At 73.8% G+C, this 57,671-nt stretch carries 45 protein-coding genes (2 of these 45 only partly in view); 28 read left to right on the forward strand and 17 right to left on the reverse strand.

Annotated features, from left to right (window positions below; all coding sequences use genetic code 11):
- A protein-coding gene (gene chrA / locus ACWD4U_RS03535; RefSeq protein ID WP_363453373.1) for a chromate efflux transporter crosses the window boundary here: on the reverse strand, positions 1 to 491 show its 5' portion. It extends 721 nt beyond the left edge of the window; the window shows 491 of its 1,212 coding nt (coding positions 1-491); the start codon lies at positions 489 to 491; its stop codon lies off the left edge, out of view.
- A gap of 173 nt (positions 492 to 664) precedes the next feature.
- Here chrA and ACWD4U_RS03540 point away from each other — a divergent pair, with 173 nt between their 5' ends.
- Both ACWD4U_RS03540 and ACWD4U_RS03545 read left to right on the forward strand, forming a co-directional pair.
- A complete protein-coding gene (locus ACWD4U_RS03540) occupies positions 665 to 1,705 on the forward strand; it encodes a cation diffusion facilitator family transporter (RefSeq protein WP_363453371.1) in 1,041 nt (346 codons plus the stop codon).
- A 104-nt stretch (positions 1,706 to 1,809) separates the two neighbouring features.
- Positions 1,810 to 2,715, forward strand: coding sequence for a 5'-3' exonuclease (locus ACWD4U_RS03545; protein ID WP_363453599.1), 906 nt, complete (start codon positions 1,810 to 1,812; stop codon positions 2,713 to 2,715).
- Positions 2,716 to 2,736: 21 nt separating this feature from the next.
- Here ACWD4U_RS03545 and ACWD4U_RS03550 read toward each other — a convergent pair whose 3' ends face one another.
- Positions 2,737 to 4,179 (reverse strand): MFS transporter, encoded by a 1,443-nt coding sequence (locus tag ACWD4U_RS03550; RefSeq protein ID WP_363453369.1) that lies wholly within the window; start codon positions 4,177 to 4,179, stop codon positions 2,737 to 2,739.
- A 152-nt stretch (positions 4,180 to 4,331) separates the two neighbouring features.
- On the opposite strand from ACWD4U_RS03550, the gene ACWD4U_RS03555 reads away from it, so the two are divergent.
- Positions 4,332 to 4,679: a YciI family protein gene (locus ACWD4U_RS03555; protein ID WP_363453597.1), complete on the forward strand. Its 348-nt coding sequence runs from the start codon at positions 4,332 to 4,334 to the stop codon at positions 4,677 to 4,679.
- The gene (locus ACWD4U_RS03560; protein WP_363453595.1) at positions 4,667 to 5,908 is read left to right on the forward strand and encodes an RNA polymerase sigma factor; all 1,242 of its coding nucleotides are present in this window, start codon (positions 4,667 to 4,669) and stop codon (positions 5,906 to 5,908) included. Before ACWD4U_RS03555 ends, ACWD4U_RS03560 begins: the two co-directional genes overlap by 13 nt.
- Before the next feature lie 70 nt (positions 5,909 to 5,978).
- Here the strand turns inward: ACWD4U_RS03560 and ACWD4U_RS03565 are convergent, their stop codons facing one another.
- Entirely contained in the window at positions 5,979 to 6,371 is a 393-nt protein-coding gene (locus tag ACWD4U_RS03565) for a nuclear transport factor 2 family protein (RefSeq protein WP_363453367.1), read from the reverse strand.
- Positions 6,372 to 6,487: 116 nt separating this feature from the next.
- On the opposite strand from ACWD4U_RS03565, the gene ACWD4U_RS03570 reads away from it, so the two are divergent.
- The 6 genes from ACWD4U_RS03570 to ACWD4U_RS03595 all read left to right on the forward strand — a co-directional run bounded on the left by ACWD4U_RS03570 (position 6,488) and on the right by ACWD4U_RS03595 (position 17,528).
- Positions 6,488 to 6,943 (forward strand): MarR family winged helix-turn-helix transcriptional regulator, encoded by a 456-nt coding sequence (locus ACWD4U_RS03570; RefSeq protein ID WP_363453365.1) that lies wholly within the window; start codon positions 6,488 to 6,490, stop codon positions 6,941 to 6,943.
- Between the two features lie 49 nt (positions 6,944 to 6,992).
- Complete coding sequence (locus tag ACWD4U_RS03575; RefSeq protein WP_363453363.1) at positions 6,993 to 7,763, forward strand: GntR family transcriptional regulator; 771 nt, start codon at positions 6,993 to 6,995, stop codon at positions 7,761 to 7,763.
- Between the two features lie 159 nt (positions 7,764 to 7,922).
- The gene (locus ACWD4U_RS03580) at positions 7,923 to 10,061 is read left to right on the forward strand and encodes an alkaline phosphatase family protein (protein ID WP_363453361.1); all 2,139 of its coding nucleotides are present in this window, start codon (positions 7,923 to 7,925) and stop codon (positions 10,059 to 10,061) included.
- A gap of 28 nt (positions 10,062 to 10,089) precedes the next feature.
- Positions 10,090 to 15,384, forward strand: a complete 5,295-nt coding sequence (locus ACWD4U_RS03585; RefSeq protein WP_363453359.1) for an OmpL47-type beta-barrel domain-containing protein — start codon at positions 10,090 to 10,092, stop codon at positions 15,382 to 15,384.
- A 159-nt stretch (positions 15,385 to 15,543) separates the two neighbouring features.
- Positions 15,544 to 16,305, forward strand: a complete 762-nt coding sequence (locus ACWD4U_RS03590) for an SDR family NAD(P)-dependent oxidoreductase (RefSeq protein WP_363449311.1) — start codon at positions 15,544 to 15,546, stop codon at positions 16,303 to 16,305.
- 182 nt (positions 16,306 to 16,487) lie between these two features.
- Positions 16,488 to 17,528: a sphingomyelin phosphodiesterase gene (locus ACWD4U_RS03595; RefSeq protein WP_363449309.1), complete on the forward strand. Its 1,041-nt coding sequence runs from the start codon at positions 16,488 to 16,490 to the stop codon at positions 17,526 to 17,528.
- 102 nt (positions 17,529 to 17,630) lie between these two features.
- On the opposite strand, the gene ACWD4U_RS03600 is transcribed toward ACWD4U_RS03595, so the two are convergent.
- The gene (locus ACWD4U_RS03600) at positions 17,631 to 20,462 is read right to left on the reverse strand and encodes a DEAD/DEAH box helicase (RefSeq protein WP_363449352.1); all 2,832 of its coding nucleotides are present in this window, start codon (positions 20,460 to 20,462) and stop codon (positions 17,631 to 17,633) included.
- 416 nt (positions 20,463 to 20,878) lie between these two features.
- Here ACWD4U_RS03600 and ACWD4U_RS03605 point away from each other — a divergent pair, with 416 nt between their 5' ends.
- Both ACWD4U_RS03605 and ACWD4U_RS03610 read left to right on the forward strand, forming a co-directional pair.
- Entirely contained in the window at positions 20,879 to 21,253 is a 375-nt protein-coding gene (locus tag ACWD4U_RS03605; protein WP_363449307.1) for a hypothetical protein, read from the forward strand.
- A 43-nt stretch (positions 21,254 to 21,296) separates the two neighbouring features.
- Positions 21,297 to 21,626, forward strand: a complete 330-nt coding sequence (locus ACWD4U_RS03610; protein ID WP_363449305.1) for an ArsR/SmtB family transcription factor — start codon at positions 21,297 to 21,299, stop codon at positions 21,624 to 21,626.
- A gap of 22 nt (positions 21,627 to 21,648) precedes the next feature.
- Here ACWD4U_RS03610 and ACWD4U_RS03615 read toward each other — a convergent pair whose 3' ends face one another.
- Complete coding sequence (locus ACWD4U_RS03615; protein WP_363449303.1) at positions 21,649 to 22,806, reverse strand: aminotransferase class V-fold PLP-dependent enzyme; 1,158 nt, start codon at positions 22,804 to 22,806, stop codon at positions 21,649 to 21,651.
- 83 nt (positions 22,807 to 22,889) lie between these two features.
- On the opposite strand from ACWD4U_RS03615, the gene ACWD4U_RS03620 reads away from it, so the two are divergent.
- From ACWD4U_RS03620 to ACWD4U_RS03650, 7 genes are all read left to right on the forward strand, one after another.
- Positions 22,890 to 24,974 (forward strand): S9 family peptidase, encoded by a 2,085-nt coding sequence (locus tag ACWD4U_RS03620; protein WP_363449301.1) that lies wholly within the window; start codon positions 22,890 to 22,892, stop codon positions 24,972 to 24,974.
- A 165-nt stretch (positions 24,975 to 25,139) separates the two neighbouring features.
- Positions 25,140 to 27,395 carry an immune inhibitor A domain-containing protein gene (locus ACWD4U_RS03625; protein ID WP_363449299.1) on the forward strand — a complete coding sequence of 752 codons (2,256 nt, stop codon included), beginning with the start codon at positions 25,140 to 25,142 and terminating at the stop codon, positions 27,393 to 27,395.
- Between the two features lie 71 nt (positions 27,396 to 27,466).
- Positions 27,467 to 28,372, forward strand: coding sequence for an MFS transporter (locus ACWD4U_RS03630; protein ID WP_363449297.1), 906 nt, complete (start codon positions 27,467 to 27,469; stop codon positions 28,370 to 28,372).
- Positions 28,312 to 28,695, forward strand: a complete 384-nt coding sequence (locus tag ACWD4U_RS03635) for a hypothetical protein (RefSeq protein ID WP_363449295.1) — start codon at positions 28,312 to 28,314, stop codon at positions 28,693 to 28,695. Before ACWD4U_RS03630 ends, ACWD4U_RS03635 begins: the two co-directional genes overlap by 61 nt.
- Positions 28,695 to 29,642 (forward strand): transcriptional regulator, encoded by a 948-nt coding sequence (locus ACWD4U_RS03640; protein ID WP_363449293.1) that lies wholly within the window; start codon positions 28,695 to 28,697, stop codon positions 29,640 to 29,642. Before ACWD4U_RS03635 ends, ACWD4U_RS03640 begins: the two co-directional genes overlap by 1 nt.
- Positions 29,643 to 29,679: 37 nt before the next feature.
- On the forward strand, positions 29,680 to 30,108 hold the full coding sequence (locus tag ACWD4U_RS03645) for a roadblock/LC7 domain-containing protein (RefSeq protein WP_449787087.1): 429 nt from the start codon (positions 29,680 to 29,682) through the stop codon (positions 30,106 to 30,108).
- Between the two features lie 90 nt (positions 30,109 to 30,198).
- Positions 30,199 to 30,573, forward strand: coding sequence for a hypothetical protein (locus tag ACWD4U_RS03650; RefSeq protein WP_363449289.1), 375 nt, complete (start codon positions 30,199 to 30,201; stop codon positions 30,571 to 30,573).
- Positions 30,574 to 30,584: 11 nt separating this feature from the next.
- Here the strand turns inward: ACWD4U_RS03650 and ACWD4U_RS03655 are convergent, their stop codons facing one another.
- From ACWD4U_RS03655 to ACWD4U_RS03685, 7 genes are all read right to left on the reverse strand, one after another.
- Complete coding sequence (locus ACWD4U_RS03655; RefSeq protein WP_363449287.1) at positions 30,585 to 32,354, reverse strand: glycoside hydrolase family 36 protein; 1,770 nt, start codon at positions 32,352 to 32,354, stop codon at positions 30,585 to 30,587.
- 114 nt (positions 32,355 to 32,468) lie between these two features.
- Positions 32,469 to 34,799: a collagenase gene (locus ACWD4U_RS03660; protein WP_363449285.1), complete on the reverse strand. Its 2,331-nt coding sequence runs from the start codon at positions 34,797 to 34,799 to the stop codon at positions 32,469 to 32,471.
- A 287-nt stretch (positions 34,800 to 35,086) separates the two neighbouring features.
- Positions 35,087 to 36,103: an ABC transporter ATP-binding protein gene (locus ACWD4U_RS03665; protein ID WP_363449283.1), complete on the reverse strand. Its 1,017-nt coding sequence runs from the start codon at positions 36,101 to 36,103 to the stop codon at positions 35,087 to 35,089.
- Positions 36,100 to 37,089: an ABC transporter ATP-binding protein gene (locus ACWD4U_RS03670; RefSeq protein WP_363449281.1), complete on the reverse strand. Its 990-nt coding sequence runs from the start codon at positions 37,087 to 37,089 to the stop codon at positions 36,100 to 36,102. The genes ACWD4U_RS03665 and ACWD4U_RS03670 overlap by 4 nt, the downstream gene beginning before the upstream one ends.
- Complete coding sequence (locus tag ACWD4U_RS03675; RefSeq protein WP_363449279.1) at positions 37,086 to 38,075, reverse strand: ABC transporter permease; 990 nt, start codon at positions 38,073 to 38,075, stop codon at positions 37,086 to 37,088. Before ACWD4U_RS03675 ends, ACWD4U_RS03670 begins: the two co-directional genes overlap by 4 nt.
- Complete coding sequence (locus ACWD4U_RS03680; RefSeq protein ID WP_363449277.1) at positions 38,072 to 39,037, reverse strand: ABC transporter permease; 966 nt, start codon at positions 39,035 to 39,037, stop codon at positions 38,072 to 38,074. The genes ACWD4U_RS03675 and ACWD4U_RS03680 overlap by 4 nt, the downstream gene beginning before the upstream one ends.
- A gap of 14 nt (positions 39,038 to 39,051) precedes the next feature.
- Positions 39,052 to 40,788 (reverse strand): ABC transporter substrate-binding protein, encoded by a 1,737-nt coding sequence (locus ACWD4U_RS03685; protein ID WP_363449275.1) that lies wholly within the window; start codon positions 40,786 to 40,788, stop codon positions 39,052 to 39,054.
- 220 nt (positions 40,789 to 41,008) lie between these two features.
- Between ACWD4U_RS03685 and ACWD4U_RS03690 the strand changes: the two genes are divergently transcribed.
- Entirely contained in the window at positions 41,009 to 42,454 is a 1,446-nt protein-coding gene (locus ACWD4U_RS03690) for an aminopeptidase P family protein (RefSeq protein ID WP_449787088.1), read from the forward strand.
- Positions 42,455 to 42,461: 7 nt separating this feature from the next.
- On the opposite strand, the gene ACWD4U_RS03695 is transcribed toward ACWD4U_RS03690, so the two are convergent.
- Positions 42,462 to 43,481 (reverse strand): nitronate monooxygenase, encoded by a 1,020-nt coding sequence (locus ACWD4U_RS03695; RefSeq protein WP_363449271.1) that lies wholly within the window; start codon positions 43,479 to 43,481, stop codon positions 42,462 to 42,464.
- Positions 43,482 to 43,707: 226 nt separating this feature from the next.
- On the opposite strand from ACWD4U_RS03695, the gene ACWD4U_RS03700 reads away from it, so the two are divergent.
- The 3 genes from ACWD4U_RS03700 to ACWD4U_RS03710 all read left to right on the forward strand — a co-directional run bounded on the left by ACWD4U_RS03700 (position 43,708) and on the right by ACWD4U_RS03710 (position 46,458).
- Entirely contained in the window at positions 43,708 to 44,208 is a 501-nt protein-coding gene (locus tag ACWD4U_RS03700) for a hypothetical protein (RefSeq protein ID WP_363449269.1), read from the forward strand.
- A 101-nt stretch (positions 44,209 to 44,309) separates the two neighbouring features.
- On the forward strand, positions 44,310 to 44,786 hold the full coding sequence (locus ACWD4U_RS03705) for a carboxymuconolactone decarboxylase family protein (RefSeq protein WP_363449267.1): 477 nt from the start codon (positions 44,310 to 44,312) through the stop codon (positions 44,784 to 44,786).
- 178 nt (positions 44,787 to 44,964) lie between these two features.
- The gene (locus ACWD4U_RS03710; protein ID WP_363449265.1) at positions 44,965 to 46,458 is read left to right on the forward strand and encodes an amino acid permease; all 1,494 of its coding nucleotides are present in this window, start codon (positions 44,965 to 44,967) and stop codon (positions 46,456 to 46,458) included.
- Between the two features lie 219 nt (positions 46,459 to 46,677).
- On the opposite strand, the gene ACWD4U_RS03715 is transcribed toward ACWD4U_RS03710, so the two are convergent.
- Positions 46,678 to 47,355 (reverse strand): TetR/AcrR family transcriptional regulator, encoded by a 678-nt coding sequence (locus ACWD4U_RS03715; RefSeq protein WP_363449263.1) that lies wholly within the window; start codon positions 47,353 to 47,355, stop codon positions 46,678 to 46,680.
- A 144-nt stretch (positions 47,356 to 47,499) separates the two neighbouring features.
- Between ACWD4U_RS03715 and ACWD4U_RS03720 the strand changes: the two genes are divergently transcribed.
- The 4 genes from ACWD4U_RS03720 to atzF are packed head-to-tail and all read left to right on the forward strand — an operon-like array spanning position 47,500 to position 54,229.
- A complete protein-coding gene (locus ACWD4U_RS03720; protein ID WP_363449261.1) occupies positions 47,500 to 48,336 on the forward strand; it encodes an urea amidolyase associated protein UAAP1 in 837 nt (278 codons plus the stop codon).
- Entirely contained in the window at positions 48,333 to 48,962 is a 630-nt protein-coding gene (locus tag ACWD4U_RS03725; protein ID WP_363449259.1) for an urea amidolyase associated protein UAAP2, read from the forward strand. Before ACWD4U_RS03720 ends, ACWD4U_RS03725 begins: the two co-directional genes overlap by 4 nt.
- Positions 48,959 to 52,546 (forward strand): urea carboxylase, encoded by a 3,588-nt coding sequence (gene uca, locus ACWD4U_RS03730; protein ID WP_363449257.1) that lies wholly within the window; start codon positions 48,959 to 48,961, stop codon positions 52,544 to 52,546. The genes ACWD4U_RS03725 and uca overlap by 4 nt, the downstream gene beginning before the upstream one ends.
- Before the next feature lie 48 nt (positions 52,547 to 52,594).
- Positions 52,595 to 54,229, forward strand: coding sequence for an allophanate hydrolase (atzF, locus tag ACWD4U_RS03735; protein ID WP_363449255.1), 1,635 nt, complete (start codon positions 52,595 to 52,597; stop codon positions 54,227 to 54,229).
- Positions 54,230 to 54,236: 7 nt separating this feature from the next.
- Here the strand turns inward: atzF and ACWD4U_RS03740 are convergent, their stop codons facing one another.
- The 3 genes from ACWD4U_RS03740 to ACWD4U_RS03750 form a co-directional block, all read right to left on the reverse strand.
- Positions 54,237 to 54,698, reverse strand: a complete 462-nt coding sequence (locus ACWD4U_RS03740; RefSeq protein WP_363449253.1) for a hypothetical protein — start codon at positions 54,696 to 54,698, stop codon at positions 54,237 to 54,239.
- Positions 54,699 to 54,833: 135 nt separating this feature from the next.
- A complete protein-coding gene (locus ACWD4U_RS03745; protein WP_363449251.1) occupies positions 54,834 to 55,478 on the reverse strand; it encodes a response regulator transcription factor in 645 nt (214 codons plus the stop codon).
- Entirely contained in the window at positions 55,475 to 56,812 is a 1,338-nt protein-coding gene (locus tag ACWD4U_RS03750; protein WP_363449249.1) for a sensor histidine kinase, read from the reverse strand. The genes ACWD4U_RS03745 and ACWD4U_RS03750 overlap by 4 nt, the downstream gene beginning before the upstream one ends.
- 202 nt (positions 56,813 to 57,014) lie before the next feature.
- On the opposite strand from ACWD4U_RS03750, the gene ACWD4U_RS03755 reads away from it, so the two are divergent.
- Positions 57,015 to 57,671: the 5' portion of an ABC transporter permease gene (locus ACWD4U_RS03755; protein WP_363449247.1), read on the forward strand. 399 nt of this gene lie beyond the right edge of the window; the window shows 657 of its 1,056 coding nt (coding positions 1-657); it begins with the start codon at positions 57,015 to 57,017; the stop codon falls past the right edge of the window.

The following is a 57,671-nucleotide window of genomic DNA, read 5'->3' on the forward strand; positions in this document are numbered from 1 at the left end:
ATCGCGGCGAGCGCGCCGAGCAGCAGGTAGCCGCCCCACCGCAGCCGCGCGGCGCCGGGGCCGGGGCCGGAGCGTTGCAGGCTGGCGGGGATCAGCGCGGTGGCGGCCTGCACGGCGACGGCGGGGACGGCCGCGCCGGCGCCGGCCGCGGCGCCGAGCACCCAGTGCGGCGGGCTGCCGGCCAGGAAGAGTGCGGAGAGCGCCAGGATCAGCACCAGGCCGGGGACGATGAACGCGGCGCCGCCGATCAGCGCGCCGGCCGCGCCGCGCAGCCGCCAGGCGGTGAAGATCGCCAGCTGGGTGGAGGCGGGTCCGGGCAGCAGGTTGGTGGCGGCGATGCCGTCCTCGAACTCGGCGGCGGCGAGCCAGCCGCACCGTTCCACGCAGAGCCGGCGCAGCAGCAGGATGTGCGCGGGCGGGCCGCCGAAGCCGGTGATGCCGATCCGGCCCCATTCCTTGGCGATCACCGTCAGCGGGACCTTCTCCGACACGTCCGCTCCTCCGTTCCGACCTCGTCCGCCCGGTTCAGCTGGGCGGATGCGGCGCAGACCCTACCGCAGGCGGGTGTCCGCAACGGGAACGACAACGGTCACCAGTGCAGCCTTTGGATCTTCATCCGAGTTGGGGTTCACTTCGGGTGCGGACACCAGAGCGGAGGACCTCGATGGCCGGCCACGCCCACAGCCACGATCACGAGCAGCGCCACGACCACGACCACGGTGGGGGCGGTCACGCCGGGCACGGCCACGCGGTGTCGGCGGACGCGGACCGGCGCTGGCTGTGGAGTGCGCTGCTGCTGCTCGTGGTGTTCATGGCGGGCGAGGTGGTGGTCGGTTTCGCGGCGAGTTCGCTGGCGCTGATCTCGGACGCGGCGCACATGCTCACCGATGCCGCGTCGATCGCGCTGGCGCTGGTGGCGATGCGGTTGGCGGCCCGTCCGGCGCGCGGCGGTTTCACGTACGGGTTGAAGCGGGCGGAGATCCTGTCCGCGCAGGCGAACGGCGTGACGCTGCTGGTGCTGTCGGCGTGGCTGGGCTACGAGGCGGTCACCCGGCTGATCTCGCCGCCGGCGGTGGAGGGTGGGCTGGTGCTGGTGACGGCGCTGGTGGGCGTGGTGGTGAACCTCGCCGCGACCTGGTGCCTGTCGAAGGCGAACCGTTCCTCGCTGAACGTGGAGGGCGCGTTCCAGCACGTCCTGACCGACCTGTACGCCTTCATCGCGACGGCGGTGGCGGGTGCGGTGGTGCTGTTCACCGGGTTCGTGCGGGCGGACGCGATCGCCTCGCTGGTGGTGGTGGCGCTGATGCTGCGGGCCGGGATCGGGCTGGTCCGGGAGTCGGGGCGGATCTTCCTGGAGGCCGCGCCGGCCGGCATCGACCCGGACCAGGTGGCTGACCGGCTGGTCGCCGCGTCGCAGGTGGAGGAGATCCACGACCTGCACATCTGGGAGATCACCTCCGGGCAGCCGGCGCTCTCCGCGCACATCCTGGTCACCCCGGGCGGCGACTGCCACGCGGTGCGGCGGGAGCTGCAGCGGCAGCTGCGCGAGGACTACCGGATCAGCCACAGCACGCTCCAGGTCGACCACGTCGGCGAGGACGAGGCGGACGGGCTGCTGCAGATCTCCGGCCCGGGCGACGACGACCGCGAGCACTGCGCGGACTCCCACGGCCCGGTGCACCGGGCCGGGCCGCACCCGCACTGAGCGCGCCGGCGACCGTTGTTGACGGTCCGTCGGGGAGGCGCTGCACCGGGCTGTCGGCGCGGTAGGGCATCATCGGGAGGGTGACCGCACCCGCCCCGCGCCTGATGCTGCTCGACACCGCCAGCCTGTACTTCCGCGCCTACTTCGGCGTCCCGGAGTCGATGAAGTCCCCCGACGGCGTGCCGGTGAACGCCGTCCGCGGCCTGCTGGACTTCATCACCCGGCTGGTCCAGGACCACCGGCCCGACCGGCTGGTCGCCTGCATGGACGCCGACTGGCGCCCGCAGTGGCGGGTCGACCTGATCCCCTCGTACAAGACGCACCGCGTCGCCGAGGCGGCGGCCGAGGGCGAGGAGGAGATCCCCGACACGCTCGGCCCGCAGGTGCCGGTGATCGAGGCGGTGCTGGACGCGATCGGCATCGCCCGGGTCGGCGTCGCCGGGTACGAGGCGGACGACGTGATCGGCACCCTGGCGACCGGGGCCGCCGGTCCGGTGCAGATCGTCACCGGCGACCGGGACCTCTTCCAGCTGGTCGACGACGACCGGGCGGTCACGGTGCTGTACCCGGTGAAGGGCGTCGGCCACCCGCAGGTCGTCGACAACGCGTACATCGAGGAGAAGTACGGCGTCGGCGCCGCCTCGTACGCCGATCTCGCGGCGCTGCGCGGCGACGCGAGCGACGGCCTGCCGGGGGTGAAGGGGATCGGCGAGAAGACCGCGGCCCAGTTGCTGCAGACCTACGGCGACCTGGCCGGGGTGCGGGCCGCGGCGCTCGACCCGGCGTCGCGGATCACCCCGGCCCGCCGCAAGAACCTGCTGGACGGCGCCGCGTACCTGGACGTCGCGCCCACCGTGGTCCGGGTCGCCCGGGACGTGCCGCTGCCCGACTTCGACCCGGCCCTGCCGAGCGAGCCGATCGACCCGATGACCCTGGAGTCGCTCTCCACCCGCTGGGGCCTGGGCACCTCGCTCACCCGCACGCTGGACGCCCTCGCGGCCACCCGCTGAGCACCGGCGCCCTGACGGTGGTCAGAGCTTCCGCCCGCGGGCCGGTTCGGGTACCTCGGCCGTGCCGGGGGCTTCGGACGGCGGCGCAGGCGGGGCCGGCCGACGGGCGGTGAACAGGCCGATCAGGACGCCCGCGGCGGAGAGCGCGGCGCCGACCCACAGTGCGGCGGTGAAGCCGTCGACGAAGGCGGTCGGCGAGGTGAACGTGCCGGGGCGGGCGAAGACCGAGGCGAGCAGGGCCACGCCGAAGACTCCGCCGAGCTCGCGCAGCGCGCTGTTGGTTCCGGCCGCCGTGCCGGTCTCCTCCTCGGGTACCGAGCCCATCACCTCGTTCGCCACGGTCGGGAACACCAGCGAGGTGCCGACGCCCGCGACGGTGAGCGCCGCCGCGAGTGCGGCGAAGCCGAGGTCGGGCGAGGCGGTCGCCGCCACCCAGGCGAGGCCGATCGTCTGCATCAGCAGGCCCGTCACGATGAACGGCCGGTTGCCGTACCGGTCGGCGAGCCGGCCGGCGAACGGCGCGACCACCACCGGCGCAGCCGTCCACGCCAGCAGCCGGACACCCGCCTGGAGCGGGGTGAGGCCCTGGGCGGACTGGAAGAACTGCGACATCAGGAACAGCGCACCGAACAGTCCCGCGTACAGGAAGAAGCTCACCCCGTTCGCCGCGGCGAAGCTGCGCCGGCGGAACAGCGAGAGCGGCAGCATCGGATGCGGACTCCGCCCCTCCCACCAGAGGAAGACCGCCACCAGCAGCGCCCCGGCGAGCAGCGAGCCGAGTACCTCGGCACTCGTCCAGCCGGCCGTGTTGGCCCGCACCAGGCCCCAGGTCAAGCCGAGCAGCCCCGCGCCCGCCAGCAGCAGTCCGAGCAGGTCCAGTCGCGGCCGCGGGCCGAAGCTCTCGGTCAGCCGGGTCGCCGCCAGCGGGATCAGCGCCACGCCGATCGGGACGTTGAGCCAGAAGATCCAGTGCCAGCTGATGCCCTGGACCACGGCGCCGCCGACCACCGGTCCGGCCGCCACGGCCAGCCCGGCGATGCCGCCCCACAGGCCGATCGCCGTCCCGCGCTGCGCTCGCGGGAACGCCTCACTGATCAGCGTCAGGGTCAGCGGCATCACCAGTGCCGCGCCGGCGCCCTGCACCGCGCGGGCGGCGATCAGCGCGCCGACCGTCGGCGACAGGGCGGCGGCGGCCGAGGCGGCCGTGAAGACCCCGAGCCCGACGCAGTACATCCGGCGCCGCCCGAAGCGGTCGCCGAGGGCCGCGCCGGTCAGCAGCAGGCAGGCGAAGCACAGGTTGTAGGCGTTCACCGTCCACTCCAGGTCGGTGAGGCTGCCGTGCAGGGACACTCTGAGCACCGGTAGCGCGGTGGTCACCACCAGGGTGTCGAGCGCGGTCATGAACACTCCGAGCGAGGCCAGTACGAGTGTCCAGGCCCGCCGGGTAGGGATGTCGGTCGCCATCGTTCTCACTCCTCCCGCCGGCCGTCCAGCCGTCCACTGCTACGACGAACGGGCACCCGGCCGATGGACGGCGGACGATGGACGGGTACCGCGGTCCATCGGGGCGCATCCCGTTCGTCGTACCTGTGTCCGACCGGACCGAGGAGGTTCTGATGCGCTATCTGCTGATGATCTGTACCGACGAGAACGCGATCGGCGCGATCGGCCCCGAGGAGGGGGCGGCCATGCTGGCCGGCTACACGGCCTTCGGCGAGGAGATGGGACGCCGGGGCGTCCTGCTGGGCGGCGAGCGGCTGCGGCCGACCGCCGATGCCACGACCGTCCGGGTGCGCCAGGACGAGGTCCTGGTTGCCGACGGTCCGTTCGCCGAGACAAAGGAGCAGGTCGGCGGGTACTACCTGGTCGACTGCCGGGATCTCGACGAGGCGATCGAGGTGGCGTCCCGGATTCCCGGAGCGCGCCACGGGACGATCGAGGTGAGGCCGATCTGGGAGCGGTAGCCGAGGATGCCGCCGACGCCGTCGCGGCGGCCTTCCGCGCCGAGTGGGGCCGGATCGTCGCCACCCTGATCCGGGTGACCGGCGACTGGGACCTCGCGGAGGAGTGCGCCCAGGACGCCTTCGCGCGGGCACTGGACCGGTGGCCGCGCGACGGCGTCCCCGCCAAGCCGGGCGCCTGGTTGACCACCACCGCCCGCAACCGCGCCATGGACCGGCTGCGCCGGGCCCGCACGGAGGCCGCCAAACTCCGGCAGCTCGCGGTGACCGCTGACGACGGCCCGCCGGGCCCGCGCGACGACAGCGGGATCCGCGACGACCGGCTGCGGCTGATCTTCACCTGCTGCCACCCCTCGCTGCCGCTGGACGCCCGGGTCGCGCTCACCCTGCGTACCCTCACCGGTCTCACCACCGCGGAGATCGCGCGCGCGTTCCTGGTCGGCGACCAGGCGATGGCCAAACGGCTGGTCCGCGCCAAGGCCAAGATCCGCGACGCCCGCATCCCCTACCGGGTTCCGCCCGCGCCGCTGCTGCCTGAGCGGACGGCGGGCGTGCTGGCGGTGCTCTACCTGCTGTTCAACGAGGGCTACAGCGCCACCGAGGGCACCGACATGATCCGCACCGGCCTGTGCGCGGAGGCGATCCGGCTCGCCCGGCTGCTGGTCGAGCTGATGCCGGACGAACCCGAGGCCCGCGGCCTGCTCGCCCTGATGCTGCTGCACGACGCCCGCCGCGCGGGCCGGGTGAACGCCGCCGGAGCCCTCGTCCCGCTGGAGGAGCAGGACCGCACCCGGTGGAACGCCGCCACCGTCGCCGAGGGGTTGGCCGTCCTGGGTCCGCTGCGCCGGCACGGCTTCTACCGGCTCCAGGCGGCCATCGCCGCCTGCCATGCCGCGGCGCCGACCGCCGCGGACACCGACTGGCCCCGGATCGCCCGACTGTACGAGCGGCTGCTCTCGGAGGCCCCCTCCCCCGTGGTCGAGCTCAACCTCGCCGTGGCCCGGGCGATGACCGAAGGGCCGGCCGTGGGACTGCGGTTGATCGCCGCCCTGGAGTCCTCCGGCGCGCTCGCCGGCTACCACCTGCTCCCCGCCACCCGCGCCGACCTGCTGCGCCGGCTCGGCCGCGACGCCGAGGCCGCCGCCGCCTACCGCGAGGCCCTGGCGCTGGCCGCCTCCGACCCCGAACGCGCCTACCTGGCCCGCCGTCTGCGCGAAACCGGCGGTGGCTGAGGCCCGGGGCCTTCGCGGGGCCCGGGCCGTGAGGTGACGCGGGATCGGCAGGCCGCGAGGTGACGCGGGATCAGCGGGCGCTGCCGAGTCCGCGGTCGGCCTCGGCGCCCTCGAGCATGAGGGTGGTCTCCTCGATGCGGCGGAAGCGGCCGTCAGGGGCGAACTCGCCGAACAGGTAGACCTCCATGCGGACCGTGGAGCCGTCGGTCTTGACCACCTCCATGGTGTGGCGGTCGGCGTAGCGGTCGCCTTCCACGACCTCGTCGTGCACCTGGACCGAGCCGCCGGCCACGACCTCGCGCAGGTGGGCGATGTGGGCGAGGAACTCGGTGCGGTCGGCCCAGTCGCCGTCGGTGCGCTGGCGGTAGTCGGGGGCGAAGTGGCGGTCCGCGGCCTCGTCCAGGTCGAGTCCCGGGGTGAGGAGGAGGTCGGTGAGGGCGGCGCGGACGTCGGTGCGGTTCATGGGGATTCCTTCGATGGCGTGCGGGAGTGTCCCGCCGTGGACCGGGATATGCGTGCCTCAAGCACGCTTTCGACCGTAGCAGGAAAAGCGTGCGCCGCGCACGCTAATCTGCAGGGGTGAAGAACTCGACCGGCCACGACATCGCCGACGCCCTCGGACTGCTCCTCCGGCGCAGCACCCGCGACCGCCTCTACACCCACCTGACCGAGGGCCTGGGCGAGGCGGTCGACGAGCTCACCTACCCGGTCCTCAGCGGCCTGGCCCGCACCGGCCCCTGCAACGCTGCCGACCTCGGCCGGGAGGTCGACCTGGACCGCACCACCGTGACCCGCCGCGCCGACCGCCTCGAACAGGCCGGCCTGCTCAGCCGCGAGCCCGACCCGGCCGACGGCCGCTCCACCCTGCTCTGCCTCACCGACGACGGCCGCACCGTCATCGCCGCCACCCGCCGGCGCCTGGCGGCCGCCATCGAGGACTCGCTCGCCTCTTGGCCCGCTCCCGAGGCCCAGGACTTCGCCCGCCACCTGCGCCGCTTTGTCGACCACGGGCCCTTCGCCGCCGACCGCGACTGACGAAGGCGCTGCCCGGCGACCGGACCGCGGAAAGTGGTAGACCGTAGGCGTGCGGCAGAACTCGGCGGCGGACGCCGTCCCAGCAACGACGCGAGCGGCGGGGGCCGTCGCGGCGGACCTCGAAGGACGGATCGGGCGGGCCGAGTGGCCCGTCGGGGGGCGCCTGCCGGGTGAGCAGGCCCTGGCCCGGGAGTACGGGACGACCCGGGCGCGGGTGCGGACGGCGCTGGCGGCGCTGGCCCGGCGCGGGCTGGTGGTGTCGCGGCCCAACTCCGGCTGGTACGTGCAGGCCGACTTCCGGGCCCAGACGGTCGGCGAGCTGCGCCCGTTCTCGGGGTGGGCGGCCGGGCACGGGCTGGACTTCGGCGGGCAGGTGGTGCGGCGCGAGCGCAGCGGGGCGAACGCCGTGGAGGCGCGGCGGTTCGGGATCGGTCTGGGCGACCCGGTGCTGCGGTTCGTGCGGGTGCGCACGCTGAACGGCCGGCCGGTGATGATCGAGCGCTCGACCTGGGCGCCGTGGGTGGAGCCGGTGGTGGACCGGCTGCCCGACGACGTGCCGTCGGTCTTCGACGGGCTGGCCGACGCCGGGGTCAGGATCGCGCTCGGCGGGCACCGGATCGAGGCGGTCGCGGCCTCCAGCGAGGACGTCCGGCTGTTGGGGGTCCGGCGCTCCAGCCCGCTGCTGCAGGTGAGCCGGACCGGTGAGACCGCGGCCGGGCGGGTGGCCGAGCTGGCGGTGGACCGGTACCTGCCGGAGGTGGTCGCCTTCGACGTGCGGCCGGGCGACGTGAACCGCACCCTGCTGGATCCGCCGCACTGACCGCCCAGGACCGGCCCAGTGTGCGCAGTCGGCGACCGAGTCCGCCGGTCGGGCCGTCGAAACGGTGAGGTGTCGCACCGCGTTCACTGCTGATTCATCGTGAGCGCTTCTGATCTGAATCGCCCTCATACGGGCAGTTCGGCTCACCAGGAGTGACAGATGACGACCGACCCCCGACTCTCCCCGTCCGACAAGGCCGCGCAGCAGGTGGTGGTCCCCCAGTCGGTGCTGCGCTCGGGCCTCTCCCGGCGCGGCATGCTCAAGGCGATGGGCCTGCTCGGCGGCGGCTCCGCGCTGGCCGCGGGCGCCGCGTCCGCCTGGCCGACCGACGGCGCCGCGGCCGGGACGGTCGCCTACGCGCTGCCCGACGGCTTCACCGGCACGATCGCCGACCTCAAGCACGTGGTGATCCTGATGCAGGAGAACCGGTCCTTCGACCACTACTACGGTGCGATGCCGGGCGTGCGCGGCTTCAACGACAAGCAGGGGCTGCGGTTCCCGAACGGCACCGACGTCTTCTCGCAGCCCAGCGGCTCGTCCGTGGTCAAGCCGAAGCACGTCACCACGGTGGCGCAGACCACCACCGGCCTGGCGCACGACTACGGCACCGGCACCGGCGCCTGGAACGCCGGCCGGTACAACAACTGGATCCCCGCCAAGGGCAGCGCGACCATGAACTACCTCACGGGCGAGGAGATCCCGTGGCAGTGGTCGCTGGCCAGCACCTACACCCTCTGCGACAACTACCACTGCTCGGTGATGGGCCCGACCACGCCCAACCGCCTCTACCTGTGGACCGGCACCTCCAACGGCGTCACCTCCAACGGCGGCGAGACCTCCGGCAACCGGGCCTGGCAGACCTACCCCGAGGCGCTGCAGGCGGCCGGCGTCTCCTGGCGGGTCTACGTCGACAACAACAACGGCGACGGCTGGCGCGGCGACTACGAGGACAACCCGATCCGCGGCTTCGCCACCTTCACCCCCAGCGCGGCCAACCTCGCCGACCCGGTGAAGACCGCCCCCGGCACCGGTGTGGTCTGGCGGGCCAACTCCTTCCCGTACGCGCCGGACGGCCTGCCCAACGACGACAGCGACACCAACCTCGACGGCGTGCTGGGCGAGTTCATCAAGGCCTGCGCGCCCGGCGCCGAGCACCCGCTGCCGCAGGTGTCCTGGATCGTCGCGCCGTACGAGTGGTCGGAGCACCCCTCGGCCAACCCCGAGCACGGGGCGCACTACACGAACCGGGTGATCAAGGCGCTGCAGAGCAACCCGGACATCTGGAACCACACCCTGCTGATCCTCAACTTCGACGAGAACGACGGCTACTTCGACCACGTGCTGCCGCCGGCCCCGGAGGCCGGCACGGCGGGCGAGTTCTCCGGCAGCACCCCGATCGGCTACGGCGCCCGGGTCCCGATGACCCTGGTCTCGCCGTGGACCCGGGGCGGCTGGGTCAACTCCGAGGTGTTCGACCACACGTCGGTGATCCGCTTCCTGGAGGTGTGGACCGCCTCGCTGGGCACCCCGGCGCTGAGCACCACCATCACGCCTTGGCGACGGGCCGTCAGCGGCGACCTGACCAGCGCGATCGACTTCACCCGCCCGGTGCTCGGCGTCCCCTCGCTGCCCGACACGGCGGCGCTGGTGGCGATCGCCCGGGCCGGCGGCACCATCGCCAATCAGGTGCCCTCCGAGGACAAGTGGACCGACTACCCGGCGCTGCGCCCGCGTCCGCTCCCGTTCCACCCGCACGGCACGTTCAGCGAGAACCGCGCCACCGGCAAGGTCACCGCGCACCTGAGCCTGGCCGGCGGGCCGGCCGGAAAGGCCGTCAGCCTGCAGGTCTTCCCGGACAAGTACAAGGCGTTCGGCAACACCCCGTACACGGTCACCGCGACCGCCGGGCGCGACCACACCTGGGACGCCGCCGCCTACCAGGGCCGCTACGCCTTCTCGGTCTACGGCCCGGACGGCTTCGTGCGCTCGCACGCCGGCACCGTGCTGCCGGCCGGCCAGAACAACGCCGGGGTGCCCCGGGTCGACGTGGACCTGGTCACCGGCACCGCCCCGACCGTCGCCTTCACCCTGCACAACGACGGCCTGCAGCAGGTGCGTTACACCCTGACCGCGAACGACCACGTCGGCGGGGTGCAGAACCTGTGGGTCGCGCCGGGCGCCACCCAGACCGTCGACTGGCCCACCGCGGACGGCTACTACGACGTCGTCCTGACCGCCGACACCGGCACCGGGTGGAAGCACCGGTACGCCGGGCGGGTCGCCCGCACCTCGGCCTGATCAGCCCCTGAGACCTGGAGCTCCTCGCATGCGCATCCCCTCGCGCCGCCTCACCGCGGCGTGCCTCTCGACCACGCTGAGCCTGGGCAGCCTGGTCCTCGGGCTGGCCGCCCCGGCCGCCGCGGACCCGACGTACGACCCGCGCGACGCCGTCCAGCCGGTGGTCTCGTACACCTTCGACGACGACTCCGGAAACACCGTCACCGACAGCTCCCCGCGCGGCAACCACGGCACCTGGTCGGGCACCCCGGCGTACGCCGCGGGCGTCTCGGGCCGGGCGCTGCACATCAGCGGCGGCAAGAACTTCGTGACGCTGCCGCGGGTGGCCGGCCAGACCGACGGCTCGGGCAGCTTCGCCTTCGAGACCTGGTGGTACGACAACACGGCCACCGCCGACGCCCCGCTGGTGGCCAACCAGAACTTCGCCTCCTGCGCCAACCCCGGCTTCACCTTCTACCACGTCAGCGGCACCTACCAGCAGCGCTCCTGCTACGGCGTCGGCGGCACCAAGACCTACAGCACCACCCGCACCGCGACCATCCGGGGCGGCTGGCACCACCTCGCGGTGGTGCAGGACGCGACGGCGCACACCTACGCGTACTACGTGGACGGCGTGCTGTTCTCGACCACCGCGACCGACTCCGGCACCACCGCCGCGAACTTCAACTCCGGCAGCCCGATCCGGATCGGGCAGGACGGCACCGGGGCGTACAGCGCCACCGACGACGCGCTGGTCGACGACTTCACCTTCTACAACCAGGCGATCACCGCCGACCAGGTCGCCGCCGACTTCGCGGCCACCGACCCGGCCACCCACTTCCCGGTGACGGTGACCGGCGACGGCCACGGCACCGGCACGGCCGCCGTCCAGGCCCCGGCCGCCGGCACCCCGGACCGGCTCACCGCCACCCCCGACGCCGGCTACTCCTTCGTCGGCTGGACGCCGGTCACCCCGCCCGACCTGGCGATCGGCGCGGACGGCTCGTTCACCGCACCCGGCACGGCCGTCACCGTCAAGGCCGCCTTCCGGCCCAACACCTACACGATCACCTTCGACGGCAACGGCGCGGACGGCGGCGGCACCGCCGCCCAGCAGCTGGCCTACGACCAGTCCGCGGCGCTGAGCGCGAACGGTTTCACCGCCGCGGGGAAGCAGTTCACCGGCTGGAGCACCAGCCCGACCGGCCCGACCGTCTACCGGGACGCGGCGCAGGTGCGCAACCTCAGCACCGCCGACCGGGGCACCGTCACGCTGTACGCCCGCTGGGCCCCCGCCGGTTCCTTCCAGGTCACCGCGACCGGCGACGAGCACACCACCGTGCGCACCTCGGCCGACCAGGCCGCGGGCTGGGTCCTGCCCGGCACCACGGTCACCGCGACCGCCACTCCGGCGACCGGCTACAGCGCCACCTGGCAGGCGCTCTCCCCCGCCGGTCTGGCCGTCGGCGCGGACGGCTCCTTCACCATGCCCGGGCAGGACGCGGTGTTGAAGGCCGTGTCCACGCCCAACCGCTACACCGTGGCCTTCGACGGCAACGGCGCCGACGGCGGGGCCACCGCGGCCCAGCAGCTGAGCTACGACCAGCCGGCCGCCCTCACCGCCGACGGCTTCACCCGCACCGGCTTCGGCTTCCTCGGCTGGGCGACCTCACCCACCGGCGCGGTGGCGTACACCGACGGCCAGCAGGTGGCCAACCTCTCGGCCGCGGCCGGGTCGACGGTCACGCTCTACGCGGTCTGGGGCCGCTACCGGGCGCCGGGCGACACGGCCGCCCCGATCGCCTCGTACGACTTCGAGGCCGACCGGGGCGGCACCGTCACCGACGGCTCCGGCCACGGCAACGACGCCGCCTGGAAGGGCAGTTCGGCCTACGCCCGGGGCTTCTCCGGCCTGGCCGCCCACATCAACGCCGGCCAGGTGGTCCAGCTGCCGAAGGCGGCCGGGCAGACCGACGGCTCGGGCAGCTTCTCGTTCTCCATGTGGTGGGGCGAGTACGGCGAGACGGTGGACGGCCCGCTGGTCAGCAACCAGGACTTCAACGCCTGCAACAACCCCGGCCTGTCGTTCTACAACGTCTCCGGCACCACCACGACCCGTGCCTGCTGGGGCGTCACCGCCGGCGGCACCCGGCAGTACACCGCGACCAACCCGGCTCCGCTGCAAGGGAACTGGCGCTACCTCACGGTGGTGGTCGACCGCAAGGCGCAGACCGTCGCGTACTACGTGGACGGCGCCCTGTTCACCACCTCGACGGCCGGCCAGGTCACCGCGGCCACCGCCTTCGCCTCCGGCCTGCCGTTCATGATCGGCCAGGACGGCACCGGCGGGTACGGCGCCTCGGTGGACGCCCTGGTCGACGACTTCGACTTCTACAACCAGGCGCTGACGCCCGCTCAGATCGCCAACGACTACCGGGCCACCCGGCCCGCCGCCACCGCGCTGCCGGACGAGTCGACGGTCGACCTGCCGGTGCCCGTCCCCACCCTGTCGCCCGGCTTCGTCGCCGACACCCTGCACGCCCCGCCGGTCCGCACCGGCGACCCGGTCAAGCAGCCGCTGGCCGCGCTCTGGTACGGCGGCACCGCCCGCACCTTCACCCGGGTCGGCGGCGACTCCTGGCTGAGCGTCGGCGCCGACGGCACGGTCACCGGAACCGCGCCGGGCACCGCGCCGCAGCACCCGGGCACCGTCACGGTGGAGGCCACCGACGGCACCACCACCGCGCGGATCACCGTCGAGGTCCCGGTCGTCGCGGCCGGGGACGCCCCGCAGGTCGCCGCCGCCACCTGGAACCTCTGGGACAACGGCGGCCACGTCGCGGACGCGCTGCCCAAGGACCTCGCCGTGATCGCCGCCAACGGCCTCGGCGTGATCGCCGTGCAGGAGGACGGCGGCACCGGGGCCCACCGGATCGCCCAGGCGCTCGGCTGGTACGACTACGAGGGCGGCAACGGCCTCGGCATCGTCTCGGCCTGGCCGATCTCCGCCACCACCGCGGCGACCGCGGGCGTACCCGCGATCGCGGTCACCGTGAACGTCGCCGGCCACGACGTCCGGGTCTGGAACACCGCGCTGGACGAGTCCGGCTACGGCCCGGACAAGGCCTGCGCGCCGGGCGGCGCGGACGCCGGGCAGCTGGTCGCCGACGAGCGCGCCGGCACCCGCTACGCCCAGGCCCAGGCGGTCGCCTCGGCCGTCAGGGCCGACACCGCGGGAGGCCGGCCGGTCCTGCTGCTGGGCGACCTGGCCTCCCCGTCGGCCGCCGACTGGACGGCCGCCACGGCCGCCGCGCACTGCGCCGCCGGCCCGGTGGACTGGCCGGTGCCGGCCGCCTTCGCGGCCGCCGGGCTGACCGACACCTTCCGCGCCGCGCATCCGGACCCGGCCGCCGACCCCGGTGCCACCTGGTCCCCGGTCACCGCCACCGCCTCGCAGGACCGGATCGACTACGTCCTCGCCGCGGGCGACGACCTGCACGTGCTCGGCTCCAACACCCTGGTGGCCGGCTGGCCCTCGGCCACCGACGTCCAGTCGAACGCCTGGACCAGCGACCACGCCGCCGTGGTCACCACCCTCACCCTCGGCACCCCGCAGCCCGCGGCCGGCGCCCCGACCGTGGCGGTCGCCCACGACGCGCTGGTCTACCAGGCGGGCCGCGGCCCGGCCGACGACGCCGCCCTGCGGGCGGCCGTCGGCGCCACCGCGAGCCCGACGGCCGCGGCGCTGACGTTCGACGCCGGCGGCGTGAACTGGCTGACGCCGGGCTGGTACACCGTGCTGGTGACGGCCGTCGCGGACGGCCGGACCTCCGCGCCGGTCGCGGTGACCGTGCACGTGGTCCCGGTCGCCAGGCTCTCGGTGGGCAACCCGACCGTGCAGGCGCCCGGACTGGGCCTGAGCTCCTCGGCGGTGCTCGGGGGCCTGAACCCCGCCCTGAACGTCCCCGGCACACTGTCGGTGGACCTCTCGGCGGTCGACACCTCGCGGACCGGCGACTACCCGGTGACCGTCACCGGCACCGACGACTTCGGGTTCACCGCCACCGCGGGCGCCACCGTGCGGATCACCTCGGCGGACCTCCCGCCCGTGGTGACCGCCTCGGTCGCCCCGGCCGCGGCCGACGGCGCCGCCGGCTGGTACCGCACCGCCCCGGTCGTCTCCGCCGCCGCCACCGACGACTCGGGCACCGCGCCGCGCCTCGAGTACCAGGTCGGCGACGGCCGGTGGACCGGCTACCAGGGCCCGGTGACGGTGCCGGACGGCACGCTGACCTACCGGTTCCGCGCCACCGACGCCGCCGGCCACACCTCGGAGCCGGTCACCGTCACCGTGCGCGCCGACGGCACCGCGCCGGCCACCAGCGCGACCACCGCGCCCGGTGCGACGATCATCGCGCCGGTGACCGTGACCCTGACCGCCGCCGACGCCGATTCGGGCGTCGCCCGCACCGAGTACCGGGTCCGCGACGGCCAGTGGACTCCCTACGCGGGCCCGTTCACCGTCACACCGGACTTCGCCGACCAGACCGTCGCCTTCCGCTCCACCGACACCGCCGGCAACGCCGAGCCGGAGCGGCAGTTGACCGTCCCGGCGATCCGGCCGGTCGGCCCGGCCCTCACCACCACCGCCCCGGCCGTGCCCTACGGCACGGCGGCGACGGTGCGGGTGGCGGTCTCCTCCCCCGGCCTGCCGGCGAGCGGCACGGTGGTGCTGACCGAGGGCGCCACCGAGCGCGGCCGGGCCGTGCTCGGCCAGGACGGCACGGCGCTGCTCACCCTGCCGGTCGGCCTGGCCGCGGGCTCCCACGCGCTGCTGGTCTCGTACGGGGGCAGCGCGCTGCTCACCCCGGCCACCCAGACGCTGACGGTCACGGTGACGCTGCCGACGGCCTGGCAGTCCTCGGCGGTGTACCAGGCCGGGGACCGGGTCGCCTTCCAGGGCAGGCTCTTCCAGGCCTCCTGGTACACCCGCGGCCAGCAGCCGGGCGATCCGACCGGCGCCTGGCAGGAGATCGCGCTGACCGAGAACGGCGCCGCCGCCTGGACCGCCTCCCGGGTCTTCCAGGCCGGCGACCTGGCGGTCCACGACGGCAAGGTCTTCCGGGCCCGCTTCTACACCCGCAACCAGGCCCCCGGGGACCCGAACGGCCCCTGGGAGGAGCAGGCTCCGGCCGGCCCGGACGGCATCGCGGCGTGGACCCCGAGCACGGTGTACAACGCCGGTGACCGGGTCCGCTACCTCGGCGCGGTCTACCAGGCCCGCTGGTACACCCGCAACCAGACCCCGGACACGGTCAGCGGCCCCTGGAAGAAGGTGGGTTAACGGTCCGAGGCGGATCGCGGGGCGGCGGCCCGGGACGGGTTCCCGGGCCGCCGCCCCGCGTTTCGGCGCGCCGCCGCGGTGGCGCGCCTCACCGGACCGGGCCAGGCCCGCCGATACCTTGACGGATCGTCAGGTGTGCGGCGTGCGCGGGAGGTTCGGATGTCCGGGGTACTGGCGGGGCGGGCGTGTCTGGTGACCGGTGCGGCGAGCGGCATCGGGCGGGCGACCGCGGTGCGGTTCTGCGCGGAGGGCGCCCGCTTGGTGGCCTCGGACATCGACGCCGCCGGTCTGGAGCGGCTGGCCGCGGCGCTGCCCGGCGCCGAACTGGTCACCGTGGTCGGGGACGTGGCCGAGGCGGCGGACGTCCGGCGGATGGTGGACGCCGCGGAGCAGCGCTTCGGCGGGCTGGACGTGGCGGTGGCCAACGCCGGGGTGCTGCCGCTCGGGGAGATCACCGAGGCGGAGGCCGAGGACTTCGACCGGGTGATGGCGGTGGACGGCCGGGGCATGTTCCTGACCTGCAAGTACGCCATCGAGGCGATGCTGCGCGGCGGCCGGGGCGGGGCGGTCGTCTGCGTGTCGTCGATCTCCGGCGAGGCCGGCCAGCAGGGCCAGGCGGTGTACGGCCCGGCCAAGTTCGTCGCGTCCGGGCTGACCAAGCACCTGGCGGTGGAGTGGGCGGCCCGCGGCATCCGGGTCAACGCGGTGGCGCCGGGCACCATCCGCACCGAGCGGGTGGCCCGGCTACCGGAGGAGCCCGGCGGGTCGGAGTACCTGGCCGCGATCGAGAAGCTGCACCCGATGGGCCGGCTGGGGCGGCCGGAGGAGGTCGCGGCGGCGATCGTCTTCCTGGCCTCGGCGGACGCCTCCTTCGTCACGGGCGCGGTGCTGCCGGTGGACGGCGGCTACCTGGCGCAGTGAGGAGTTGTCTGTACACCCCTAAGCTGTACAGACATCTTGCCGACACGGAATCGAGGGGAACTGCTCCTTCGGCGTTTCCCCACGGCCTACCGGCCGGTAGCTAGTCTCCCGGGTGTCATGAACGGGGCCATCGCCACGGACGGTGCGCCCCGCCCTCCCTGACGGACCCTCAGGAGATCCTTATGCTTTCGCGTCGTTCGGCGGCCGCCCTGGCCGCGTTCGCCGCCCTGGTCGGTTGCGCCACGCAGACCGCGTCCGCCGCCACCGTCCCGGCCACCACCACCTCGTCCGGCACCAGCCTCTCGGTGCTGGCCTGGAACGTCGACCTGGCCACCCCGATCGTCGACTCCACCCAGAACGAGCGCGCCGCCCAGCGCACCCCGGTCATCGAGTCCATCCTGCGCAAGCACAACGCGGACGTGGTGGTGCTCGACGAGTCCTTCAACTCCTCGGCCACCGCCGACATCGACGCCAAGCTCGCCGACCTCTACCCGTACCGCACCCCGGTGGTCGGCCAGGTCTGCTCGGGCGGCGGCTGGAGCGGCGTCAGCGGCAACTGCTCCACCTCCTGGTTCGTGATCAACGGCGGGACGCAGATCCTGTCCAAGTACCCGATCACCGCCCAGTACGCCCGGGTCTTCGCCAACTCCACCTACGGCACCTGGGACTACCACGCGAACAAGGGCGCCGCCCTCGCGAAGATCAACAAGAACGGCGTCGACACCTGGGTGGTCGGCACCCACCTGCAGGCCGACGAGGACGGCACCTCCACCGACACCACCCAGTCCACCCGGCTCGGGCAGCTCGCCGAGATCCGCTCCTGGGTGAACGGCGTCGCGGGCGCGGCCGCTCCGGTGCTGATCGGCGGCGACCTCAACGTCGAGTACCTGCACGGCCAGTCGCGCGGCGACTACGCCGACGCGCAGGCCGCGGTGGGCGGTGCGCTCGGCACCCCGGCGACCGACCCGGCGGCCGTGTACACCACGATGGACTGCTCGGTCTCGGCCTGGTGCCAGTTCATGTCCGGGGTGGAGACCTTCCCGGTCGACTACCGGGACGACCTGGACTACCTCGGGTACCTCAACGCGCCGGGCCGCGCGGTGCCTGCGGCGCTCCCCCGGGTGAAGGTGGACTTCGACCCGCAGGCCGGGTGGACCGCCGGGCAGCTGGACACGCAGTCGCCGTCGGACCACTACCCGGTGGAGGCGACGTTCCAGCTGTGAGTTGTAGGTCCGTCCACCGGCAACTGGCTGCTGGTGGACGGACCTTACCGTCTGCGCCTTCCGACTCGCGCAGTTCCCCGCGACCCTGGTGGTGCGCGTTGCTTAGCCCACCGAGGAGTAGGCGATGATGCCGCGGCGCATGCCGTCGACCGCCTTGCGGGCGGTCTTGCGCAGCTCGGTGTTGTCGCCGGCCGCGTCCTGGATCTGGCCGAGCACGTCGATCAGCTGCTTGGTCCAGCGGACGAAGTCGCCGGCCGGCATGTCGGCGTCGCGCAGGACGGCGTCCAGGCTGTGGCCGAGCGCCCAGCGGTAGGCGGCCCAGGCGAAGCCGAGGTCGGGCTCGCGCTGGCCGACGCCCTCGGCGGTGGAGATCTTGTGCTGCTCCTCCAGCGCGTCCAGGTGGCCCCAGATCCGGATCATCCGGCCGAGCGCCTCCTTGGCGCCGCCCTCCGGGACGCGCGGCGCGGTGGCGTCGTCGGACTGCCGCGACTCGTACACCAACGCGGAGGCGCAGGCGGCGAGTTCGGCGGCGGCGAGGCCGTCCCAGACGCCTTCGCGGATGCACTCGGAGGCGAGCAGGTCGAGTTCGCCGTAGAGCCGGGCCAGGCGCTTGCCGTCGTCGGTGACGGTGTCGCCGCTCAGGTAGCCGAGGTCGGCGAGCAGGCCGCAGACCCGGTCGAAGGTGCGGGCGATGGTGTGGGTGCGGGAGCGCATCCGGCGTTCCAGCAGTTCGGTGTCGCGGTGGAGGCGGTGGTAGCGCTCGGACCAGCGGGCGTGGTCCTCCCGCTCGTTGCAGCCGTGGCACGGGTGCTGGCGCAGCGTGGCGCGCAGCCGGGCGATCTCCGGGTCGTCGGCGGCGGCGGCCCGGCCCTTGCGGTAGCGCTCGGGCTCCAGGTGGCCGGCCTTGGTGCGCAGCGCGGAGGCCAGGTCGCGGCGGGACTGCGGGCTGCGCGGGTTGAAGGACTTGGGGATCCGCAGCCGCTCGATGGCGGTGACGGGGTACGGGAAGTCGATCATCGCGAGGCGCTTGACCTGGCGCTCGGCGGTGAGCACGACGGGGCGCGGGCCGTCCTGGAAGTCGGGGTGGCGCGGGCCGCCGCGGCCGTGCTTGCCGACCGGCGGCAGGCCGGGGTCGAGGACCAGGGCGAGTCCGGCGAACTTGCCGGTGGGGACGTGGATCACGTCGCCGGGCTTGAGCTGCTCGAGGGCCTCGACCGCGGCGTTGCGGCGCTGGCTGCTGCCCTCGCGGGCGAGCTCGTTCTCGCGGTCCTTGAGCTGCCGACGCAGGCTCATGTACTCGTCGAAGTCGCCGAGGTGACAGGTCATCGACTCGCGGTAGCCCTCGAGGCCCTCTTCGTTGCGCTGGACCTGGCGGGCGATGCCGACCACCGAGCGGTCGGCCTGGAACTGGGCGAACGAGGTTTCCAGCAGCTCGCGCGAGCGGTGCCGCCCGAACTGGCCGACCAGGTTGACGGCCATGTTGTAGGACGGGCGGAAGGAGGACTTCAGCGGGTAGGTGCGGGTGCCGGCCAGGCCGGCCAGCGCCTCCGGGTCGAGGCCGCGCTGCCAGAGCACCACGGCGTGGCCCTCGACGTCGATGCCGCGGCGCCCGGCCCGGCCGGTGAGCTGGGTGTACTCGCCGGGGGTGATGTCGGCGTGGGTCTCGCCGTTCCACTTGACCAGCTTCTCCATGACCACCGAGCGGGCGGGCATGTTGATGCCGAGGGCGAGGGTCTCGGTGGCGAAGACCGCCTTGACCAGGCCCTTGACGAACAGCTCCTCGACGACCTCCTTGAACCGCGGCAGCATGCCGGCGTGGTGGGCGGCGATGCCGCGCTCCAGGCCGTCCAGCCACTCGAAGTAGCCGAGGACGTGCAGGTCCTCGTCGGGGATGTCGCGGCAGCGCTCCTCGACGATCTGCCGGACGGTCTCCCGGTCGGCCTCGCGGTTGAGCCGCAGGCCGGAGCTGAGGCACTGCTGGACGGCGGCCTCGCAGCCGGCCCGGCTGAAGATGAAGGTGATCGCGGGCAGCAGGCCCTCGGCGTCGAGCCGGTCGATCACGTCGACCCGGCCCGGCGTCCAGACCCGGCCGGGGCGCCCGGCCGGCATCGAGCGGCCGCGGCCGCGGGCGAACCGGTCCCGGCCGGTGCGGTCGTTCTCCGCCCGGGCCAGCCGCACCAGTTCGGGGTTGACCGCCTTGGCGGGGTTCTTCAGGCTGCCCTTCGGCCGGCCGTCCCGGTCCGGGCTGGCGAACAGGTCGTACATCCGGTTGCCGGCCATCACGTGCTGCCACAGCGGGACGGGGCGGTGCTCGGAGACGATCACCTTGGTGCCGCCGCGGACGGTGTCCAGCCAGTCGCCGAACTCCTCGGCGTTGGAGACGGTCGCGGAGAGCGACACCAGGGTCACCGACTCGGGGAGGTGGATGATGACCTCCTCCCAGACCGCGCCGCGGAACCGGTCGGCGAGGTAGTGCACCTCGTCCATCACCACGTAGCCGAGGCCGTCGAGGGCGCTGGAACCCGCGTACAGCATGTTGCGCAGCACCTCGGTGGTCATCACCACCACGGGCGCGTCGCCGTTGACCGAGTTGTCGCCGGTCAGCAGGCCGACCTTGGCGGCGCCGTAGCGCTTGACCAGGTCGCCGTACTTCTGGTTGGAGAGCGCCTTGATCGGCGTGGTGTAGAAGCACTTGCGGCCGCTCGCCAGCGCCAGGTGGACGGCGAACTCGCCGACGATGGTCTTGCCGCTGCCGGTCGGCGCGGCGACCAGCACGCCCTGGCCGGCCTCCAGCGTCTCGCAGGCCTCCAGCTGGAAGTCGTCGAGCGGGAAGTCGTACAGCTGCTGGAAACCGTAGAGCGCGGTGGCCTGCTCCTTGGCCCGGGCGCGCGAGGCGGCGTACGCCTCGGCGGGGCTGAGCTGCTCTTCGGGCATGGGGGTGCCGGGCACTGGCGTCACCTTGTCTTCCCGTGAGTGTGGCTGGACGGGGTCGCAGACGGCGACGCCTGCGGCTGCGGGGCCGTGGCCGGGAGCGGCGACGGGGCGCAGCGGGTGTGGTTGGTGTGATCGAGCATCTCAGCCTGAGATTACCCGTCTGGACTGACATCAACAGCACCGATTTTTCCGCTGCGCCGTGCGACCGGAGGGACACGCTCCGGGGTCGCCCGGGATGCCGGGACCGTCAACTGTTCACATCCTGAGTTGCAAATGTCTTCATGTGGTCGGAGGTTCGCCGCCAAATGATCGAAGGTCGGCCAGCTTCGAAGGATTCTGATCAACAGTCAGATCTGGAGCGATCCCGTTCCTACAGTCGTGCCACCGATCCACGCCATGACAGGAGGACAGGCGCGATGGCGAATCTGGAGACCACGCTCAAGGAAGCCATGACCATCGAGGGTGCCATCGGAGTGGCCCTGGTGGACTACGGCAGCGGGATGGCGCTGGGAACGCTCGGCGACGGCGGGGAGATCGACCTGAACGTCGCCGCAGCCGCCAACACGGACCTCGTCCGTGCCAAGATGCGGGCGATGGAAATGCTCAATCTCCATGAGGACGGCATCGAGGACATCCTGGTCACCCTGACCGGCCAGTACCACTTGATCCGACCGCTGACCACGTCGAGCGGGCGAGGTCTGTTCCTCTACCTCGCGCTGAACCGCAGCCGGTCCAACCTGGCGATGGCCCGGCACCAGTTGAAGCGGATCGAGGCGTCCTTGGAGGTCTGAGCGCGGGACGGCGGCTGACGAGCCGCCGGAAAGGGGAGGAAGCATGCCCGTACCGCTGTACCAGGCCAAGGCCGAGTTCTTCCGGATGCTCGGGCACCCGGTCCGGATCCGGGTGTTGGAACTGCTCCAGGCCGGACCGACGCCCGTGCGCGACCTGCTGGCGGAGCTGGACATCGAACCGTCCAGCCTCTCCCAACAGCTCGCCCAGCTGCGCCGGTCCGGGCTGGTGACCGCGACCCGGGAGGGCTCCACCGTGGTGTACGCCCTCGCCGGGGCGGACGTCGCCGAGCTGCTCCGGACGGCGCGGCGGATCCTCACCGAACTGCTCGCCGACCAGGGCATGCTGCTGGAGGAGCTGCGCGCCTCCCGCTGACGGGCGGCGCGCTCCCCCGCGTCTAACGGGTGACCAGCCGGGGCAGCCCGTCGGCGAGCCGGGCGTACTCCTCGGGGCGGTTGTAGAGCTGGGCGCTGATCCGCAGGATGCCGCCGCCGGGCCAGGGGCGGACGGCGATCCGGGTGTGCAGGGCGCGGTGGACGGCGACCATCAGGGCCCGGGCGGTGTGCTCCTCCTCGGCGATGCCGGGGGGCAGTCGCACCGTCCGCATGGCCACGCCGGGCTGCCCGGGCAGGGCCCGCAGTCCGGCCCGTTCGACCAGCAACCGCTGGCCGTGGACGGCGAGTTGCTCGTTGTGGGCGCGGACCCGGTCGGCGCCGAGCCGTTCCAGCAGGGCGAACCCGGCGGGGGCGGCCAGCCACGGCGTGTAGTCGCAGGTGCCGCGCCACTCGACCCGCCAGGGGAAGCCGCGCTCGTGCTCCCAGGAGTACGTCAGCGGGCGGACCCGGGCGGGCCAGGGCCGGGCGACGGCGAGCACGGCGGCGGCCCGCGGGGCGAACGCCCACTTGTGCAGGTTGCCGATCCAGAAGTCGGCGCCGCCGGCCGCACCCCCGAGGTCGACGGGGAGCAGGCCGGGAGCGTGCGCGGCGTCCACCACGGTGGTGACGCCGCGTTCGCGCAGCGCGGCCAGCAGGGCGGGGGTGGCGATCGCGCGTGCGGTGGGCGAGCTGACCAGGTCGAGCACGGCGACCCTGGTGCGGTCGGTGACGGCGGCGAGCACCCGCTCGGCGACGGCGGCCTCGTCGGGGGTGTGCGGGGAGAGCCGGACGCAGTGCACCTCGGCGCCGGTCTCGGCGGCGCGGCGTTCGGCGGCCCGGGTGACCACGCCGTAGCCGTGGTCGGTGACCAGGATCCGCTCGCCCGCGCGGAGCGGGACGGACTCCAGGGCGACGGCGACGCCCTCGGTGACGTTGGTGAGCAGCGCGAGCCGGCCGGGGTCGCCGCCGAGTGCGGCGGCGACCTCGGCGCGGGCCCGGCCGATGCGCTCGGGCAGGTCGAGGAAGAAGCCGTCGGGGTCGCGCTCCTGCTCGGCGCGCAGGGTCGCCTGCAGGCGCTGGACCGGAACGGGCACGGCGCCGTAGGAGCCGTGGTTGAGGTGGGCGATCGCCGGGTCGAGCCCGAAGAGCGCGGCGCTCCCGGGGAGCGGTGGGGTGGTCATCGCGGACCCCTTCTCGATGCTGTGTGACATTTCACACGTCATACTTCTAGCCGAACCGGCCCTGGCACGGCAACCATCGGCGGGTGACTCACACCGACCCCTACCTCGCGCTGAGCGCCGCCACCGGCCGCTTCAGCTACGGCTCCCCCCGTGCCGTCACCCTCGCCGCCGACGGCAGCCGTGCCCTGTTCCTGCGCTCCACCGGTCCGACCGACCCGGTGGAGCGGCTCTGGAGCTACGACCTGACGACCCGTCAGGAGACGCTGCTCGCCGACCCGTTGACACTGGCCCCGGAGCGCTCCGGCGACCCGGCCGAACTGCCGCCGCTGGAGCGGCGGCTGCGTGAGCGGGTGCGGCTCTGGGCGCCCGGCATCGGCTCCTTCGCGGCCACCGCGGACCTCTCGGCGGCGGTCTTCGCGCTGGACGGACGGGTCTTCCGGGTGGACACCGCGACCCGCGAGTGCGTCGAACTCCCGGTCGCCGGGCCCGCGTTCGACCCGCGGCCGAACGCCGACGGCTCGGTGACGGCGTACGTGGCCGACGGGGCGCTGCAGCTGTCCCCGGGCGGCCCGCTCAGCCCGGCGGACGACGCGGTCTGGGGCGTGGCGGAGTTCGCCGCCGCCGAGGAGCTGGGCCGCACCCGCGGGCACTGGTGGTCGCCGGACGGCGCCGCGCTGCTGGCCGCCCGGGTCGACGAGTCGGCGCTGCCGCTGCGGCACTTCGCCGACCCGGCGTACCCGGAGCGGGCCCCGGAGTCCTTCGCCTACCCGCAGGCGGGCGGCCCCAACGCGGACGTCCAGCTCTGGGTGCTGCGGCTGGACGGCGGGCGGGTGCGGCTGCGCTGGGACGACGGCGCCTTCCCGTACGTGACGGCGGCGGGCTGGGAGGGCGACGGGGAGATCCTGCTGACCGTCGCGGACCGGCTGCAGCAGCGCGTGGTGCTGCTGAGCGCCGACCCGGTGAGCGGGACGACGCGTGAACTCTCCCGCACCGAGGACGAGTTCTGGGTGGACCCGCTGCCGGGCACCCCGCTGCGGCTGGCCGACGGCCGGGTGCTGACCTCCGCCGACACCCCGGCCGCGCGCGGCGTGGCGCTGGACGGGAAGATCCTCACCGACGAGCGGCTCCAGGTCCGCCGGGTGGTCGGCCCGTACCGGGACGGCCGGCTGCTGATCGAGGCCGGCGACGGCGACCCGGCCGACCAGCAGGTCTTCCTGCTGGACCCGCACACCGGCGCCCTGGAGAAGCTCACCGGGGGCGCGGGCGTGCACGCGGTGGCCGCGCACGCCGACTCGACGCTGCTGCTCACCTCCGCCTCCCAGGACGGCGTCCGCCGCGAGCTGCGGCACGCGGGCACGGTCTCCGCCTTCCCCGACCTGGCGGCCGAACTCCCCTACCGGGCCCGGCCGCAGCTCGCCCGGGTGACCGAACTCGGTCTGCCCTCCGCGGTGCTGTACCCGCGCGGACACCGCGCCGGGCGCCGGCTGCCGGTGCTGCTGGACGTGTACGGCGGCCCGGGCTACCAGGCGGTGGCGAACGAGCCGCGGCGCTGGCAGCTCAAGCAGTGGTGGGCCGACCAGGGCTTCGCGGTGGTCACCGTCGACAACCGGGGCACCCCGTTCGTCTCGCCGGACTTCACCCGGGCGATCTTCCGGCGCTTCTCCCAGGTCGCGCTGGACGACCAGGTCGCCGCGCTGCGGGCGCTCGCCGCGGACCACCCGGACCTGGACCTGGCCCGGGTCGGCGTGCGCGGCTGGTCGTACGGCGGCTACTTCGCGGCGCTCGCGGTGCTGCGCCGCCCGGACGTCTTCCACGCGGGCAGTGCGGGCGCCCCGCCGACCGACTTCCGGCTGTACGACACCGCGTACACCGAGCGCTACCTGGGCCTGCCGCAGGACAACGCGGAGGGGTACCTGGCGGACTGCCTGATCCCCGACGCGCCGTCACTGCGCCGTCCGCTGCTGCTGATCCACGGGCTGGCGGACGACAACGTGCACCCCTCGCACACCCTGCTGCTCTCCGAGGCGCTGACCCGGGCCGGACGGCCGCACGGCGTGCTGCCGCTGCCGGGGGTGAGCCACATGACGCCGAACGGGGTCATGGAGCAGGTCGCGGCGGTGGAACTCGACTTCCTGCGCCGGGAGTTGGGTGCCAACCCTTCCCAGTAGTGGATGACATGTGAAATATTACCCACCATTCCGATACCCACCCCGCGAAAGGACCGGGTCACTTTGCGCAGACTCTCCACAGCCCTCACGGCTGCGCTGACCACGGGCGCGATAGCACTGACGGCGACCCCCGCGTTCTCCCAACCTCCCTCCCCCGTCGCCGCGTTGACGGTCGATCAGGGCACCGAGGGCCGCGAGGCCCCGCAGCCGCCGATGGCCCCGCAGGAGAAGGCCCGGCAGGCGCTGCGGGCCAAGGCCCTGGAGCAGGTCAACCAGGGCCGGCTGGCCAAGAGCGACAAGGGCACCACGCCGGCCAAGGTCAAGATCGGCAACGACTACGTCCAGCTGGCCCAGCAGCGCACCGACAAGGTGTTCGTGATCCTGGCCCAGTTCGGCGACCAGGTCGACAACTCCACGCTGTACAACGGCCAGCCGCGCTACGCCGGCACCCCCGGCCCGCAGCACAACCGGATCCCGCAGCCGGGGAAGAGCGACACCCACACCTACTGGCAGAGCGACTTCAGCCGCGACTTCTACCAGAAGATGTTCTTCGACGACACGCCCGGCGCGAACTCGATGCGCAACTTCTACCGCACCCAGTCCTCGGGCCGGTACGACATCCAGGGCACCGTCTCCGACTGGGTGACCGTGCCGTGGAACGAGGCCCGCTACGGCTCCAACAAGGGCCCGCAGGGCGGCGGCGCGTGGACCCAGGCCCAGGAGTTCATCCGGGACGCCACCAAGGCCTGGTACGACGGCGAGATCGCCAAGGGCCGCTCGGCGGCCGACGTCAAGGCGGAGCTCGCCCAGTACGACGTGCAGGACCGCTACGACTACGACAAGGACGGCGACTTCGACGAGCCGGACGGCTACCTCGACAACGTGATCGTGGTGCACGCCGGCGTCGACGAGACCTGGGGCGGCGGCGCCCAGGGCGCGGACGCCCTGTGGGCGCACCGCAGTTGGGACTTCCCCGACCCGACCGGCCAGACCGGCCCGGCGGGCGACCGGATCGGCGGGGCGCCGGTCGGCGACTCGGGCCTGTACGTCTACGACTACGTGCAGGCGGGCGAGAACAGCGGCGTCGGCCTGTTCTCACACGAGTACGGCCACAACCTGGGCCTGCCGGACCTGTACCCGACCAACGGCGGCGACAACTCCGTCAACTTCTGGTCGCTGATGTCCTCCGCCTCCTACCTCGGCAAGGGCAGGAACAGCACCGGCGAGTACCCGGGCGACCTGGACGCCTGGAGCAAGCTGCAGCTCGGCTGGCTGAACTACGACGAGGCGCAGGCCGCGACCCGCTCCAGCCACGCCCTGGGCGTCAGCGGCTACAACACCGACCAGGCGCAGGCGCTGCTGGTCCACCTGCCGCCGGGCAGCACCACCACCACGCTGGCCGACCCGTACCAGGGCGGCGCGCAGTGGTGGAGCGACACCGGCGACAACATGGACGCCTCGCTCGCCCGCACCGTCGACCTGACCGGCGCCACCGGCTCGGCCTCGATGGACGCGGCCACCTGGTACGACGTCGAACAGGACTACGACTTCCTGTCGGTGGAGGCCTCCGCCGACGGCGGCAAGTCCTGGACGCCGCTGCACGGCACCGTCGACGGGCAGCCGATCGGCGACACCACCGCGCTCACCCCGGGCCTGACCGGCACCTCCAACGCCTGGCGGCAGCTGCACATCCCGCTCGACGCCTACCTCGGCAAGAGCGTGCAGGTCCGCTTCCACGTCACCTCGGACTCCAACACCCACGGCAAGGGCGTGCTGGTCGACGCGGTCTCGCTGACCTCGGACGGCGCGCAGCTCCTCGCCGACGGCGCGGAGAACGGCGCGGCGGGCTGGGCGGAGGTCGGCTTCTCGGTCATCCACGGCAAGGACGCGGTCAAGCAGCACCCGCGGGCGTACCTGGTGGAGAACCGCCGGTACGTGGGCTACGGCGCCTTCCTGAAGACCGGCCCGTACAACTTCGGGTACTGGGGCGTGCCGAACAAGAACGACGTGGTCGACACCTACCCGTACCAGGAGGGCGTGCTGGTGTGGCTGTGGGACACCTCCTACGGCGACAACAACACCAAGGACCACCTCGGCGGCGGCCTGATCCTGCCGGTGGACGCGCACCCGCAGGCGCTGCGGTTCGCCGACGGGACGACCACCAACGGGCGCTCGCAGTCCTACGACGCGACCTTCTCGCTCAAGCCGACCACCTCCTTCACCCTGCACAAGGCGGGCGTGGCCACGGTGGTCCCCGCGGAGCCCGCGGTGCCGGCCTTCAACGACCACACCGGGGTGTACACCGACCCGGCGATCCCGCAGCTGGGTGTGACGGTGCCCGACACCAACACCAAGATCGAGATCGTCCGGGAGACCCAGGGCGGCAAGCTGACCACCGTGAAGGTCGGTCCGGCGTCCTGACACCGCGAGGTGCGCGGGGCACCCACCCACACGCCCCGCGCACCGACGCCCATCCCACCCGGACACCCCTGGTGGACCTGCTCCGCCGCGAGGGACCGCCGACCAGTTGGGACGCCGCCCCCGCCGACCCGGAGCAGGCCGTGGCCGTCGACGCCCTGCAACGCGCCGCCCTGGACGGCTACTTCGAGCGCGCCGGCCGCTGGGTGGCGCACCGCGCCGAGGACTCCCCCGAATGGCGCGAGGCGGCCGGCACGGGCGACACCCTGCTCCACCCGACCGCCACCGAGCTCACCGAACTCACCTCCCGCATCGACGAGTTGACCAGGCCCTACCTGGCCGCCGCGGGCCGGCTGCCCTACCTGCTGCTGTCGCTGCACGCCGGCGGCCGGGCGGACCGCTACGGGCACCGCCGCCGGATGGTGATCGCCACCGACCCGGGTCGCGCCGCGCTGCTGCTGACCGTCCCGCTCGCGTTCGTCTCCGGGGTCGGCGTGATGGTCCTGGACATCACCGCGGGCGCCATCTTCGCCGCGTGCGTCCCCGACGCACTGCGCTCCCGGGTGTCCGGCGCCTACCAGGCCGTCAACTACGGGGTGCGGCCGCTGGTTCGCTGCTCGGCGGGGCGCTCGGCTCCACCCTCGGGCTGCGCCCGGCGCCGTGGATCGCCGCGGTCGGGGCGCCGGCCTCCTGCCCGTGGGTGGTGGCCTCGCCGATTCCGCTGCTGCGACGCCTTCCTGACGGAGCGTCAGCCGCCGGGGCACCCTAGCGCACTCGGGCATATGCCCGACGGATATGCGGGAAAGTCTCGCTCTCCCGTGTCGCCGCCGGTAGCGTTGCGTCCTGGTCAGACTACCGCAGGTGAAGGCGGTGGCAGCGACGCGCCGTGTTCCGCACGGTGGGGAGGGACAGCGGTTCAGTGCCCGGGATCGAGGAGTGCCTTGCGGAAGCCATGGGGATCACCGGCGCCCTGGGGGTGAGCCTGGTCGACTGGACCAACGGTCTGGCGATAGGCACCGCCGGCATCGGGCCCGACGGCGACCACGAGGTCGGCGCGGCGGACGCCACCGAGCTGGCCCGCGCCGTCACCCAGACCCCGTCCTTCGCCGACCCGGAGACCGGAGCCCCGCCCGCCGAGGACGTCATCGTCACCTCGGCGGACAACTACCACCTGATCCGCTTCGTACCGGTCCCGTTCGACGCCAACGTCTTCCTCTACCTGCGGCTCGACCGGGACCACGCCAACCTGGCGATGGCCCGGATCCGGCTCGCCGGGATCGCCGACCGGCTGGTGCTCAACTGATGCCCGCCGCCGACACCCTGACGCCGCTCACGGCGGCGGCCCCGGACGGGTTCCCCCCGCCGGCCGTTCCCGTGCAGCCCGTTCCGGCCGCCGCCGGCCGCTCGCGCACGCCGCTGCCCCGCCGCCGGCGCTCCACCTGCGCACCGGCCACCACCTTCGAGGCCGCGCTCACCGACCTGGCCGCCGAGGGCGCCACCGGCGCCCTGCACGGCCCGGACGGCGCGGTGCACCTGGTGGCGGGCGCCGCGGTGCACGCCGAGGCGCCGGCCGCCGCCACCGTCGGCCACCTGCTCACCGGGGCCGGCCGGATCAGCGTCCGGGACTGGGAGGACAGCCTGCTGCTGGGCGCCGACCGGCTCGCGGACTACCTGGTCGGCAGCCACCTCCTCGGCCCCGGCGAGCTCGAACTCGCCCGGCTCACCGCCACCTTGGACGCCGGCCACTTCGCCCTCGCCCAGCACGGCGGCGAGCTGCGCTTCGACCCGGCGGCCCGCCCGGTCTTCCGGCTCGCCCGGCCGCTGACGGTCCTGGAGCTGCGCGGCGCGGTCGGCCGCCGCCGCTCCCTGCTGGACGCCTGCTGGCCCACCGCCGAACTCGACCTGGTCCCGCTGCTGGCCACCGGCACCCCGCCGCAGCGCCGCACCGCGGTCCCGCGCCGCCGCCGGCAGGCGCTGCTGGCCGCCGCCGACGGCACCCGGACCGCAACCGAGCTGGCCCGGCTGCTGGGCCGCTCCACCTTCGGCACACTGCTGGACGTCCGGCAGTTGGCCGCCGCCGGGCTGCTGGGGGCCCGGCGGCCGGCCGCCGTCCCCGACCCGCCACCACCGGCCGCCGCGCAACCCGTGCCGCCGGACGTGCTGTTGCCGCCCGGTCCGCGCACCTACGACCCCTCGGATCCGGAGGTGGGGCTACTGCTCCGACTACGCGCCGCTCTGGAGGCCTTGTGACCGCCCTACCCGCCTGCCCCGTCCCGCCGACCGAGTCATGAAGCGGACCTTTCGACAACTGACCGCGAGGAGGACGACCGTGTTGCCGGAAGCCGAGGTGCAGGCCGAGCTGCGCGGCCTGCGGGCCAGGATCCCGCACCTGACCGGCGGTCTGGTCGCCACCACCGACGGCCTGGTGGTCGCCCACGACACCAGCGGACTGGAGGCGGAGAGCGTGGCCGCGCTGACCGCCGCCGCGCTCGGCGTCGGCGCCCGGCTGTCGGAGGCGACCGGGCAGGGCGGCTTCCGCGAGCTGATCACCCGCGGCGAGCGCGGCTACACCGCCACCTACGCGGCGGGCTCGTACACGGTGCTGACCCTGCTGGCCGGGGCGCAGGCCAACGTCGGCCGGCTGCACCTGGAGGCCCGGCGGGCCGGGGCGCGGATCGCCGCCCTCGCCGACGCCGACCTCGATCGCGCCTTCTGACCCCTCCCCACCCGCTCACGATCTCCGGATCTCCCCGTCAAGCAACCTGACGAACCGTCAATTCCCTGATGAGAAAAGGTATTTGAGAACATGGCTGCTGTGGAAACCTCGCTCAAGGACATCATGAGCACGATTGAGGGCACCATCGGTGTGGCCCTGGTCGACTACAACAGCGGGATGGCGCTGGGCACCATCGGCGGCGGTCCGGACCTGGACCTGAACGTGGCCGCGGCCGGCAACACCGACGTGGTGCGGGCCAAGCTGCGGGCGATGGAGCTGCTCAACCTGAACGAGGCGATCGAGGACATCCTGATCAGCCTCTCCACCCAGTACCACCTGATCCGCCCGCTGACCGCGCGCTCCGGCAAGGGCCTGTTCCTCTACCTGGCGCTGGACCGCAACCGGGCCAACCTGGCGATGGCCCGCCACCAGCTGAAGAAGGTCGAGGCCGACCTCGAGGTCTGAGCCTCCCCGGGCTACCGGCGCACGGTGAGCAGGCCCCCGGTGGGGACGCGGACGGACAGCTCCGCGGCACCGACCGGGGTCCGGGCCCGGGCGACGGTACCGCCCAGGCAGTCCTGCACCAGCAGCTCGACCGGGCCCGGAGCGCGGTCGAACTCCAGCCGCACCAGGGTGTCCTGGTCGGCGTTGGCGACCAGCAGCAGCTCCCACTCGCCGTCGACGCGCAGCGGCAGCGGCGCGTACCGGCCGAAGGCCCGCCGGGCGCCGTGCCGGGCCTCGATCACCGGGTAGGCCAACTCGGGTCGGTGCGGGCGCAGTTCGCCGCGCTGCAGGAGGTCGCGGTGCTCGCGCATGACGCTCAGCCAGAAGGCCAGCGCGGTGAGCTGGTCGGCGCTCTGCGCGGCCAGGTCGACCGAGACCTGGGCGGTGGCGAACAGCACCGACTGCAGCAGCACCGCGATCCGCTCCGGGCGCTCCGCCGGGTGCCAGGTCAGCGGGTCGGCGTGCACGGCGAGCGGCCCGGCGGTCAGCCGCAGGTCCGCGATCCGGACCCGGTTCTCCACCGCGCCCAGCGGGCAGTCGACGGCCCGCACCATCGTCGCGTACGGCCACAGCCCGGGGCCGGTGTAGCCCTGCCGGTGCTCGACCAGCACCTCGGGCCGGGTGGCGCGCAGCCGCGCGTCGAGGGCGGCGAGCAGCTTCTGCACGCCTTCGGCGACGGTCGCGCAGTCGGCGTCGGGTGAACCGGTGTCGGCCGGGCGGGCGAAGGTGTCGATGAAGTCGATCTTCAGCCCGTCCGCGCCGTGCCGCTCCACCGCCGCGGCGAGGCGCTCGACCTGGTACGCGCGCACGGCGGCGCTGCGCGGGTCGAGCACGTGGGTCTCCAGTTGCGGCAGGTGGGCCAGCGTGTGGCCGGCCAGCGCCTCGGCCGCGCGGCTGCGGTCGCCCGCGAACGGCAGCGCGTGCCACAGCAGGTAGTTCAGGCCCAGGGCCTGGATGCGCCGGACGTGGCCGGCGAAGTCGGGGAAGGCGCGCGGGGCGGGCTCCCAGTCGCCGGTGGTGGCGTACGAGCGGGTGCGCTCGTCGGTCTGCCAGCCGTCGTCGACGATCAGCGAGCCGAAGCCGAGCGGCGCGGCGAGTTCGGCGAGGCTCTCCACGTCGGCGGCGGTCATCGCCAGGTGCAGCGCGTACCAGGTGCAGAAGACCGGTTCGAACGCGGCGTCCGGGACGGCGCGCACCGGCACCAGGGTGGCCCACCAGTCGGCGGACTCCCTTACGGTGTCGGCGAAGTGACGGTTACTCAGGTCGAGGCGCAGGCTGAGCTTCGGCCCGTCGTGCTCGACCCACCAGCTGTAGCGGCCGGTCTCCTCGACGGCGCCTTCGCCGATGCTGACCGGGCGGACCGGTTCGCCCACCGCGAAGGTGCACAGCGCGGCGTCGCCCGGCCCGACCAGGCTGCCCACCGGCGCGCCCTTGGGCAGCGAGGCCTCCCGGGGCGCCGCCCAACTCGGCGGCAGCCAGCGCGCATTGGTGTTGGGCGTCCAGTACCCGGTGGCACCGGTGCAGGGCACCTGCCACTCGGCCCGCAGCCGGACGTCCTCCTCGCCGCTCTCCACCTCGATCAACACCACACCAGGCGTGCCCGGTTGGACGACCCGGACGACGGGTTCGGTCGCGCTGCCGATAGCGGTGATCCGCACCGCCAGCCCGGCAGCGTCGACGGTACGGGCGGCCTCGGTACGACCGGACGGCGGGGCGGAGCCGTCCCAGGACAGCGCGGTCACGCGGGAGTTCCTTTCGGAGGTGGGTCATTCAGGTGGTGCCCGCACGGGCCGGCCGCGGAAGCGCGGGCCTGCCCGGGAACGGCCGGCCCGTGCGGGGGCTGGTGGGTGCCGGGGTCAGCGGCGGAGGGGGCCTTCGCAGGTGTAGTCGGCGGTGCCGGCCTGGCCGGTGGGCCAGATGTCGACCTTGCCGAAGTAGCAGTTCATGTCGTCGAGGTTGTTGGCGACGCCCTTGGTGCGCTGCAGGATGAAGTAGTCCACGGTGGAGGACATGTCCTTGAACACCTGGTCGGCGCTGCCGGAGTTCGACAGGTTGGCGGTGATCCGGCCGGTGCAGACGAAGCGCATCGGCTTGTTGTCCCAGTCGCCGTTGTCCTTGCAGTCCGGCGTCATGTAGGCGTTCTTGGTGAACGCGGCCCGCACCTCGGACGGGTAGGCGTACGCCAGGTATCCGTTGGCGGTGAACTGCGTGCTGGGGACGTCCAGTTGGTCGATCTTCGCGATCTGCTGGTCGAGGAAGGCGAAGTACTCGCGCTGCAGGTTCTGGTCGGCCCCGAGCCGGCTGCGCCAGGCGTCGAAGCCGGCCGGGTCGTCGGCGCGCTGGTAGCCGTACATCTCGCGGATCAGCGAGGGGTGCGCGGTCCACAGGAACTCGAAGAAGGTGCCGGCGTAGTTGTAGAAGTGGAACGCCGGGGTGTCGTCGTAGCTCGCGTGCAGGAGCTGGTCGACCGTCATCCGCGGGATGCCCGCCGCCTCGTCCTGGGCGAGCTTGTTGACCAGCGCCTTGCGCACCAGGATGCCCTGGTCGCGGGTGGCGCCGTCGAAGAACTCCGCGGTGCCCTCGTCCATCGCGGTGGTCCGGTCGCCGCTGTACCAGCGCGGGTCGCCGAAGTAACCGGGCACCGCCCAGCGGCCGTTGAGGTAGTGGGTGTACTCGTGCCGGAACAGTTCCTCCAGCGTCAGGTACGACTCGGCGCTGGTGCGCTGGTAGGTGTAGAAGGTGGCGCCGTTCTCGATGTAGATGCCGCCGTTGTTGGTGCTCATCCCGGTCAGCAGCGGGTGGTAGACCTCGTAGTCGGACCGGGTCGCGTACAGGTGGATGTGCAGCGTGGTGTTGGTGTCCCCGGCGAGCGGGGCGTCGGTGCCGAGCACCCGGAAGAACTGGGTCTTCACCTGCTTGCTGGCGTAGTACATCTGGTCGACGGTGGCCTTGTCGAGGCCGGTGTGCACCTCGATCGCGCCGTTGTCGTACTTGTAGGTGTACGGGAACAGCTTGGCCTCGATCTGGTCGGCGCACACGTTGAACTGGGCGCAGACGCCGTAGGTGTTGGCCCAGCCGACCACCTTGATCCACGGCGCGGAGTACTCGCCGAAGGTGGCCCGGGTGTCGGCGAGCAGCCCGCCGATCTCGCCGGTGATCTGCGCCTTCAGCGCGTCGATCTGCCCGAACCGGCCGTACTCGCCGGTCGCGTCGCGGGCCAGCCACTCGTTCTGGGTGCCCTTCAGGTAGCCGGCGGTGGCGAACCCGCGGAACGCGGCGCGGTAGTCGGCGTCCGCGGCGACGGCGGCGGTGAACGCGGCGTCGCGGTTGGCGATGCCGAGGAAGTTGACGTTCAGCGCGGAGAGCGCGGCGCCGCCCCACTGCCAGGAGCCGGCCAGCGCGGTGCCCGGTCCGAAGTGCGCCAGGACCTGCTTCACCAGCGGCAGGTTGTGCTCGCGCAGGCCGGTGGCTCCGGCGACGATGCCGAGCTCGCGCATCACCAGGCCCGCGGTGTCGGTGGCGTCGAAGGCGTGCCCGGAGGCCAGGTAGGCGTCGATGGCCCGCTGGACGGCGGCGGTCACCGGTGCGGTGGTCAGGTCGATCTCGGCGTGACTGAAGTCGTGGAACACCGCGGCGTGCAGGAAGTACCACAGCTGGTACAGGCGGGGGTCGGCGGTCGCGGCGAGGGACTGCGCCTTGGCGGCCACCGCCTGGACGTGCTGGGCGTCCATGGTGGTGGCGAACCGGGCGTCCCACGTCCACACGATGCCGCCGAGGCAGCTCTCGGTGACGGCCGGATCGGCGAGGAAGTCCGCGAGCGCGGCCGGGCTCAGGCCGGTCATCGCGTCGAGCGTGCACGGGACTCCGGCGGCGGTCGTCGCGCTCACCGTGCCTGCGGCGGCGGCGAGTTCACCTGCGGCCGGGGCAGGCGCACCCACCCGCGCGGGCAGCGCCCCCGGGATGTGGTTGTCGACGCCGAGCGACCCGCCGCCCGGCGCGGGCGCCACGCCACCCGCTTTCGCGGTCGCACTCCCGAGGTGGTCCACCTCGTCGTACGCGGTCCGGTCGGGGCTCGGCGAGAGGTGCGACGCGGCGGCCGTGGGGGTGACCGCCAGCGCCTGGGTGCTCTGCAGCACGGGCATCGTGAGGGACGCGGCGAGTACGGCCGCGACAAGGGTCTTTCGCATGGTGGGGGCTCCATGGTTCGTGGGGGGAGGGATATCAACGCGCCCCGCGAGGGGCGCGGGGAACTGCGCGAGCAACCGATGACGACGAGTCACTGAGGGCTGGCCGCCCGGCCCCGTGCGCGCCAAGCGGGGGTACGGCGGACAGTGCAGCCGGCCGATGATCAGTCAACTGACGGATGGTGCATGGCTGACCGCGCAGCTCCCCGCGCCCCTGTCGGGGCGGGAACTGACGGAACGTCAGGATTCGGGGAAGTGGCAGGCCACCTCGCCCGGGAACTGACGGAACGTCAGGATTCGGGGAAGTGGCAGGCCACCTCGCGACCGAGGCCGTTCGGGGTCAGGGGCGGAGCCACGTCGCGGCAGATGGCCTGGGCTTTGGGGCAGCGGGGGTGGAAGGTGCAGCCGGGGGGCGGGCTCGCGGGGCTCGGGGGGTCGCCGAGGAGGACGATGCGTTCGCGGGCGCGTTCGGCCGCGGGGTCGGGGAGGGGCACCGCGGAGAGCAGGGCCTTGGTGTAGGGGTGGGCGGGGCGGTCGTAGACCTGGTGCTTCTCTCCGATCTCGACGATCCGGCCGAGGTACATCACGGCGACCCGGTGGCTGATGTGCTTGACCACGGCGAGGTCGTGCGCGATGAAGACGTACGCGACGCCGAGTTCGCGTTGCAGGCGTTCCATCAGGCCGACGATCTGGGCCTGGATGGAGACGTCGAGCGCGGAGACCGGCTCGTCGGCGACGACGAGTTCGGGGCGGGTGGCCAGGGCTCGGGCGATGCCGATGCGCTGGGCCTGGCCGCCGGAGAACTGGTGCGGGTAGCGCTCCAGGTGCTCGGGGGCGAGGCCCACCAGGTGGACCAGGTCGCGGACTTCGCGGCGGATCGCCTCGGCGGCCAGGCCCTGCGCGCGTAGCGGCGCCGCGATGATCTGCTGGACGGTCTGCCGCGGGTTGAGCGAGGCGAACGGGTCCTGGAAGATCATCTGGAACTTGCTGCGCAGCGGCCGCAGGCGGCCCTGCGGGAGGCGGGTGATGTCCTCGCCGCGGAAGGCGACGGTGCCGGCGGTGGGGTCGAGGAGGCGGACCAGCATCCGTCCGGTGGTGGACTTGCCGCAGCCGGACTCGCCGACCAGGCCGAGGGTCTCGCCGGGGCGGACGTCGAAGGTGACGCCGTCGACGGCCTTGACGCCGAGTCTGCGGCCCAGCAGGCCGGAGCGGACCGGGAAGGTCATGCCGAGGTCGCGGACGCTGAGCAGGGGTGACGGTTCGTCGGCGCCGGTCGCGTCGACGGCGGAGGCAACGGAGGTGGTCATGCGGTGGTCACCTCATCGAGGACGCAGGCGCTGCGGTGCCCGTCGGCGACCTGCCGCAGGGCGGGGCGGTCGCCGGTGCAGCGGGGGTCGCCCGCGGCGGCGTAGACGGGGCAGCGGGGGTGGAAGGCGCAGCCGGCGGGCGGGGTGAGCAGGGACGGCGGGGTGCCGGGGATGGAGCGCAGTGCGGCGCCGTCGGCGGCGTCGAGGCGGGGCAGCGAGTCGAGCAGGCCGCGGGTGTAGGGGTGCCGGGGGGCGGCGAACAGCGTGTCGGCGGGGGCCTGTTCGGCCGCGGATCCGCCGTACATGACGAGCACCTCGTCGGCGACCCGGGCGATCACGCCGAGGTCGTGGGTGATCATCACGATGCCGAGTCCGCGGTCCTGCTGGAGCTTCATCAGGAGTTCGAGCACCTGGGCCTGGACGGTGACGTCGAGGGCGGTGGTGGGCTCGTCGGCGATGATCAGGTCGGGTTCGCAGGAGAGCGCGAGGGCGATCATGGCGCGCTGGCGCATGCCGCCGGAGAACTGGTGCGGGTACTCGTCGGCGCGGCGGGCGGGTTCGGGGATGCCGACGTCGCCGAGGACGTCGACGGCCCGGGCGCGGGCCCGTTTGCGGCTGCCGCCGTGGTGTTCGCGGTAGGCCTCGGCGATCTGGTCGCCGATGGTGAAGTAGGGGTGCAGCGCGGTGAGGGCGTCCTGGAAGACCATCGCCATGGTCCGGCCGCGGAGCCGGCGGATCTCTTCCTCGGGGGCGCCGATCAGCTCCCGGCCGTGCAGTTTCGCGGAGCCGGTGACGGTGGCGCCGCGGTGCAGGCCCATGACGGCCAGTGAGGTGACGGACTTTCCGGAGCCGGATTCGCCGACGATGCCGAGGGTGCGGCCGGCTTCGACGGTGAAGTCGACGCCCTTGACGGCGTGCACGGTGCCTTCGGCGGTGGCGAAGTGGACGCTGAGGTCGTGGACGGCGAGCAGCGGTTGACCGGTCATGCGAGCCTCGCCCTCGGGTCGATCCAGGCGTAGACCAGGTCCACGACCAGGTTGGAGCTGACGATGAAGAAGGAGGCGAGCAGGGTGATGCCCATGATCACCGGCTGGTCGGCCTTGTTGAGGGAGTCGGCGAAGAGCTTGCCGACGCCGGGGAGGCTGAACAGCGACTCGGTGATCAGCGCGCCGGCCAGCAGTCCGCCGAGGTCCATGCCGAGCATGGTGGCGACGGGGGTGAGGGCGGGGCGCAGTCCGTGCTTGCCGACCACCCGGCGTTCGGGCAGTCCCTTGGCGCGGGCGGTGCGCACGTACGGTTCTGCCATCGTCTCGATGACGGAGTTGCGGGTCATCCGGGCGTACATGGCGGCGTACATCAGGGCGAGGGTGGTCCAGGGCAGGATCAGGTTGGCGATCCAGCTGCCGGGGTCCTCGGTGAAGGCGATGTAGCGCGGGTACGGGAGCAGTCCGCCGACCGTGACGACCAGGTAGAGCAGGATCATCGCGGTGAAGTAGACCGGCAGCGCGGCGATGCCGATGGTGCCGACCATCAGGGTGCGGTCGAGCCAGCTGCCGCGGCGCAGCGCGGAGAGCACGCCGACGCCGAGGCCGAGGACCAGCCACAGGACGGCCGCGCCGAGCGCGAGGGAGGCGCTGGTGGGCAGCCGGTCCATCATCAACGTCCAGACGGGCTGGGCGCTCTGGAAGGAGTAGCCGAAGCACGGGAAGTCGCAGCGGACGGCGTACGGGCCGGTGCCGAGGGTCTGGCCGGCGAAGATGCCGGCCACGTAGCGGCCGAACTGGACGATCAGGGGGTCGTTCAGTCCGAGCTGTTGGCGGACCAGTTCGATCCGGTCGGCGGAGCAGTCCTTGCCGCAGAACTGGGCGGCGGGGTCGGTGGGCAGCAGGTAGAAGACCGCGAAGGTGAGGGCGCAGATCACCAGCAGGGTGACGGCCATCGCCGCGAGGCGGCGCGCCAGGAATCCGATCACGTGCGGCTGCCCTTCGGGTCGAGGGCGTCCCGCAGGGCGTCGCCGAGCAGGGTGAAGGCCAGCACGACCAGGAACAGGCAGGCGCTGGGGAGGATGAAGAACATCGGGTCGACCTTGTAGTAGAGCACCGAGTCGGAGATCATCTGCCCCCACGAGGGCGTGGGCGGGCGGATCCCGACGCCGAGGAAGGTCAGCGCGGCCTCGGCCCCGATCAGGCCGGGGATGGCGAGGGTGACGTAGACGATGATCGTGCCGGTGAGGTTGGGCAGGATCTCGGTGAGCAGGATCCGCCGGTTGCCGGTGCCGCAGGCCCGGGCCGCCTCGACGTACTCGCGGTGGCGCAGCGAGAGGGTCTGGCCGCGGATGACCCGGGCGATGTAGGGCCAGCTGAACACCGAGAGCACGCCGATCAGGAGCACCACGCGGTTGACGTTCCGGGCCACCGAGAGCAGCGCGATCATGAAGATCAGGCTGGGGAAGGACATCATGACGTCCATGAAGCGGCTGATCACGGCGTCGACGCGGCCGCCGAAGTAGCCGGCGGTGATGCCGAGGACGGTGCCGATGACGGTGATCAGCAGGGCGGCGCTGAACGCCACCAGCAGGCTGATCTGGGCGCCGTAGACGAGCCGGGCGAAGACGTCGCGGCCGAGCAGCGGTTCGACGCCGAGCCAGTGGTCGGGGCTGATGCCGCCGAGGCTGCCGCGGGGCAGGCCGCCGAGGTAGGGGTCGACGGCCTTCTTGTCGATCTGGTCGGGGCCCTTGCCGCTGATCGCGGTGAGCACCGGGGCGAGCACGGCGATCAGGACGAAGAAGACGATGATGGCGAGGCCGACGACGGCGGCCTTCTGCCGGCGCAGCCGGTGCAGCGCGAGGGCCCAGGGGGAGGCGGGGGCGGCGGTGGCGGTGTCCTCCGCGGCCCCCGCTCCCCCGGCCGGCGCCGAGGTGAGCGGGGTGGTCATCTGCGGATCGCCCCTCAGTTCACGGACTTGAGGCCGATGACCGCGTAGTCGAGCTGTCCGGCCCAGACCGGGTGGGCGTAGGCGCCGGCGATGTTGGAGCCGACCAGCACCGGCTTCTTCTGCCACACCATCGGGACGGCCGGGGAGGCGTCCATCACCTTGGCGTCCAGGGCGAGCCAGGCCTGGTTGGCCTTCTGCAGGTCCTCCATGCCGGCGATCCGGTCGAGTTCGGCGTTGACCTCGGGGTCGTTGAACCGGGTGATGTCGCCCTGGTTGCCCTTGTCCTTGATCTGCCGGCCGTCGAAGATCATCGGCAGGAAGGTGGCGGCCGACGGGTAGTCAGGACACCAGCCCTGCGCGGCGAGTCCGGGCTGCTTGTCCTTGTCGCCGATGATGGAGTTGACGGCGGTCGGGTCGACGGTGGTGATGGTGACGTCCACGCCGACCCGCTTGAGGCCGGCCTGGATCGCCTCGGCCTGCGCCTTGCCGCCGGTGGAGGTGACCAGTTCGGTGGCGAAGCCGCCGCCGAGGCCCGCCTCGGTGAGCAGCGCCTTGGCCTTGTCCGGGTCGCCGGACGGCTTGATCATGAAGTGGTCGATCGGGTTGCCCGCGGTGAGCACCGGCGGCAGGTAGGTGGTGGCGATGTCGTTGAACGCCGGGCCGCCCATGGCGGCGGCGACGGCCTCCTTGTCGACCGCGTACTGGATCGCCAGGCGGACCTTGGGGTTGTCGAACGGCGCCTTGGTGGTGTTCATGTCCAGCTTGGTGGTGCAGCCGGCGTTCTCGCTGATCAGCCGCTTCTTGACGTCGGGGTTGGTGAGTACCTCGGAGATCTTCGAGGGCGTCAGGTCGACGTAGGAGATGGCGTTCTTGTCGTCGACCTGGTCGGCGATCAGGCGGTCGGCGATGCCGGTGCCCTTGAGGGTCTGGTCCACCACGATCTTGTCGGGGTAGGCCTTGCGCACCGGGTCGCTCGCCGCGTCCCAGTTGGTGTTGCGCACCAGCACCATGCGCTTGCCGCGGTCGTAGCTCTCGATCTTGTACGGGCCGGAGGAGACCGGGTGGTTGGAGTAGTTGGCGCCGGTCTCCTTGGCCTTCGGGACGGGCGAGAAGGTCGGCAGGGTGACGGTGTAGCCGAACTCGGCGACCGGGCGCTTGAGGTGGAAGACGATGGTCTTGGCGTCGGGGACCTCGATCGCCTCCTTGCCGAGCCGCTGGCCGGTGAGCGGGCCCTGGTAGCCGGCCGGGGCGTTGAGGTAGCGCACCGCGTAGTCGGGGCCGCCGGGCAGCTCCGGGGAGAAGGACCGCTCGACGTTGTACTTGATGTCGTCGGCGGTGATCGCCGTGCCGTCCTCGTACTTGAGGTTGTCCTTCAGGTGGAAGGTCCAGGTCTTGGCGCCGTCGCTGGGGGTGCCCAGGTCGGTGGCCAGGTCCGGCTCGATCTTCAGGCCCTCGGCGCCGGGGGCCGCCTTGAAGGTGGTGAGGGTGCGGTAGAGCATCCGGACGCCGACGTCCATCACCGGCATGGTCCAGTTGCGGGCCGGGTCGAGCTGGTCGAAGTCCTGGTTCGACAGGATGGTGAGGGTGCCGCCCTTCACCGGAGTGCCGCCGACGATGCCGTTGCCCTCGGTGGTCACGCCCTGCTGGCCGCCGTTGTCGCTGCTCCCGGCGCTGCTGCTGCACGCGCCGAGTCCGAGGGTGAGGGATGCCGCGATGGCCGCCGCGAGGGCGGCGTGGGTACGCCTGTTCATGTGCAACTCCGGAATGGGGGGCCGCTCAATCGGGGTCTGGCCCTGACTGAGGTGTGACCCGTAACATAGTAATGTGAAATTGCACAGCGCAATGAGGCGGACGGACCGTTATCGAGCCGTGTCCTCGGCCTTACCTGACGGTGTGCAACTCGATTCCCCCTCCCCGTAGTTGCCCCAGGTCAGAGGAGCCGACCCGAGCATGCTTCCAGAATCGTCCGCCGTGTCCACCCCGCCCGTGCTGAACACGGGCAGCCACGACCTCCCGGTCTCCCCCGCCCTGGACGCCTTCATGGGCACCCAGTGGGCCGCCACCCCGCTGCCCGCCGAGGACCGGGTGCCCGGCCACGCCCACTTCCCGGCCCGCCGCGCCCGGCTTGCCGCCGCCTTCCCGGGCGAGCGACTGCTCGTGCCCGCAGGGCAGTTGAAGGTCCGCAGCAACGACTGCGACTACCGTTTCCGCCCGCACAGCGCCTACGCCCACCTCACCGGCCTGACCGGCGAGGAGCAGGTCGGCCACGTCCTGGTGATCGAGCCGGACGGCGAGCCCGTGCTGTACCTGCGCCCGCGCTCACCGCGGGCCGGCGGCTCCGCCGAGTTCTACCGCGACCGCCGCTACGGCGAGTTCTGGGTCGGCCGGCGCGCCGACCTGGCCGAGGCCGCGCAGCTCACCGGGCTGCGCACCGCCCACCTCGACGACCTGCCGAAGCTCTTCACCGGCTCCGTGCCCACCCGGCTGCTCGCCGACGTCGACCCCGCGCTCGACGCGCTGGCCGGCCGCCCGTCCTCGGCCCTGACCGCCCTGGACGGGCAACTCGCGGGCGCGCTCGCCGAGTTGCGCCTGGTCAAGGACGCCTGGGAGGTCGAGCAGCTGCAGCTCTCGGTCGACCACACCACCGCGGGCTTCGAGGACGTGGTCCGCGCCCTGCCCGCCGCACTGCGCCACCACCGCGGCGAGCGCTGGCTGGAGGGCGCCTTCAACCGGCGCGCCCGCGCCGAGGGCAACGGCACCGGCTACGAGACCATCGTCGCCTCCGGCGCCCACGCCTGCGTGCTGCACTGGATCCGCAACGACGGCGCCCTCGACCCGTCCCAGCTGCTGCTGCTCGACGCCGGGGTGGAGACCGACACCCTCTACACCGCCGACGTCACCCGCACCCTGCCGCTCTCCGGCACCTTCTCCCCCGTCCAACGCGACGTCTACCAGCTGGTGCTGGCCGCCCAGGACGCCGCCATCGCCACCCTGCGGCCCGGGGCGTCCTTCCGCGACTTCCACCGCGCCGGCATGCGGGTCATCGCCGAGGGCCTCGCCGAGTGGGGCGTCCTCCCGGTCCCCGCCGAGGAGGCGCTGCGCGAAGACTCCGGCCTCTACCGCCGCTACACCCTCTGCAGCAGCGGCCACATGCTCGGCCTGGACGTCCACGACTGCGCGAAGGCCCGCGCCGAGACGTACCTGGACGGCGTCCTGGAGGAGGGCATGGTCCTCACCGTCGAGCCCGGCCTCTACCTCCAGCCCGACGACCTCACCCTCCCGCCCGAGCTGCGCGGCATCGGCGTCCGCATCGAGGACGACCTCGTCATCACCGCCGACGGCGCCCGGCTGATGTCCGGCGCCCTCCCGCGCACCGTCGACGGCATCGAGGAGTGGATGGGCACGCTGCTGTCCTGACGGAGCGTCAGCCGTCCGACGCCTCGCGCCACAGCGCCCGGGTCAGCTCGGCGGCGGGGCCCGGGCGGGTGCGGCGGTGGGCGGTGCCCGCCCAGAGGTGCATCGCCGTCAGGTCCTCGCGCTTCGCGGCGGCGGCGCGCAGCGGCTGGGTGAGGTGGTGCACCTCCGGGTACGCGGTGGGGGCGTACGCGTCGTGGCGGTCGATGAAGGCGTTGCGCAGGGCGCGGGCGGGGCGGCCGGTGAAGGCCCGGGTGACGGTCGTCGCGGCGAGTTCGGTGAGCGCCCGCCGGTGCGCGGCGGACGCCCCGGACTCGTCGGCGCGCAGGTAGGCGGTGCCGAGCTGGGCGCCGACCGCGCCGGCCCGCAGCGCCGCGGCGATCGCCCGGCCGTCGCCGAGGCCGCCCGCGGCGATCAGCGGAAGGTCCGTCACCTTCCGCACCTCGCCGAGGAGTTGCAGCAGCGGAAGCTCGTTCGGCCGGTCCTCCGCGCGGTGCGTGCCGCGGTGGCCGCCGGCCTCGGGACCTTGCACCACCAGCGCGTCCATGCCGCGGTCGGTGGCGGTGCGGGCCTCCTCCGGGCTGGTGACGGTGCCGAGTTGACGCATCCCGGCGGACCGGAACGCACGCACCTCGGCCCTGGTCGGCAGGCCGAAGGTGTAGGACACGTACGGGACGGGGTCGTTGAACAGCGCGACCAGCTTGGCGTCCCAGTCGTCGCGGTCCGGCGCGACCGCCGCGGGCAGCTCCACGCCCCACTGCATCGCTTCCGGCAGCAGCCGCTCCCGGTACGCGGCGACCGGCTCCGGCGCGGCGGGCGGCCCCGGCACGAACAGGTTCACGCCGAACTCGCGGCCGCCCGTCAACTCCCTGGTGCGGTGGACCTGTTCGACCATGGCGGCGGCACTCCGGTACCCGGCGGCGAGGAATCCCAGCCCGCCCGCCTCGGTGACGGCCGCCACCAGCTCCGGGGTGCTCGCGCCGCCTGCCATCGGCGCCGCGACCAGCGGAATCTCCCAGTCGAACTCCATGCCGTAGCTCCCTACGCCTGACCCGGGGCCCCCTGCGTCCACCCTACGTCGGGCCGCCGCGCTCCCGGCGGGTCTCCGTTCGCCTACGGCGGGTCGCCGCGATCCGGGCCGGCGCCGGATTCCGCTGCGCCGACCGGGTCCGGCCGCGGATTCCGCTCCGCCGACCGCTCTGCGGCTGGCAGAATGACGCGGCTGCGACCGGCGATCGGCAAGGGGGATGCCGCACATGACGATGACTCTCGGCGGGACGAGAGCGGTCGACCCGCTCGGCCGGGCCCTGCGCGGGGCTGCCGTGGGGGCCCTGCTCGGGGCACTGGTGGCGGGTGCGATCGCGGCGATCCAGGCCGTCTCCGAGGCGGGCCGCTGCGGCAAGGGCTGGGGCTGTCTGGGACTCTTCGTCCTGGTGGTGTTCTCGGCCCCGGTGGTGTGCGGCCTGCTCTCCTGGCCGCTGCTGCGGCTGGCGGGCGTCCGCCCGGCCTGGCAGGTCTCCGGCATGGCCGTGCTGGTCATCCTGATCGCCGCCCGCGTGTACGTGCTCGCCACCGCCCGACGGCCCTTCGAGTCCTGGCCCGAACTGGTCCTGTTCGTCGCCGGCTGCTTCGGCCTGACCGCCTTCCTGCTGACGCCCGGCCTGCCGCCCCGCGCCAGGCTCCGGGTCCTGCTCCCGGTGGTCCTGCTCCCCCTCGGCTACCTGCTCCTGACCGGCCGGATCGCCTACCTCCTCTGACCGGCCGAGTGACGGGGGTCACAGGCAGGGGTTGTCACATCGCCGCGGGCCGCGGGGTCAGTCCTTCGACAGCGCACACGAAGCGATCGAAGGAGCCCGACATGGACGCCCGTCTCCCCCACTACTACGGCAGCACGGCCGGTGCGAAGTTCGCCAAGTACATCAACTCGGCCGGGCAGGTGATCACGGCCTCCACCCTGCCGGCCGCCACGCAGGAGCTGGTGAAGATCCGCGCCAGCCAGATCAACGGCTGCGGGTTCTGCACCGACATGCACACCAAGGACGCGGCGCACGCCGGGGAGACCTCGGTGCGGCTGAACCTGGTGGCCGCCTGGCGGGAGGCCACGGTCTTCACCGAGGCGGAGCGCGCCGCACTGGAGCTGACCGAGCAGGGCACCCGGATCGCCGACGCCGCCACCGGGGTCTCCGACGAGGCCTGGGCCGACGCGGCGCGGCACTTCGACGAGGAGCAGCTCGCCGCCCTGGTGTCGCTGATCGCCCTGATCAACGCCTACAACCGGATGAACGTGATCATCCGTCAGCCCGCGGGTGACTACGTCCCGGGGCAGTACGCCTGACGGCCCCGCGATCCGGCGGCCCGGCGCCCGGGTTCGACACCCGGGCCCGGGCCGGACCCGGGTGAGCACAAGGCAACGTCGCGGCAACGGACGGGCAATGCCGTAGAAGCGCGCCTGCCCTATTTCTGTCGGTCGACAGAAAAACGTGCTCCACAGGCTCGTGGAAGGCCGGTGCCCGATGACCACCAGCGCTCCCCCCGTTCCCGTCCAGGCCGCCGAGGGCGTGCCGTATCCGCAGCAACTGCACCGCACGATGGGCCGGTTCGCCTCGTTCGCGGCGGGCTTCTCGTTCATCTCGGTGCTGACCACGGTGTTCCAGCTGTTCTCGTTCGGCTACGGCTTCGCCGGGCCGGCGTTCGTCTGGAGCTGGCCGCTCGTGCTGGGCGGCCAGCTGCTGGTGGCGGCCTGCTTCGCCGAACTGGCCGCCCGCTACCCGATCTCGGGGGCGATCTACCAGTGGGCCTCCCGGCTGGCCTCGCCCGGCTACGGCTGGTTCACGGGGTGGCTGATGGTGCTGGGGCAGGTGGTGGTGGTCGCCGCCGCGGCGCTGGCCCTCCAGGTGGTGCTGCCGGCGCTCTGGTCGGGGTTCCAACTGGTGGGCGGCGATCCCGCGTTGACGGCGCCCAGCGGTGCGGCCAACGCGGTGCTGCTGGGCGGTGCGCTGATCGCGTTCACCACGCTGGTCAACGTGCTGGACAACCGGGTGCTGTCGGCGGTCAACGGGGTGGGCGTGGCCGCCGAGCTGGCCGGGATCGTGCTGATCGCGGTCCTGCTGTTCACCCGCGCCGAGCGCTCCCCGGCGGTGGTGGCGGACACCGGGCACACCGGCGGCTCGGGCGGCTACCTGTGGGTGTTCCTGGTGGGCTCGTTCACGGCGGCCTACGTGCTGATCGGCTTCGACAGCGCGGGCGAGCTCTCCGAGGAGACCCGCGCCCCGCGCCGGACCGCGCCGCGCACCATCCTGCTCGCACTGACCGCGGCGGGCGTCGGCGGCGGACTGCTGCTGCTCGGCGGCCTGCTCGCCGCACCCAGCCTGACCGACGGGCGGCTCGCCACCGAGGGGCTGTCGTACGTGCTGACCGGCGCCCTCGGGGACGGGCTGGGCCGGGTGCTGCTCGCGGACGTCGCGGTGGCGGTGTGCGTGGGCACGCTGGCGATGCAGACGGCGGGCGCGCGGATGGTCTTCTCGATGGCCCGGGACGGCGCCCTCCCCGGCTCCCGGATCCTCGCGGCGGTCTCCCCGCGCACCGGCATGCCCGGCCCGGCGGCGCTGCTGGTCGGCGTGCTGGCGGCCGCCTTCCTGCTGCTCAACCTGGCCGCGCCGGCGGCCTTCGTCGCGCTGGTGGTCGGCGCCCTGCTGGTGCGCCGGCTGCGCGGGCTGCCGATCGGCCCGGACGACGCTCCGACCGCCGACGAGCAGGGCCGCCCGCTGTTCTCACTGGGCCGCTGGGCGCTGCCGGTGAACGCACTCGCGCTGCTGTACGGCGTGGCGATGACGGTCAACCTGGCCTGGCCGCGGGCCGCCGTCTACGACCCGCAGGGCGGCCACTGGTACCTGCGCTGGTTCACCGTGCTGGTCCTCGCGGCAGCGCTGGCAGCCGGCGCCCTCTACCGCACCGCGGTAGCCCGCCGGGAGCGGCGGACGACAGCCGTCCTCCCGTCGGCAGCCTGACACGCTGCCACCGCCCCGGCCCGCCGCCGGGCACCACATCGGCAGGGCCGCAGGCCGGGGCACTCGTCGGCTCCCCGACACTCCGTCGGCGCTCCGGAGTCGCCAGCCGCCCGACAGACCGTCAGCTCCCGGGTCTCTCCCCTCCGCCAGCGCCCCACAGGCGCCCCGCGCTCCGACGTACCGTCAGCCGCCCCTTCCCCCCGGGCGGCTGGTGGTGTTTCAGGGCAGCAGCGTCCGGCCCGCCGCGGCTGCGGCCTCGCGTGCGGCGCGGTCGCAGCCGGCCAGGCGGAGCGCGGCGTCGGCCACGGCGGGGCCGATCCGGTCGGCGGGGTGGGTGCTCCGGTCGCGGATCACGGCGATGCCGCCCTCGACCAGTCCGAGCAGCAGGTCGGTGCGCAGGCGGTGTTCGGCCGCGGGCTCGCCGGGTTCGATCAGGTACAGCAACTCGCCGTAGGCGGCCGTGAGTTCGGCGCGGGCGCGGCGGAAGCGGGCGAACCGCTCACCGCGCACCTCGGGGAGCTGGTAGAGCGCGCCGAGGTTGTACAGGCCGCGGTGCAGCAGGTCGGCGTCGGCGGCGGCGAGGGCCCACAGGCGGGCCGCCGGGTCGGCCGCGGGGAGGGCGAGCAGCCGTTCGGCGAGGGTGAGCGAGGGTTCGACGGTGGACTCCAGCAGGGTGGCGAGGATGTCCTCCTTGCGGGCGAAGTAGTGGTACATCGACGCCTGGCGCAGGCCGGCCCGCTCGGCGACGGCGCGGGTGGTGGTGGCGGTGTAGCCGTCCCGGGTGAACAGCTCGGCGGCGGCGGCCAGCACCTGGTCCCGGGGGCTGAGTCCGCTGTCGGAGGGCCCGCCGGCTCGGGGGCGTCCGACGCGCGCGGGGCGGGGGTTCACGGCGGCCATGATCCCGATCCTCGCACACCGGGGCACCGGTTCCGGCCCGTCCGCTGCTGCATCCGGTCGCCGGCCGGCCCGGTGAGGAGACGGTAACTGCCGTGTTACGCACGGGCAATGGCGCGGACGCCGGTGCTGCCTAATTTCTGTCGCATGACAGAAACCACCGCCGCCGCGAGCGGCACCGCCACCACCGGTGCGGCCCGGGAGCACGCCCGGGCGCAGGCCGGCGCGGTCGTCGACTGCATGCCGATGCTCCCGCCGCCGGACGGCGCCCTGTGGGCGGAGACGGTGCCCGGCGGCGGGTACGCCCACCTGCTGCTGCCGGCCGGCGCGGAGCTGGAGCTGGTCGACCGCGACGGCGACGCCTGCGCGCACCTGCTGCTGTACCTGACCGGGCGGACCTGGGAGCGGCTCAACCCGGCGGACACCGCGAAGGTCCAGTGGAACGCGTACCTGGGCGCGGGCAGCGTGCTGCTCTCCGACCAGGGCCGGGTGCTGGCGACCGTCCTCGCCGACGGCTCCGGCCGCCACGACCTGCTCACCGGCACCTCGGCCCGGGCCCGCAACGAGGCCCGCTACGGGGACGGTTCGGCGCACGGCCCGTCGCCCGCCGGGCGGGAGCTGTTCACCCTGGCCGCCGCCAAGCACGGCCTGGGGCCACGCGACCTGGCGCCGAGCGTCTCGCTCTTCCAGGGGGTGCGGGCGGCGGCCGACGGCTCGCTGCGCTTCACCGGCTCGGCCGGCCCGGGCTCCCGGGTCCTGCTGCGCGCCGAACTCCCGCTGACGGTGCTGGTCGCCAACACCGCGCACCCGCTGGACCCGCGCCCGGAGTACCGGTGCACGCCGCTGCTGCTGCGGTCCCGGCCCGGCCGTCCGACCGGCGCGGACGACCCGCTCGCCACCGCCACCCCGGAGCGGTTGCGCGCCTACCTGAACACCCTCGCCTTCGCCCGCTCCCTCGACTCCGGCCTCCGGGAGGAACGATGACGACCCGTCAGAGCGCCCCGCTGATCGACCGGGTGGTCCCGGCCCGCGCCCCGTGGTCGGCGGTGGTCGCCCGCGGGAACGTCCTCACCCTGACCGACCTCGGCGGCAACCAGGCGGTGGACTGCCTGCTGTACGACGCGCACGACCCGGCGGTGCGCTACAGCGCGCCCGACACCCTGCAGGCCGCCGGGACGCTGTTCCTGACCACCGGCCACACGCTGCTCTCCACCGAGCACACCCCGCTGATGACCGTGGTCGCCGACGACTGCGGCCGGCACGACACCGTCGGCGGGGCCTGCTCCCGCGAGTCGAACACCCTGCGCTACGGGCACCACACCTGGCCGCAGCACGCCTGCGTGGAGAACTTCCTCGCCGAGGGCGCCCGGTGGGGCCTGGGCAAGCGCGACCTGGTGTCCAACCTCAACTGGTACATGAACGTCCCCGTGGAGGCCGACGGCACCCTCGGCATCGTCGACGGCCGCTCCGCGCCGGGCCTGCGGGTGTCGCTGCGCGCCGAGACCGACGTGCTGGTGCTGGTCTCCAACTGCCCGCAGATCAACAACCCCTGCAACGGCTTCGACCCGACGCCGGTGCGGATGACCGTCACCGAGGGAGCCGCGCGATGACCGGCCACGCACCGGGGTTCGACACCCTGCTGATCGCCAACCGCGGCGAGATCGCGGTCCGGATCATCCGCACCGCCCGGGAGCTCGGACTGCGCACGGTCGCGGTCTTCGCCGACCCGGACCGCGCGGCCCCGCACGTCCGGCTGGCCGACCACGCGGTGCGGCTCGGCCCGGCGGCCGCCAAGGAGAGCTACCTGCGCGCCGACCTGGTGCTGGCCGCGGCGCTGGAGACCGGCGCGGGCGCGATCCACCCCGGCTACGGCTTCCTGTCCGAGGACGCGGCCTTCGCCCGCCGGGTGGAGGCCGCGGGCCTGGCCTTCGTCGGCCCGACGCCGGAACAGCTGGAGGTCTTCGGCGCCAAGCACACCGCGCGCGCGGCGGCCGAGGCCGCGGGGGTGCCGCTGCTCCCCGGCACCGGCCTGCTGACCGGCCTGGACGAGGCGCTGGCGGCGGCCGACGCGATCGGCTACCCGGTGATGCTGAAGGCCACCGGCGGCGGGGGCGGCATCGGGATGCGGGCCTGCCGCTCGCCCGCCGAACTGACCGCGGCCTGGGACGTGGTGCAGCGCACCGCCGCGGCCTCCTTCGCCACCGCCGGGGTGTTCCTGGAACGGCTGGTGGAGCACGCCCGGCACGTCGAGGTGCAGGTGTTCGGCGACGGCACGGGCCGGGTGGTCACCCTCGGGGACCGCGACTGCTCGCTCCAGCGCCGCAACCAGAAGGTCCTCGAGGAGGCCCCCGCGCCCGGTCTCCCCGACCTGGTGCGCAAGCAACTCGCCGTCTCCGCCCGGGACCTGTGCGCCTCGGTCGGCTACCGCTCGGCGGGCACGGTGGAGTACGTGTACGACGCGGCGCGCGAGCGGGCCTACTTCCTGGAGGTCAACACCCGCCTGCAGGTGGAGCACCCGGTCACCGAGGCGGTCTACGGGGTGGACCTGGTGGAGTGGATGCTGCGGCTGGCCCGCGGCGAGCGGGACGTGGTGCGCGAGGTCGGCGAGCCGCGCGGCCACGCCGTGGAGGCCCGGCTGTACGCGGAGGACCCGAGCCGTGAACACCGGCCCAGCGCCGGCCGGTTGACCGAGGTGGCGTTCCCGCCGGGGGTGCGGGTGGACACCTGGGTGGAGACCGGGACCGAGGTGACCGCAGCCTACGACCCGATGCTGGCCAAGGTGGTGGTGCACGGCGCGGACCGGGCCGAGACCCTGGACCGGCTCGGCGCGGCCCTGGACGGCACCCGGGTGGCCGGGATCGAGACCAACCTGGGCCTGCTGCGGGCGATCACCGGCCTGCCGCAGCTGCGCGCCGCCGAGCACCACACCGGGACGCTGGCCGCCGTCGCCGACCCGACGCCGCGGATCGAGGTGCTCCGGGCCGGCACCCTCACCACCGTCCAGGACTGGCCCGGCCGCACCGGCTACTGGCACGTCGGGGTGCCGCCGTGCGGGCCGATGGACGACCTGTCGTTCCGGCTCGGCAACCGGGCCCTCGGCAACCCGGAGGGCGCCCCCGGCCTGGAGTGCACCCTGCTCGGCCCGGCGCTCCGCTTCACCGCCCCGACCTGGGTGTGCGTCACCGGCGCGCCCGCCGAGGTGACGGTCGACGGCGCGCCCGTCCCGCAGTGGGAGCCGGTGCGCGTCCCGGCCGGCGGCGAGCTGGCCGTCGGCGCGCCGCCCGGCCCGGGCCTGCGCACCTACCTGCTGCTCGCGGGCGGACTCGACGTCCCGGACTTCCTCGGCAGCGCCGCGACCTTCACGCTCGGCGCGTTCGGTGGCCACGGCGGCCGCGAGCTGCGCGCCGGGGACGTGCTGCACGGCGGCACGGACCGGCTCGGCCCGGGCGCCGGACCGGTCGCCGAGCGGCCCGCGTTCACCTCCGACTGGGCCCTGCCGGTGGTCGAAGGTCCGCACGCCGCACCGGAGTTCTTCACCGCCGACGACATGGCCGAGTTCTACGCCGCCGACTGGTCGGTGCACTTCAACAGCGCCCGCACCGGCGTCCGGCTGGTCGGCCCGAAGCCGTCCTGGGCCCGCCCGGACGGCGGCGAGGCCGGCCTGCACCCGTCCAACATCCACGACACCCCGTACGCGGTCGGCGCGGTCGACTTCACCGGCGACATGCCGGTGCTGCTCGGCCCGGACGGCCCCTCGCTCGGCGGCTTCGTCTGCCCGGCGACCGTCGTCAGCGGCCAGCGCTGGAAGCTCGGCCAGCTGCGCCCCGGCGACCGGGTGCGCTTCGTCCCGGTCTCCGAGGACGCCGCCTCCCGGCTGCGCGCCCGCCCCGACGGCGACCCGGTGGCCGACCGCGCCCCGGTCACCGACGGCGGTGTGCTGGCCCGGCTGGCCGCCACCGCCGACCGGCCGGAGGTCACCTACCGGCGCAGCGGCGACGACAACCTGCTGGTGGAGTACGGCCCGATGCAGCTCGACCTGGCGCTGCGGATGCGCGTGAACGCCCTGGCGCAGCGCCTGGGCGAACTGGACCTGCCGGGCGTCGTCGACCTGACCCCGGGGATCCGCTCGCTCCAGGTGCACGTCGACCCGGACGCTTTGACGACAAATCAACTTCTCGACCTGGTGCGGGAGGTGGAGGCCGGACTGCCGGCCACCGACCGGCTCCGGGTGCCCAGCCGCACCGTCCACCTCCCGCTGTCCTGGGACGACCCGGCCACCCGGGAGGCGATCGAGCGCTACATGGCGGGCGTCCGCGACGACGCGCCGTGGTGCCCGTGGAACATCGAGTTCATCCGCCGGATCAACGGCCTCGCGAGCGTCGAGGAGGTGTACCGGACGGTGTTCGACGCCGAGTACCTGGTGCTGGGCCTCGGCGACGTGTACCTGGGCGCGCCGGTCGCCACCCCGCTCGACCCGCGGCACCGGCTGGTCACCACCAAGTACAACCCGGCACGGACCTGGACGGCGGAGAACTCGGTCGGCATCGGCGGGGCGTACCTGTGCGTCTACGGCATGGAGGGCCCGGGCGGCTACCAGTTCGTCGGGCGGACGGTGCAGATGTGGTCCGGCTGGCAGCAACGCGGCCCGTTCCGGGCGGGCGTGCCCTGGCTGCTGCGCTTCTTCGACCGGATCCGCTGGTACCCGGTGTCGGCGGCCGAACTGCTCGAGATGCGCGCCGACATGGCCGCCGGGCGGCTCGAACTGCGGATCGAGGAGGGTGAGTTCTCGCTGGCCGAGCACCTGGAGCTGCTCGACCGGCAGGCCGCGCCGATCGCCGCGTTCCGGGAGCGCCAGGCCGCGGCCTTCGCCGCCGAGCGCCATGCCTGGGAACTCGCGGGCGAGTTCGACCGGGCCGCGGACGCCGCCGCGGGCACCCCGCCGCCGGCCGGGCCGGTGGACGTGCCGGACGGCGGGGCGCTGGTCGCCGCGGAGTTCACCGCCGCGGTCTGGAAGGTCGACGTGGCGGTCGGCCAACCCGTGCGCGCCGGACAGCAGTTGCTGGCGGTGGAGGCAATGAAGATGGAGTCGTCGATCACCTCCCCGCAGGACGGCGTGGTCGTCGAGGTGCTGGTCACCCCGGGCGACCAGGTCGAGCCCGGCACCGCGCTGCTGGTGCTGGCCGCCGCGTCCTGAGACCGCCCCCCGCCTTTCCCCGTCCCGTCGCTGAGAGGACCTCCGCCGATGCTGATCCCCACCGCCCCCGCGCTCGCCCGGGTCCGGGACGCCTACCGCCGGATCGCGGCCGCCGACCGGCCCGAGGTGTGGATCGACCTACGGCCCCAGGACGGGCCGGAGGCGGAGGCCGCCGCGGTGGACGCCCGGGTGGCGGCGGGCGAGCACCTGCCGCTGGCCGGGCTGGTGCTCGCAGTCAAGGGCAACATCGACGTGGCGGGTCTGCCGACCACCGCCGGGTGCCCGTCCTACGCGTACCGGCCGGCGGCGGACGCCCCGGCGGTGGCCCGCCTGCGCGCGGCGGGCGCGGTGGTCCTCGGCACCACCAACCTGGACCAGTTCGCCACCGGCCTGGTCGGCACCCGCAGCCCGTACGGGGCGGTGCGGGGCGCCGTCGATCCCACCCGGATCTCGGGCGGGTCCAGCTCGGGTTCGGCAGTCGCGGTCGCGCTGGGCCTGGTCGACCTGGCGCTGGGCACCGACACCGCGGGCTCCGGCCGGGTGCCCGCCGCGCTCAACGGCGTCGTCGGTCTGAAGGGCGCCCCCGGGGCCGTCCCCACCGCCGGGGTGGTGCCCGCCTGCCGCAGCCTGGACTGCGTCTCGGTCTTCGCCCGCACCACCGAACTGGCCCTCGCCGCCCACCGGTTGATGGCCGACCCGGCGCCGCAACCGGCCCGCGCCCCCGGCCCGTGGCGAGTCGCCGTCCCCCGGCCCGAGCAGCTCGGCGAGCTGGCCGAGGGCTGGTCCGCCGCGTTCCGGCGGGCCGCCGCCGCCTTCCCGGCGGCGCGCGAGCTCGACCTGACCCCGTTCAGCACGGTCGCCGCGATGCTCTACGACGGCGCGTTCGCCGCCGAACGGTACGACGCGGTCGGCGAGTTCCTCGCCCGGGGCGGCCCCGACCTGGACCCGACGGTCCGTCGGATCGTGCTGGCCGCGGGCGAACTCCCGGCGCACCGGCTGTTCCGCGACCGCGCCCGGCTGGCCGACCTGCGCGAGGCGGCGCTCGCCGAACTCGGCGACGCGGACGCCCTGCTGCTCCCCACCACCACCGGCCACCCGACGCTCGCGGAGGTCGCCGCCGACCCCGTCGGCAGCAACGCCCGGCTCGGACGGTTCACCAACTCCGCCAACCTGCTGGGCCTGTGCGCGCTCGCGGTGCCGGCCGGCGAGGTCGACGGCCTGCCCTTCGGCGTCATGCTGGTCGGGCGGCCGCACACCGAGGACCGGCTCGCCGCGATCGCCGCCCAGCTGACCGACCCGCCGGTCCCGTTGGCGGTCTTCGGCGCCCACCTGACCGGGCAGCCCCTCAACGGCCACCTGCTGGCCCTCGGCGCCCACCTGGCCGGAGCGGTGTCCACCGCCGCGGAGTACCGGCTGTACGCCCTGCCGACCGACCCGCCCAAGCCCGGGCTGGTGGCGGTCGCGGACGGCGGCGCCGCGATCGGGGGCGAACTGTGGCTGCTCCCCCCGGCCGGCCTCGCCCGCCTGCTCGCCACCCTCCCCGCCCCGATGCTGCTCGGCCCGGTCCGCCTCGCCGACGGCAGGACCGTCCCCGGCTTCCGCTGCGACCCGGCCGGTGCGGCCGGAGCCCCGGACATCACCCACCACGGCTCCTGGCCCGCGTACCTCGCCGCCCGGAAGTGACGGCACGTCAGAGCTCGGCGGCGGCGGTCCGCAGGTCGGTCTCCCAGGCGGCGTACGCCTCGGGGTTGTACAGCTGGACGTCGGTGAGGCAGCGCGTGCAGCACTCTCCGCCGGCGACGCGCAGGAAACGCAGTTCGAGGTCGTCGGCGTCCTCCCCCTCCACCCCGGACACCGCGGCGGCCACCTCCAGCGCGGTGGCCGCACCGGACAGCAGGCGCAGGGCAAGATCCCGCAGCAGATACCGCTCGGCCCGGCCGACCGTCGGCAGGCCCACCCCGAGCTCGCCCACGGCCGCCTCCAGCAACGCCTGCAGCACCCCCGTCTCCTCCCGCCGCGCCCGCCCCGCCAGGTCACACAGCGCCGGCGAGTCATAGCCCGCAGCCAGCAACTCGGCAGCAGCCATCGGCAGTTCCTCGGGCATGACCTGCCAGGCGACATACCGCCAGGCCAGCGTGTGCACAGCATCCATCCCGCCATCCTGCCGCCCCGAACCCCGCCACCACCAGCGGTTATCCCCCGGCGGTCAGCGCTCCACAAGGCAGACCAACCCGCCCGCAAGGCCACAGGCACAGAAGTCGACCCATCCGACCCCCGCCGGAGGCGGTCAGCGTTCCACGGGGCGGATCAACCCGCTGGCGAGGCCGGAGGCGATGGCGGAGGTGCGGGAGTCGACGCCGAGCTTGTCGTAGATGTGGACCAGGTGGGTCTTGACGGTGGCTTCGCTGATGAACAGTCGCTTGGAGATCTGCCGGTTGGGCAGGCCCTCGGCGAGGAGTTGGAGGATCTCGGCCTCGCGCGGGGAGAGCGAGGGACGGCCGGCCCGGACCCGGCCGAGGAGGCGGGCGGCGACGGGCGGCGCGAGGACGGTCTCGCCGCGGGCGGTGGCCCGGATCGCGGCGGCCACCTCCTCGGGCGGGGCGTCCTTGAGCAGGTAGCCGGTGGCGCCCGCCTCGACCGCGGCGAGGATGTCCGCGTCGGTGGAGTAGGTGGTGAGGATCAGCACGGCCGGCGGCGCGGGCAGCGCGGTGATCCGCCGGGTCGCCTCGACCCCGTGCATGCCGGCACCCATCTGAAGGTCCATCAGCACGACGTCCGGCCGCCGCTCCGACGGCAGTTCGGCGATCAGCGCGAGGGCCGCCGCACCGTCCGCGGCCTCGCCGACCGCGGTGACGTCCGGCAGGTCGTCGACCATGGCGCGCAGTCCGCGCCGCACCACGGGGTGGTCGTCCACCACCAGCACCCGGATCACCGCCGCACCCCCGCGAGCACCAGGCGCCGCACCCGACCGACCCGCGCCGCCCCGGCCATCGCGCCCACGCGCAGCACACGCCCGTCGTCCGCGTCCTCCTCCGGGACGGCGCCGGCGCCGGCCGGAGCGCTCGGGCTCTCGATCGCCCGCAGCGGCAGCGACACCGCGACGGCGGTGCCTTCCCCGGGGGCGGATTCGACGGTGAGGCTGCCGCCGAGCGCGGCGATCCGTTCGCGCATGCCGTGCAGGCCGAACGAGCCGGGGCCGGGCGCGGTGCTGGGGTCGAAGCCGACGCCGTCGTCGTAGACGTCGAGGGTGACCGCGTCGTCGAGGTAGGCGAGAGTGACGGCGATGTGCCGGGCGGCGGCGTGCCGGACGGCGTTGGCGAGGGCCTCCTGGGTGAGGCGCAGCAGCGCGACCTCGGCTTCGACGGGGAGGGGGTAGGGGGCGCCGTCGAGGTGGAAGGCGGCGTCGGCGGCGGTGGCGAGCCGGCGCAGCGCATCGGTGAGGGTCGCGTCGTCGAGCGCGGGCGGGGTGAGGGCGTGGACGAAGCGGCGGGCTTCGGCGAGGTTCCCGGCGGCGGTCTGTTCGACCTCGCGCAGCAGGGCGCCCGCCGCCTGCGGGTCGGCGGGGAGTTCGGCGGCGGCCTCGCGGGCGAGCAGCACGATGCCGGCCAGGCCCTGGGCGAGGGTGTCGTGGATCTCCCGGGCCAGGCGCTGGCGTTCGGCGAGGCGGCCGGCTTCGCGCTGGCTGGCGGCGAGTTCGTCGCGGGTGCGGACCAGGTCGTCGATGAGCCGCTGGCGGGCCCGGCTCTCGCGGTAGAGCGCGGCGTAGCCGTACGCGGTGAGCAGCGCGACGGCGGCGCCGGCCAGCGGGCCGATGACCTTCGCGGTGGTCAGCCCGCCGGGCGTGGTGGCCTGCGCGGCGATCACCGCGGCGGTGAGCGCGCCGACCGCGGGCAGCGCCCAGCGCAGCGGCAGCACGTGCAGGCAGACGAAGTACAGCGGGAACGCCAGGTAGCTGAACTCGGGGTGCTGGAGCGTCAGTTCGATCCACAGCAGGGCGACGGCGAGCAGCCACAGGGTGCCCAGCGCGCGGGACTCGCGGATCTGCCGGACCACCCCGCCGGCCGCGTACGCGACGGCGAGCGCCCCGGCGGTGGCCCAGCCGGCCGGGCCCAGCCGGCCGTCGGCCGCGGCGCGGACCAGCAGCACGGCGAGCAGGGTGAAGAACAGGCCGTGCACGGCGAGGTTGGCCATCCGCAACGCGGGGGTGGACCGGGTGTGGTCGTCGTCGGCGCTGCTCGGGGCGGCTGCTGGTTCGGTACGGGGCACGCCTTCCGAGGGTACGGGGTGCACGCCGCCGTGCCGCGCGGCGCGGCATCAACCGTTCGATGGATTTTCGGGTGCACCTCTTGTGGGGTCCGCAGTCCCCTCCTCTCCCTGATGGCAGCGGTCGTCGCGGCGGCGAGGCTGGAGCGGTAGTCGAGTCCCGACTCCGCACGTCCTCGAAGTCCGAACTTCCCGGAAGGTTCCCGTGTTCGTCGCACTGCGTGACATCCGTTTTGCCAGGGGGCGGTTCGCCCTGATGGGCGCGGTCGTCACCCTGATCACGACCCTGGTGGTGTTCCTGTACGGCCTGACCGGCGGGCTGGCCTCGGCGGCCTCCTCTACGGTCGCCGAACTCCCCGTCGACAGCGTGGTGTTCGGCGCCGCGCCGGGTGCCGAGCCGGAGGTGTCGTTCGCCTCCAGCACGCTGACGCCGGATCAGCTCGCCCGGGTGGCGGCCGCGCCGGGCGCGGGCGCGGTCTCCCCGCTGGGGGTGGCGATGAGCCGGCTGACCACCGCCGACGGCGCGGCCTCGGTGAGCGTGCTGGGCACCGACGCCGCGCTGCTGCCGCCGCTGTCCGCGGGCGCCGCGCCGAAGGACGGCGAGCTGGCGGTCGGCGCGGACACCGCCGCGAAGTACCACCTCTCCCCCGGCACGCAGGTCACCGTCGGACCCGAGCACCTGACGGTCGTCGCGGTCACCGCCGAGCGTTCGCTCTCGCACGCGCCGAGCGTGTGGACCACCCCGGCGACCTGGCAGCGGGTCTCCGGCCAGAAGCAGCCCACCGCGGCGGCCGTCCGCGGCACCCCGCACGGCCTGCCCGCCGACCTCAAGGCGGTCGGCAAGGACGACGCGCTGGCCGGG

The sequence above is a fragment of the Kitasatospora sp. NPDC002522 genome (assembly GCF_053595195.1).

Excerpts from the sequence above, each read along its gene's own strand:
- ACWD4U_RS03645 (WP_449787087.1), top strand. The coding sequence starts at position 29,680 with ATGAAGCGGACCTTTCGACAACTGACCGCGAGGAGGACGACCGTGTTG.
- ACWD4U_RS03725 (WP_363449259.1), top strand. The coding sequence starts at position 48,333 with ATGACGACCCGTCAGAGCGCCCCGCTGATCGACCGGGTGGTCCCGGCC.
- ACWD4U_RS03720 (WP_363449261.1), top strand. The coding sequence starts at position 47,500 with ATGACAGAAACCACCGCCGCCGCGAGCGGCACCGCCACCACCGGTGCG.
- ACWD4U_RS03710 (WP_363449265.1), top strand. The coding sequence starts at position 44,965 with ATGACCACCAGCGCTCCCCCCGTTCCCGTCCAGGCCGCCGAGGGCGTG.
- ACWD4U_RS03685 (WP_363449275.1), bottom strand. The coding sequence starts at position 40,788 with ATGAACAGGCGTACCCACGCCGCCCTCGCGGCGGCCATCGCGGCATCC.
- ACWD4U_RS03600 (WP_363449352.1), bottom strand. The coding sequence starts at position 20,462 with ATGCCCGAAGAGCAGCTCAGCCCCGCCGAGGCGTACGCCGCCTCGCGC.
- ACWD4U_RS03680 (WP_363449277.1), bottom strand. The coding sequence starts at position 39,037 with ATGACCACCCCGCTCACCTCGGCGCCGGCCGGGGGAGCGGGGGCCGCG.
- ACWD4U_RS03550 (WP_363453369.1), bottom strand. The coding sequence starts at position 4,179 with ATGGCGACCGACATCCCTACCCGGCGGGCCTGGACACTCGTACTGGCC.
- ACWD4U_RS03740 (WP_363449253.1), bottom strand. The coding sequence starts at position 54,698 with ATGGATGCTGTGCACACGCTGGCCTGGCGGTATGTCGCCTGGCAGGTC.
- ACWD4U_RS03670 (WP_363449281.1), bottom strand. The coding sequence starts at position 37,089 with ATGACCGGTCAACCGCTGCTCGCCGTCCACGACCTCAGCGTCCACTTC.
- ACWD4U_RS03650 (WP_363449289.1), top strand. The coding sequence starts at position 30,199 with ATGGCTGCTGTGGAAACCTCGCTCAAGGACATCATGAGCACGATTGAG.
- ACWD4U_RS03605 (WP_363449307.1), top strand. The coding sequence starts at position 20,879 with ATGGCGAATCTGGAGACCACGCTCAAGGAAGCCATGACCATCGAGGGT.
- ACWD4U_RS03595 (WP_363449309.1), top strand. The coding sequence starts at position 16,488 with ATGCTTTCGCGTCGTTCGGCGGCCGCCCTGGCCGCGTTCGCCGCCCTG.
- ACWD4U_RS03590 (WP_363449311.1), top strand. The coding sequence starts at position 15,544 with ATGTCCGGGGTACTGGCGGGGCGGGCGTGTCTGGTGACCGGTGCGGCG.
- ACWD4U_RS03700 (WP_363449269.1), top strand. The coding sequence starts at position 43,708 with ATGACGATGACTCTCGGCGGGACGAGAGCGGTCGACCCGCTCGGCCGG.
- ACWD4U_RS03585 (WP_363453359.1), top strand. The coding sequence starts at position 10,090 with ATGCGCATCCCCTCGCGCCGCCTCACCGCGGCGTGCCTCTCGACCACG.
- ACWD4U_RS03640 (WP_363449293.1), top strand. The coding sequence starts at position 28,695 with ATGCCCGCCGCCGACACCCTGACGCCGCTCACGGCGGCGGCCCCGGAC.
- ACWD4U_RS03545 (WP_363453599.1), top strand. The coding sequence starts at position 1,810 with ATGCTGCTCGACACCGCCAGCCTGTACTTCCGCGCCTACTTCGGCGTC.
- ACWD4U_RS03660 (WP_363449285.1), bottom strand. The coding sequence starts at position 34,799 with ATGCGAAAGACCCTTGTCGCGGCCGTACTCGCCGCGTCCCTCACGATG.
- ACWD4U_RS03555 (WP_363453597.1), top strand. The coding sequence starts at position 4,332 with ATGCGCTATCTGCTGATGATCTGTACCGACGAGAACGCGATCGGCGCG.
- ACWD4U_RS03715 (WP_363449263.1), bottom strand. The coding sequence starts at position 47,355 with ATGGCCGCCGTGAACCCCCGCCCCGCGCGCGTCGGACGCCCCCGAGCC.
- atzF (WP_363449255.1), top strand. The coding sequence starts at position 52,595 with ATGCTGATCCCCACCGCCCCCGCGCTCGCCCGGGTCCGGGACGCCTAC.
- ACWD4U_RS03615 (WP_363449303.1), bottom strand. The coding sequence starts at position 22,806 with ATGACCACCCCACCGCTCCCCGGGAGCGCCGCGCTCTTCGGGCTCGAC.
- ACWD4U_RS03580 (WP_363453361.1), top strand. The coding sequence starts at position 7,923 with ATGACGACCGACCCCCGACTCTCCCCGTCCGACAAGGCCGCGCAGCAG.
- uca (WP_363449257.1), top strand. The coding sequence starts at position 48,959 with ATGACCGGCCACGCACCGGGGTTCGACACCCTGCTGATCGCCAACCGC.
- ACWD4U_RS03705 (WP_363449267.1), top strand. The coding sequence starts at position 44,310 with ATGGACGCCCGTCTCCCCCACTACTACGGCAGCACGGCCGGTGCGAAG.
- ACWD4U_RS03565 (WP_363453367.1), bottom strand. The coding sequence starts at position 6,371 with ATGAACCGCACCGACGTCCGCGCCGCCCTCACCGACCTCCTCCTCACC.
- ACWD4U_RS03540 (WP_363453371.1), top strand. The coding sequence starts at position 665 with ATGGCCGGCCACGCCCACAGCCACGATCACGAGCAGCGCCACGACCAC.
- ACWD4U_RS03610 (WP_363449305.1), top strand. The coding sequence starts at position 21,297 with ATGCCCGTACCGCTGTACCAGGCCAAGGCCGAGTTCTTCCGGATGCTC.
- ACWD4U_RS03665 (WP_363449283.1), bottom strand. The coding sequence starts at position 36,103 with ATGACCACCTCCGTTGCCTCCGCCGTCGACGCGACCGGCGCCGACGAA.
- ACWD4U_RS03695 (WP_363449271.1), bottom strand. The coding sequence starts at position 43,481 with ATGGAGTTCGACTGGGAGATTCCGCTGGTCGCGGCGCCGATGGCAGGC.